This is a genomic window from Brevibacillus schisleri, from assembly GCF_055685845.1.
The window spans coordinates 412501-470171 of the sequence record NZ_JBVNDM010000001.1 but is presented as its reverse complement, the minus strand read 5'-3'; the positions used below and the strand labels follow the sequence as shown (position 1 = coordinate 470171).

Annotated in this window: 49 protein-coding genes, 1 rRNA gene, 1 pseudogene and 2 riboswitches (2 of these 53 only partly in view); of the genes and pseudogenes, 15 read left to right on the top strand and 36 right to left on the bottom strand. The window is 48.6% G+C overall.

The window, feature by feature from the left end; translation table 11 throughout:
* A protein-coding gene (locus tag ACUUHJ_RS02485; RefSeq protein WP_289675847.1) for a TetR/AcrR family transcriptional regulator crosses the window boundary here: on the top strand, positions 1–83 show its final stretch. It extends 508 nt beyond the left edge of the window; only the last 83 of its 591 coding nucleotides appear in the window; its start codon lies off the left edge, out of view; the stop codon is at positions 81–83.
* Between the two features lie 19 nt (positions 84–102).
* Entirely contained in the window at positions 103–732 is a 630-nt protein-coding gene (locus ACUUHJ_RS02480; RefSeq protein ID WP_472298188.1) for an HXXEE domain-containing protein, read from the top strand.
* 59 nt (positions 733–791) lie between these two features.
* Here ACUUHJ_RS02480 and ACUUHJ_RS02475 read toward each other — a convergent pair whose 3' ends face one another.
* The 11 genes from ACUUHJ_RS02475 to kdpA all read right to left on the bottom strand — a co-directional run bounded on the left by ACUUHJ_RS02475 (position 792) and on the right by kdpA (position 15336).
* Positions 792–2453, bottom strand: a complete 1662-nt coding sequence (locus ACUUHJ_RS02475) for a DUF4179 domain-containing protein (protein ID WP_472298187.1) — start codon at positions 2451–2453, stop codon at positions 792–794.
* Entirely contained in the window at positions 2434–3000 is a 567-nt protein-coding gene (locus ACUUHJ_RS02470) for an RNA polymerase sigma factor (protein WP_007728877.1), read from the bottom strand. Before ACUUHJ_RS02470 ends, ACUUHJ_RS02475 begins: the two co-directional genes overlap by 20 nt.
* A gap of 189 nt (positions 3001–3189) precedes the next feature.
* Positions 3190–4842, bottom strand: a complete 1653-nt coding sequence (locus ACUUHJ_RS02465; RefSeq protein ID WP_472298186.1) for a DUF4179 domain-containing protein — start codon at positions 4840–4842, stop codon at positions 3190–3192.
* Entirely contained in the window at positions 4823–5389 is a 567-nt protein-coding gene (locus ACUUHJ_RS02460; RefSeq protein WP_472298185.1) for an RNA polymerase sigma factor, read from the bottom strand. The genes ACUUHJ_RS02465 and ACUUHJ_RS02460 overlap by 20 nt, the downstream gene beginning before the upstream one ends.
* A 123-nt stretch (positions 5390–5512) precedes the next feature.
* On the bottom strand, positions 5513–6844 hold the full coding sequence (locus ACUUHJ_RS02455) for a DUF4179 domain-containing protein (protein WP_472298184.1): 1332 nt from the start codon (positions 6842–6844) through the stop codon (positions 5513–5515).
* A 158-nt stretch (positions 6845–7002) separates the two neighbouring features.
* A complete protein-coding gene (locus ACUUHJ_RS02450; protein WP_472298183.1) occupies positions 7003–7845 on the bottom strand; it encodes an arginase family protein in 843 nt (280 codons plus the stop codon).
* Positions 7846–7906: 61 nt separating this feature from the next.
* Positions 7907–8632 (bottom strand): hypothetical protein, encoded by a 726-nt coding sequence (locus tag ACUUHJ_RS02445; protein ID WP_472301130.1) that lies wholly within the window; start codon positions 8630–8632, stop codon positions 7907–7909.
* A gap of 12 nt (positions 8633–8644) precedes the next feature.
* Positions 8645–10975: a universal stress protein gene (locus tag ACUUHJ_RS02440; protein WP_289675834.1), complete on the bottom strand. Its 2331-nt coding sequence runs from the start codon at positions 10973–10975 to the stop codon at positions 8645–8647.
* A gap of 21 nt (positions 10976–10996) precedes the next feature.
* A complete protein-coding gene (gene kdpC, locus ACUUHJ_RS02435) occupies positions 10997–11560 on the bottom strand; it encodes a potassium-transporting ATPase subunit KdpC (RefSeq protein WP_064202545.1) in 564 nt (187 codons plus the stop codon).
* A gap of 36 nt (positions 11561–11596) precedes the next feature.
* Positions 11597–13636, bottom strand: a complete 2040-nt coding sequence (gene kdpB / locus ACUUHJ_RS02430) for a potassium-transporting ATPase subunit KdpB (RefSeq protein WP_472298182.1) — start codon at positions 13634–13636, stop codon at positions 11597–11599.
* Between the two features lie 26 nt (positions 13637–13662).
* A complete protein-coding gene (gene kdpA, locus ACUUHJ_RS02425; RefSeq protein WP_289675830.1) occupies positions 13663–15336 on the bottom strand; it encodes a potassium-transporting ATPase subunit KdpA in 1674 nt (557 codons plus the stop codon).
* An 886-nt stretch (positions 15337–16222) separates the two neighbouring features.
* A riboswitch (cyclic di-AMP (ydaO/yuaA leader) is annotated at positions 16223–16369 on the bottom strand.
* A gap of 241 nt (positions 16370–16610) precedes the next feature.
* Here kdpA and ACUUHJ_RS02420 point away from each other — a divergent pair.
* Complete coding sequence (locus ACUUHJ_RS02420) at positions 16611–16979, top strand: Na-translocating system protein MpsC family protein (protein ID WP_012684130.1); 369 nt, start codon at positions 16611–16613, stop codon at positions 16977–16979.
* Between the two features lie 58 nt (positions 16980–17037).
* On the opposite strand, the gene ACUUHJ_RS02415 is transcribed toward ACUUHJ_RS02420, so the two are convergent.
* The 12 genes from ACUUHJ_RS02415 to ACUUHJ_RS02360 form a co-directional block, all read right to left on the bottom strand.
* Positions 17038–17448 (bottom strand): hypothetical protein, encoded by a 411-nt coding sequence (locus tag ACUUHJ_RS02415; RefSeq protein WP_289675827.1) that lies wholly within the window; start codon positions 17446–17448, stop codon positions 17038–17040.
* A 19-nt stretch (positions 17449–17467) separates the two neighbouring features.
* The gene (locus ACUUHJ_RS02410; RefSeq protein WP_289675825.1) at positions 17468–18403 is read right to left on the bottom strand and encodes a glycine betaine ABC transporter substrate-binding protein; all 936 of its coding nucleotides are present in this window, start codon (positions 18401–18403) and stop codon (positions 17468–17470) included.
* Complete coding sequence (locus tag ACUUHJ_RS02405; RefSeq protein ID WP_289675824.1) at positions 18400–19239, bottom strand: ABC transporter permease; 840 nt, start codon at positions 19237–19239, stop codon at positions 18400–18402. Before ACUUHJ_RS02405 ends, ACUUHJ_RS02410 begins: the two co-directional genes overlap by 4 nt.
* Positions 19223–20449 carry a quaternary amine ABC transporter ATP-binding protein gene (locus ACUUHJ_RS02400; protein WP_472298181.1) on the bottom strand — a complete coding sequence of 409 codons (1227 nt, stop codon included), beginning with the start codon at positions 20447–20449 and terminating at the stop codon, positions 19223–19225. Before ACUUHJ_RS02400 ends, ACUUHJ_RS02405 begins: the two co-directional genes overlap by 17 nt.
* Before the next feature lie 393 nt (positions 20450–20842).
* Positions 20843–20989, bottom strand: a riboswitch (cyclic di-AMP (ydaO/yuaA leader).
* Positions 20990–21159: 170 nt separating this feature from the next.
* Positions 21160–22215, bottom strand: a complete 1056-nt coding sequence (locus ACUUHJ_RS02395) for an ABC transporter ATP-binding protein (RefSeq protein WP_064202537.1) — start codon at positions 22213–22215, stop codon at positions 21160–21162.
* Positions 22212–23954, bottom strand: coding sequence for an ABC transporter permease (locus tag ACUUHJ_RS02390; RefSeq protein ID WP_472298180.1), 1743 nt, complete (start codon positions 23952–23954; stop codon positions 22212–22214). The genes ACUUHJ_RS02395 and ACUUHJ_RS02390 overlap by 4 nt, the downstream gene beginning before the upstream one ends.
* Positions 23944–25020, bottom strand: a complete 1077-nt coding sequence (locus ACUUHJ_RS02385) for an ABC transporter substrate-binding protein (RefSeq protein ID WP_472298179.1) — start codon at positions 25018–25020, stop codon at positions 23944–23946. The genes ACUUHJ_RS02390 and ACUUHJ_RS02385 overlap by 11 nt, the downstream gene beginning before the upstream one ends.
* A 37-nt stretch (positions 25021–25057) precedes the next feature.
* On the bottom strand, positions 25058–25837 hold the full coding sequence (gene surE, locus ACUUHJ_RS02380) for a 5'/3'-nucleotidase SurE (protein ID WP_289675815.1): 780 nt from the start codon (positions 25835–25837) through the stop codon (positions 25058–25060).
* A 15-nt stretch (positions 25838–25852) separates the two neighbouring features.
* The gene (locus ACUUHJ_RS02375) at positions 25853–26635 is read right to left on the bottom strand and encodes a sugar phosphate isomerase/epimerase family protein (RefSeq protein ID WP_289675813.1); all 783 of its coding nucleotides are present in this window, start codon (positions 26633–26635) and stop codon (positions 25853–25855) included.
* Positions 26611–27432: a PHP domain-containing protein gene (locus tag ACUUHJ_RS02370; RefSeq protein ID WP_289675812.1), complete on the bottom strand. Its 822-nt coding sequence runs from the start codon at positions 27430–27432 to the stop codon at positions 26611–26613. The genes ACUUHJ_RS02375 and ACUUHJ_RS02370 overlap by 25 nt, the downstream gene beginning before the upstream one ends.
* A gap of 247 nt (positions 27433–27679) precedes the next feature.
* Positions 27680–27880 carry a cation transporter gene (locus ACUUHJ_RS02365; protein WP_064202533.1) on the bottom strand — a complete coding sequence of 67 codons (201 nt, stop codon included), beginning with the start codon at positions 27878–27880 and terminating at the stop codon, positions 27680–27682.
* Between the two features lie 64 nt (positions 27881–27944).
* A complete protein-coding gene (locus ACUUHJ_RS02360; protein WP_472298178.1) occupies positions 27945–30365 on the bottom strand; it encodes a heavy metal translocating P-type ATPase in 2421 nt (806 codons plus the stop codon).
* Between the two features lie 445 nt (positions 30366–30810).
* On the opposite strand from ACUUHJ_RS02360, the gene ACUUHJ_RS02355 reads away from it, so the two are divergent.
* Positions 30811–31722, top strand: coding sequence for a VanZ family protein (locus ACUUHJ_RS02355; protein WP_289675808.1), 912 nt, complete (start codon positions 30811–30813; stop codon positions 31720–31722).
* A 70-nt stretch (positions 31723–31792) separates the two neighbouring features.
* Here the strand turns inward: ACUUHJ_RS02355 and ACUUHJ_RS02350 are convergent.
* The 3 genes and pseudogenes from ACUUHJ_RS02350 to ACUUHJ_RS02340 all read right to left on the bottom strand — a co-directional run bounded on the left by ACUUHJ_RS02350 (position 31793) and on the right by ACUUHJ_RS02340 (position 35241).
* A pseudogene (locus ACUUHJ_RS02350) lies at positions 31793–33065 on the bottom strand (IS3 family transposase).
* 145 nt (positions 33066–33210) lie between these two features.
* Entirely contained in the window at positions 33211–34137 is a 927-nt protein-coding gene (locus ACUUHJ_RS02345) for a pseudouridine-5'-phosphate glycosidase (RefSeq protein WP_012684122.1), read from the bottom strand.
* Positions 34138–34140: 3 nt separating this feature from the next.
* Complete coding sequence (locus tag ACUUHJ_RS02340) at positions 34141–35241, bottom strand: carbohydrate kinase (RefSeq protein WP_472298177.1); 1101 nt, start codon at positions 35239–35241, stop codon at positions 34141–34143.
* 192 nt (positions 35242–35433) lie between these two features.
* Here ACUUHJ_RS02340 and ACUUHJ_RS02335 point away from each other — a divergent pair, with 192 nt between their 5' ends.
* The 6 genes from ACUUHJ_RS02335 (at position 35434) to ACUUHJ_RS02310 (ending at position 40464) form a co-directional block, all read left to right on the top strand.
* Entirely contained in the window at positions 35434–35880 is a 447-nt protein-coding gene (locus ACUUHJ_RS02335) for a MarR family winged helix-turn-helix transcriptional regulator (RefSeq protein ID WP_012684120.1), read from the top strand.
* Positions 35881–36021: 141 nt separating this feature from the next.
* Positions 36022–36648, top strand: coding sequence for an FMN-dependent NADH-azoreductase (locus tag ACUUHJ_RS02330; RefSeq protein ID WP_472298176.1), 627 nt, complete (start codon positions 36022–36024; stop codon positions 36646–36648).
* A gap of 75 nt (positions 36649–36723) precedes the next feature.
* Positions 36724–37110, top strand: coding sequence for a DoxX family protein (locus tag ACUUHJ_RS02325; protein WP_012684118.1), 387 nt, complete (start codon positions 36724–36726; stop codon positions 37108–37110).
* 54 nt (positions 37111–37164) lie between these two features.
* Positions 37165–37938: a pirin family protein gene (locus ACUUHJ_RS02320; protein ID WP_472298175.1), complete on the top strand. Its 774-nt coding sequence runs from the start codon at positions 37165–37167 to the stop codon at positions 37936–37938.
* A gap of 163 nt (positions 37939–38101) precedes the next feature.
* Complete coding sequence (locus ACUUHJ_RS02315; protein ID WP_202890543.1) at positions 38102–39436, top strand: cytochrome ubiquinol oxidase subunit I; 1335 nt, start codon at positions 38102–38104, stop codon at positions 39434–39436.
* On the top strand, positions 39433–40464 hold the full coding sequence (locus tag ACUUHJ_RS02310; protein WP_012684115.1) for a cytochrome d ubiquinol oxidase subunit II: 1032 nt from the start codon (positions 39433–39435) through the stop codon (positions 40462–40464). Before ACUUHJ_RS02315 ends, ACUUHJ_RS02310 begins: the two co-directional genes overlap by 4 nt.
* Positions 40465–40540: 76 nt before the next feature.
* On the opposite strand, the gene ACUUHJ_RS02305 is transcribed toward ACUUHJ_RS02310, so the two are convergent.
* Positions 40541–40981: an Lrp/AsnC family transcriptional regulator gene (locus tag ACUUHJ_RS02305; RefSeq protein WP_069851918.1), complete on the bottom strand. Its 441-nt coding sequence runs from the start codon at positions 40979–40981 to the stop codon at positions 40541–40543.
* A 157-nt stretch (positions 40982–41138) separates the two neighbouring features.
* Here ACUUHJ_RS02305 and ACUUHJ_RS02300 point away from each other — a divergent pair, with 157 nt between their 5' ends.
* Positions 41139–42305 (top strand): MFS transporter, encoded by a 1167-nt coding sequence (locus ACUUHJ_RS02300; RefSeq protein WP_472298174.1) that lies wholly within the window; start codon positions 41139–41141, stop codon positions 42303–42305.
* A gap of 84 nt (positions 42306–42389) precedes the next feature.
* On the opposite strand, the gene ACUUHJ_RS02295 is transcribed toward ACUUHJ_RS02300, so the two are convergent.
* Positions 42390–43901 carry an acetyl-CoA hydrolase/transferase family protein gene (locus tag ACUUHJ_RS02295; RefSeq protein WP_472301129.1) on the bottom strand — a complete coding sequence of 504 codons (1512 nt, stop codon included), beginning with the start codon at positions 43899–43901 and terminating at the stop codon, positions 42390–42392.
* Positions 43902–44042: 141 nt separating this feature from the next.
* Complete coding sequence (locus tag ACUUHJ_RS02290; protein WP_173627380.1) at positions 44043–44714, bottom strand: LytTR family DNA-binding domain-containing protein; 672 nt, start codon at positions 44712–44714, stop codon at positions 44043–44045.
* A 199-nt stretch (positions 44715–44913) separates the two neighbouring features.
* On the opposite strand from ACUUHJ_RS02290, the gene ACUUHJ_RS02285 reads away from it, so the two are divergent.
* The 4 genes from ACUUHJ_RS02285 (at position 44914) to menC (ending at position 50931) form a co-directional block, all read left to right on the top strand.
* The gene (locus ACUUHJ_RS02285) at positions 44914–46938 is read left to right on the top strand and encodes a sigma 54-interacting transcriptional regulator (RefSeq protein ID WP_472298173.1); all 2025 of its coding nucleotides are present in this window, start codon (positions 44914–44916) and stop codon (positions 46936–46938) included.
* Positions 46939–47117: 179 nt separating this feature from the next.
* Positions 47118–48527 carry a YfcC family protein gene (locus ACUUHJ_RS02280; protein ID WP_173606181.1) on the top strand — a complete coding sequence of 470 codons (1410 nt, stop codon included), beginning with the start codon at positions 47118–47120 and terminating at the stop codon, positions 48525–48527.
* Positions 48528–48622: 95 nt separating this feature from the next.
* On the top strand, positions 48623–49762 hold the full coding sequence (locus ACUUHJ_RS02275) for a M20 peptidase aminoacylase family protein (protein ID WP_289675792.1): 1140 nt from the start codon (positions 48623–48625) through the stop codon (positions 49760–49762).
* A 20-nt stretch (positions 49763–49782) separates the two neighbouring features.
* Positions 49783–50931: an o-succinylbenzoate synthase gene (gene menC, locus ACUUHJ_RS02270; RefSeq protein WP_472298172.1), complete on the top strand. Its 1149-nt coding sequence runs from the start codon at positions 49783–49785 to the stop codon at positions 50929–50931.
* Positions 50932–51010: 79 nt separating this feature from the next.
* On the opposite strand, the gene ACUUHJ_RS02265 is transcribed toward menC, so the two are convergent.
* The 7 genes from ACUUHJ_RS02265 to ACUUHJ_RS02235 form a co-directional block, all read right to left on the bottom strand.
* Positions 51011–51922 (bottom strand): hypothetical protein, encoded by a 912-nt coding sequence (locus ACUUHJ_RS02265; protein WP_289675790.1) that lies wholly within the window; start codon positions 51920–51922, stop codon positions 51011–51013.
* A gap of 238 nt (positions 51923–52160) precedes the next feature.
* A complete protein-coding gene (locus ACUUHJ_RS02260; RefSeq protein ID WP_472298171.1) occupies positions 52161–52895 on the bottom strand; it encodes an N-acetylmuramoyl-L-alanine amidase family protein in 735 nt (244 codons plus the stop codon).
* A gap of 40 nt (positions 52896–52935) precedes the next feature.
* Positions 52936–53901: a peptidyl-prolyl cis-trans isomerase gene (locus tag ACUUHJ_RS02255; RefSeq protein WP_472298170.1), complete on the bottom strand. Its 966-nt coding sequence runs from the start codon at positions 53899–53901 to the stop codon at positions 52936–52938.
* A gap of 669 nt (positions 53902–54570) precedes the next feature.
* The gene (locus ACUUHJ_RS02250) at positions 54571–54858 is read right to left on the bottom strand and encodes a HesB/YadR/YfhF family protein (RefSeq protein WP_472298169.1); all 288 of its coding nucleotides are present in this window, start codon (positions 54856–54858) and stop codon (positions 54571–54573) included.
* A 141-nt stretch (positions 54859–54999) separates the two neighbouring features.
* Positions 55000–56295: a sensor histidine kinase gene (locus ACUUHJ_RS02245; RefSeq protein WP_472298168.1), complete on the bottom strand. Its 1296-nt coding sequence runs from the start codon at positions 56293–56295 to the stop codon at positions 55000–55002.
* The gene (locus tag ACUUHJ_RS02240) at positions 56292–56966 is read right to left on the bottom strand and encodes a response regulator transcription factor (protein ID WP_289675785.1); all 675 of its coding nucleotides are present in this window, start codon (positions 56964–56966) and stop codon (positions 56292–56294) included. The genes ACUUHJ_RS02245 and ACUUHJ_RS02240 overlap by 4 nt, the downstream gene beginning before the upstream one ends.
* A 261-nt stretch (positions 56967–57227) precedes the next feature.
* A 23S ribosomal RNA gene (locus ACUUHJ_RS02235) occupies positions 57228–57671 on the bottom strand (it continues 2485 nt past the right edge of the window).

Here is a 57671-nt window from a genome sequence, read left to right as displayed (position 1 = left end):
TATCTACAGGCGCTGCCATCGAGGTCGCTTCGGTGGAGCAACAGATTGATTTGTTATTCGCACGCTATTTTCATGAAAAATAGGAAATAGGGGGAGAAACAAATGGACTTTTTGCGAAAATATTGGTCTGATCTCGGTTTGTTGGTGGGAGTAGGGGCAAGTCTGTATGTCATGCTGCAATGGGGCACCATTCCTGCTATTGAGCGGCTGTTGTGGCTTAGCTTCATCGCCATCCTCGTTCATCAGTATGAAGAGTACCGTTGGCCGGGATATTTTGCAGGACTGTTTAATGGTTTGATTTTCAAAAGCAGCCATCCGGAGCGATACCCGCTGAATCCACAGTCTGCGATGATCATCAACCTCGTTATTGCCTATGTCTTTTATCTGGTTCCCGTCTTATTCCCAACGGTCGTCTGGCTCGGCTTGGCACCGATTCTCATGGGCTTCTTCCAGTTTATCTGGCATGGAATTTTTGCGAATCTAAAAGCGAAAACGCTCTATAATCCGGGCTTGTTCGCCGTGATTTTCTTCCACATTCCGATCGGGGTATGGTATATCCGGCATATCATCTCCACTGGCATGGTAACCACGTCAGACTGGATCATCGGGACGGGCTACTTCATCGTTGCGGTGTACATTCTTATTGTGAAGGGGAATATGTGGCTAAAGGACGAAAATTCCCGTTATACCTTTACTCGTCAACAGCTGGGGCCATACGTACACAAATCATAAAAACCAGCTCCTGAAATGAAAAAGAAGAGGCCACTGTCGGCCTCTTCCTTTTCTTTGAACTATTTGATTTCAATCGGTACTTCCCACTTCACGTCGTGTTCCACCATATAGGTAGCGTAGGATACCGTAAGCTTTTTCGGTTGTTGCTTCAAGCGCGGAATCGAGATCTCACCTTTGATCTGTACCCGTCCGTCCTTGTCTCTGGTGCTTTCCGTACTCACTGACGCAGCGTACGTCTTCCCATTTTCATCCTTTACAGACCAATCGCGGTTCTCGACTATGCCTTTTCCTAATGTACCCTCTATGGTCATTACGGCCTCACCTAGATCTTCGCCGTTACCTGGCTCCCATGCAAAAGAAGAGAATGTAAAGGTACTGCCTGTCTCGTCCTTGAAAGTCGCACCTTTCTTGTCTAGTTCTGTTGGAACCAGATCAAATGTAGGCGAAGCCAGCTTTTTCTCATAAATTTTCTTTAGCTCAAGCTTTAATTTTTGTTCTCCCTGTATCGGGCCAAATGTATGCCACCAATTCAAGACATCGCCTTCTGGTCTTTCTTCCGCTTCTTCTTCTGTTCTTGGTGTGAAAAGAACATTCTCCTTGTTATCAAGCCCATCATCCAATGATTTCATATCCCAAGCGGCTACCACTTCCCCTTTTTCATTGGTGATTTCGTACATCATATTCTCTCCCGAAAAAGCAGGATCACGCTCTTTTTCTGTGACAATGGCGCCTTGCGGATTTTTCCGATCGTACAGGATCGACGTTCGTTCAACCTCCAAGTAAGCTGATTTTGGGAAAGTGGTATCCAGCATGACCCGTGTCGCACTCGGGGAAAATTCGATATTTTTCAGCTCAATCCCGAGCCCCTGCGGCGATTGAAAAACAGTATCCTTGAAGCCAACCGTTTTCGTCGCTTCCTTAGCTTTCTTCATATCGATCGGAACTTCCAATGACCATTTTCCTGTCTTATCCGCGATTTCTGTCTGTTCTAAATGCAAGGTCAGTTGGTCAGGAGTCGCCTCAGTTGATTCGAAGATTTCGTTCAAAAATCGCTCTGTGATGAAAAACTCTCCATGACTTCCCGAATTATCTCCTCCATCATCCTCGAACCAATCTTTTCCGTTCTGATCAATCAGCTTCGCATTCAATATATGATTTTCTATCTTCTTGCCGCTCTCGTCGTACACATCATAGATGACTGCGATTCTCATCGAATCAGCCAACAGCTCTTTTAACTCGACCGTAATTCCTTGATCGGTTACTTTTTGCTCCAGCTTTTGGACAAGGCCTTTATTGACAGCATTTTTCATACCGCTATCTGCATTTTTTTCAATCTGGAACAAGCTATTCACATAATTTGCAAACGTAGGTGATACAACCGTTCCTGTCACCACCAACGCGGTAAGTCCTGCTACTACCAATCCTGTCTTCTTCACAATATCCCAACCCCTTTGTCTTCTGGTTCGGGAGGAGTGCTTTCGCGTAGAACGTGGAGGAACTGCATCAGACAGCTTATCCATGACCTCATCTGTAAACGAATCGGGTACAGGAGCCTCCGGAATGGTGGGAAAATCCTCTTCTTGCATGCCTTCTACCAACTCTTGCAGGTGCTTCTGGCATTGTGGGCATTTTTCCACATGTTGCTCCAATCCTTTGCTCTCGGCAGGGGCCAGCTCATCGTTTACGTATAGCTTCAATTGATTAAACATGAAGCATTTCATAAATAGCTCCCCCTCCCATCGTTTTCTCTAGGCTGTCCTTCATCTTTTTGCGGGCACGGAATAATCGCATCTGAACAGAGCTCTCCGAGAGAGACAGTCGCTCGCTGATTTCCCGATACGACAGTCGCTGTAGGTAAAACAGGACGAATACCTCCCGATACTCCTCATCCAGTAGCATGATGCTGCGTTCCAGCTCGGCGTCCCGTTCTTTTTTCAACAAAGTCGTCTCTGGCGTGTCTGGGTCAATCAGCTGCTCCTCATCAATTTCTACCTGCTCTGTCCGTTTACGTTTTCGCATTTCATCGAAACAATGATTGCTCGCAATTCGATACAGCCATGAAGAAAACCTGTACTCAGGCCGATAGTCGTGTAAACGATAAAAGGTTTTGATAAACACGTCTTGAGCCAAATCCTGTGCGTCTGGCATGTTGCCGATCATCCTGTACAAATAGCCAACGATCTTGCCCTTGTATCTGTCAACAATTTGTCTGTACTGTTCATGATCGCCAGCCAGGATTTGCTCGATTAGTTCCTGATCGTCCGGCATTTTGCTACTCCTCCATCTATCACAGATCAAGCCAGCGGGGAATGCTGCGCAGCTTCCGTTTTGGTTGATTCATAAGCTATTACGGATTTGCTGGAAGAACCTTTCTCTACTTTTAAAAAATTCTATAATCAGTTATTGAAACAAAAAAGAAGAGGCCTCTGTCAGCCTCTTCTCCTGTCTGTCATTCATCTACTTGATTTCAATCGGCACTTCCCAATTCACGTGGTGCTCCACCGTATATTCGGGATAGCAAATAGTAAGTCTTTTCGGTACTTGCTCCAATTTCGGAATGACCAGCTCTCCTTTGACCAGTACCCGTCCATCTTTATCTCTAGTGCTCTCTGGTCTCAATGTCGCATAGTAAATCTTCCCATTTTCATCCTTTACATACCAATATTTGATGGAGACCACATCTTTTCCTAGTATACCCTCTACAGTTATCACAGCCTTGCCTTTTTCCTCCCCGCTAGCAGGTGTCCACGAAAAAGAGGAGAATGTAAACGAACTGCCTGTCTCATCCTTGAAAGTCGCTGCCTTCTTGTTTAAGTCTTCTGGAATGAGGTCGAATTTGGGGGAAGCCAGTTTGTTCTCATAAACTTTTTGGAGCTGAAACTTTAACTTTTGTTCACCCTGTAGTGGGCCAAATGTATGCCACCACTTCATGATATCGCCTTCTTGTTTACTGGACAGTCCAGAGACGTAAAGAACATTCTTCTTTATCGCGATTCCTTCATCTAATACAAACATATCCCGAGCTGCCACGACCTCACCTTTCTCGTTGGTAATTTCGTACGCGATATCACCTCCTGATAAAGTAGGTTCGACTTTTTTGTTTGTGATGTGGACTCCACCCGGATGATCCTTATCATACATGAGCACTGCCCGTTCAAACTCTACATAAGCTGATTTTGGAACCGTTGAATCCAGCATAACCCGTGTCGCACTTGGGGAGACTTCGATTTGTTTCAGTTTAAGCTCAAGCCCTTGTGGTGATTGATACACAGCGTCTTTGAACGCAACCGTCTTGGTCGCTTCTTTCGCTTTCTTCATATCGACCGGAATTTCCAAGTCCCACTTCCCTGTCTTGCCTTCGATGTCTGTTGGTACGATTTTCAAGGTCAGTTGTTCAGGAGTAGCCTCCGCCGATTCGAAAATATCGTTCAAGCTCACCTCAGTGATGAAAAACTGTCCATGATTACTCCCAGACTCCTCTCTTCCATCCTCCGCCAACCAATCTTTTCCGTTCGAATCAATTAACTGAAGCTTCATAGAGTGGTCTTCTATTTGCTTACCATTCTGGTCGTACATATCAAAGATAATAGCAATCCTCATCGAGTCAGCCATCAACTCTTTTGCTTCGAAAGTAATCCCTTGATCGGTTACCTTCTGCTCCAGCTTTTGGACAAGGCCTTTATTCACGGCATTTTTCATCCCGCTATCTGCATCCTTTTCAATCTTGAACAAGCTATTCACATAATTCGCAAACGTCGGTGATACAACCGTTCCTGTCACGACCAACGCCGTAATTCCTGCTACTACCAATCCTGTCTTCTTCACAATATCCCAGCCCCTTTGTCTTCTGGTTCGGGAGGAGTGCTTCCGTGCAGTGCGTGCGGGAGCTGCTTCGAACAGTTTACGCATGACCTCGTCCGTAAACGTATCGGGTACAGGAACTTCCGGATAGGTGGAGAATTCCTCTTCCAGCATGTGATCTACCCATTCTTGCAGCTTGATTTGACATTGCGGGCATTCTACTGCATGCTGCTCCAGTCCTTTGCTTTCGGCAGGGGGGAGCTCGCCATTTTCATAGAGCTTCCATTGATTAAACATGAAGCATGTCATAAATATCTCCCCCTCCCATTGTTTTCGTCAGGCTTTTCTTCATCTCTTTACGAGCACGGAACAAACGCATTTGAACAGCGCTCTCCGTAAGAGACAGTCGCTCGCTGATTTCCCGATACGACAGACGCTTCAAGTAATGAAGAACGAACACCTCGCGATACTCCTCATCCAGCAGCATGATACTTCGTTCTAGCTGGGCGTCCCGTTCCTTTTTTAACAGGGCGGTCTCCGGTGTCTCTGGATCAACGATACAGTCCTCTACGATTGCGGTTTGCTCCGTCCTTTTGCGTCTTCGTATTTCATCGAGACAATGATTGCTCGCGATTCGATACAGCCATGAAGAAAACTTGTGCTCAGGCCGATAGTCTTTCAATAGGTAAAAGGTTTTGGTAAACACGTCTTGAGCCAAATCCTGTGCATCCGGCATGTTACCGATCATTTTGTACAAGTAAGTAACGATCTTGCCCTTGTACCTGTCGATAATCTGACTGTACAGCTGATGATTGCCAGCCAGGATTTGCTCGATCAATTCCCGATCGTCCGGCATTTCTACTACTCCTCCATCTATCACCGATCAGCCTTTGGGGAATGCTGCGCAGCTTCCTGTTTTGGTTGATTCACCACTAATACGAACAGGCTGGAAAATCCTTTCTCGTTATTTTGAAAAATTTTATTTTCCTGTCAAAAGAGGTACCGCAAAGCTCACATCGCGATGCTCCTTCAACATACTGTCAAAGGTGATCGTCATTTGCTTTGGCAAGGATTTCAGCTCCTCGATTTCCAAATTCCCGCTTACTTTCATCCGTCCATTTTGATTGGCGGATTCCTCGATATGGCATTCCGCACTGTACTTTTTGCCCTTTTCGTCCGTCACGTACCATGTATCAAACGGGAAGATTCCCACTACTCCTTCCGCTAGCGTCCCCTCAAACTCGATGTTGTGGCGATCCTCTCCGCTACCCTTAGATACCTTGTGAAACGTGAAGCGAGTCCCATTCTTTTCCGCTGTAACTGGCTTTGCTCCCACACTGGCAGGGTCCAGTTTTACGCTGAATCCTGGCTCTTCCTCTGTATAAACAGCAAGCAGCTTAAAGGTTAGACCATTCGATTCTTTCAGGTCGTGGAAGTAATGAAATTGTCGCAGCCCTTTTTCCACTGGAGCAGACTCGCGCCATTTCATCGTATTGATTACGTTTTTCTGAATGCTCTCATCATGGATAGCGACTGCAGAGTCCCATGCGCCAAGGACGACTCCCTTTTCATTGACAAGCTGATAGCTGAAGTCCTTGTTATTCGAATCAATCACCACTTCTGTTCCACTCGGTGCAAAGGTAATCTCTCGCAAATCGAACTGAAATCCTTGGAGAGAGGTATGGGACTGATTGACAGCCACTGTTTTCGTCGCAGCTTTTGCTTTTTTCAAGTTCACGGGTACCGACAGCTGCCAGTTTCCTTTGGTACTGCCCATCTTTTTCATGTGGAACTCTACGACCAGCTCGTCTGGCAGCTTGTTCCCATCGTCAAAATAGCTTCTGAGCTCGTGTTCAAACAGGATGTAATCGCCAATCTGGTTTGTTTTCCACGACACTTGATTGGGGGATGAGCTATGTAAAACCTTCCCCGCTTTATCCTTGATCGTGATTTCTTGATATTCATGGGTGGGGGTGTGGAAATTATCCCAATACACATCTGTTGCCTTGCCGTCTTTGTCTTTTACCCCGGCGATGATACTGATGCGCAGCGGGTCTGCCAGAACCTCTTTTGCTTCCAAGATAAAGCCTTGATCGGTCACTTTCAGATCGAGCGGCTGGGTAAATCCATTTTGAGCGGCTTGCAAAATTCCAGGATCTCCAGCCTTTTGCGAGACAAACAAGCTAGTGTTCACAGACGGTGCTGCATTCACCACTGCTGCCGGACTACTTGTGAAAAACGACGGGGACACGAGGATTCCCGTTGATACAACGACTGCCAATGCTACCACACATACCGCCATTTTTTTCATAACTGCTCCACTCCTTATTTTCCCAGATTCACTCTATATTCACGAGAAACAATCGTTCGGTTCACGAGGAGCACGCAAAAAAAGAGCCCGACAGCCTGAACGAAATCAGGTCTGCCGAGCTCACTCGTTATCGAATTTATTTCATGGATGGGAGGGCTTTAAGCACGTGTAGATAGTGCCCGGGCTAGCAACTCTACCAGCCTCTGTGCATACTCGCCAGTGGTATCCCTTGCCCCTGAGAATTCCGTCACTTCCATACTTGTCACGCGCGAATCTCGCAAAACAGTTTCCAGTAATGCTTCCGCTTCGGACAGCGACAATCCTGCCTCGCTTGGGGAATAGGCCGCTGGCATCGCGTCTTTGTGCAGGATATCTACGTCGAAGTGAACGAGGATTTTGGCATCAGGCGGGATCGATAGAAGCGTATGAGAAACTCGTTCCACGATGCTTCCTTCTGTGAGCTGGTCCAAGGTCATAACCTCTACGCCATACGTCTCTGTGGGCATTTGTTGGCAACCGACCAGGCGGATTCGCTCTGCATCCCAGCCGCTTGGTTCAATCCATTGTCCGCGATCCTGTAGCAAAAACCACAATCCCATTCCTGCCGCCCCAATACAGCGAGAAGCTGATGGCACTACGGCATCGAGATGACCGTCAAGCACGAGCAGATACGCTTTTTCCTGATGCCGAGCCTGATGAGCCCTCGCCGTTGCAACAACCAAGCTGCAATCGCCACCGAGCATCAAGACAAAGTCGTCTGTATCGAGCCACTCTTGCGCGTCCTTTTGCAGCAAATCCCAGAATATGCGCGATGCTGGCCAGTTACGAACTGGTGGAATATTGTGGCGAGGCAAATCATCGGGAAGAAGCAGATTTCCTACGTCCTGCACTTCCAAGCCAAGCTTCTGCAACTGCTCGATCAATCCTGCTGTACGAAGCGCGTCCGGAGCTAATTCTGTGCCAGAGACATATGCTCCTGTAAAATGCGGGATACCAGCCACTTTTACTTTTATAAACAGTCCCTCCTAAGGAATTCATGGTATAAATGTCCATAAAAGTATATCACAGCCCTACTTGCAATAATTGGATGAGATCACCGACGGACGGTCGCAACCACCGTTCTGGCAAGGATGCTTTTTCCCCGCGCAGCAATTGGCAAGCAAGCGCATTCGGATGGACATCTGCACTTAAAAAATACACTTGGTGTACAGGCTGCGGGAGAGCGTCCATGACCTCCACACATTTGCTGACATACGTTTGAAGCGCATCCCGATAGGCGGGAGTCGTTAATGCCGCGCCACACCACACATCAATTCCGGTCAACGCCTTGGCATGAGCTGCATCCAAGCTTTTGGCAAGCGAGCAGATAACGAACAGCAGCTTCTCTGGTTCCAGATTGAACCGCTTCTGATACTGCTTAGCAAAACGGGCGAGCGTCGCATTCCAGGACGGCGTATCGTAGCTACCGAGATCAGGGATGCATTTGAGTGCCCCGACTAGCTGCTCTTCCCTCTTTATAAACAAGAGACCGTCGATCACTTGAAACGAAAGCCCGCTCAACTGCCCGGACAAAAACTCACCCACCCGCTCATGCATGACGCGAGAGATTCGCTGTGAGGATTTGCGCTTTAGCTTTTGCCGTATGCGCACCTCTTCTTCCTCCAGATAGACCCGGATCAGCCTGGAAAATAAATCTGCCTCCGTAGATGGCTCTCGTATCAGGCACTCCAAACGGCTATAGGCGTCTGCCACGCTTTGGTCCCATTGCCCTTCTTTTTCTGTGCCCATCATTACCCTCCCTCACATCATATCGGGTGCGTGATCGGCCACGACCAGCACATCCATGTGTCGGACCTCCCGCAATAATCGCTGAATGACCGAACCCTCGAGAATTTCCTTCCAGCGGGTTCGCGCCGACTGCCCGATGACAACCTGCGTCGTTCCTTTTTCGTTCATATGCCAAACTAGCTTGGTGAAAACCTTGCGTCGGGAAGGGGCTTCGTATCGTTCAAAACGACCTCCGAGCCGCTCTGTTAGTGCCTTTAGCTTCGCCAGCTGCGTCTCTTCCTCTTCTGTCAGCGACGGATGATCCTGCACGTACGCTACATGCCAGGACGCCTTCAGCCGATACGCAATACGGAACCCTCGGCGAATCAATCGTTCACTGTCTGCCCGCAAATTCACACAGACAAAAATGACTTCCTGCTGCCGCCAAGGCCCGCGCAGCGTTCGTCGCTCCCATGCCTCCAAGCGTTCATCGACGTCGTCCGCCACTTCACGCAAGGCCAGCTCTCTTAACGCGATCAAATTCCCTGTTTTGAAAAAGTTGGTCAGTGACTGCTCCACCTTTTCCATCGCGTAAATATTTCCCTCCCGCATCCGCTGACGCAGTGCCTTGGGTGAAATATCTATCAGCTCTACCTCATCTGCCTGATGCAGAATATGGTCCGGCACCGTCTCCCGAACGCGGATTCCCGTGATTTGCTCGACGCTGTCGTTTAAGCTCTCGAGGTGCTGAATGTTCATCGTGGATATGACGGAAATACCCGCAGCCAAAATCTTCTCGACATCGTGATATCGCTTCTCATAGGCACTCCCTGGCACGTTCGTATGTGCCAGCTCATCCACCAGTACGACCTCCGGATTTCGCCGGATAATTTCGTCCGTGTCCATTTCTTCTAGCGTCACATTTTTATACGGGATGCGCTTGCGCGGGATAAGAGGAAGTCCCCCTACCTGCTCAATGGTTTCTTTTCGTCCATGCGTTTCCAAAAGCCCAATCACCACGTCGATGCCATTTTCAGCGAGCTCGTTACCTTCTCGGAGCATCGTGTATGTTTTGCCGACACCTGGTGCGGCTCCCACATATACTTTTAGCGTCCCGCGCTTGATTTTCCCGATTTCTTGCTGCATCTCCTCATCGGAGAGTCGTCGGTACGGATTGACCGTTACCGCCTGTTCTCGCTTGGTCGGCATGACACGCTCACCGTCCCGCTCGGAACGATCCGCCACGATCAAGATATCGATATTTTTCGTTTGCCGAAGAATCTTATGGACGATGGAGCCATACCATATCTCTTCCCAGCGCGTACGCTTGGACTGCCCCATGACGATGCGGGTCACATTATTCTCCATCGCATAGGCGACAAGCCCGTTTGCTACGTCCTTTTCACGTGCAAGCATCTGCTCTTCAAAGGTACCACCGACTTTGTCCACGAGCTTTCCGATGGATCTCTTAAAAGTCGCTTCTTCTTTCGTCAGCTTTTTGGATAAAGGGAGAAAACAGACGACCAAGAGCTCTCCGCCGAGCCGCTTGGCAACCTGTTGTCCGCGCCGAACCAATATCGAGCCGTTCCAATGATACTGGGCAGAAACCAGCACCTTCTCTGTGGCTCCTGAAGCCCCTACCATGCCGTGCTTCTCCCGATAATCCTCCAAATCCTCGTTTACACCAGTAGCTACGAACCGAAGAGCGAGTTCTCGCAGCATATGCAGATTGTCTCTACGAAACAACGGATGCTTGGTTCGAGTTGGGTTGCGATCATCTTCTTGCAGCCGTTTCAGAATGGCTTCTGGCGTGACGTCGAGCAATTTCACCTCGTCAGCCATGGCAAGCGTATCCTCAGGGACACACTGGTCGATCCGCACTTCTGCCTTCGTCAGTCGCTCCGCCATTTCTTTCATCCCGGCTAACTCGTAAATGTTGACCGTCGCAATCACACTAATATTGTGGTTCAGCAAATACTGAACATCGTCCAGGCTCGTTGGAAGCGGGGCATCTGGACGATTTCGATGAGCCAAACCGTCTACGAGCACGACTTCCGGGTCACGCTCAATAATAGCTGCAATGTTTAGATCATGCCTCGCCTCTCCGAGGGAATACCAGATGATTGGCTCGATTTGCTCCAAACCCTCTCGCTTTTGCGCCAGCTTTGGATGAGTGGCCTCACCTGAGCCAGCTACGACCACATCAATCCCTTTTTTCTTAAGCGTCTGCCCTTCCATGAGCAGGTGATAGGTTTTACCTGAACCACTGACTGCCCCCAGAATGATTTTCAGCCTGCCCCGGTGCATTCTGGAGATGGACTGCAAGATTTCCTCCGGGGACTTTCGCCGAAACTGCTCTACCATCTCGCAGCCCTCCCTCATTCTTTACTTCTTTAATTCGTCCAAAGCCAAATTCAGCTTCACTACATTGACACGCGGCTCTCCGAATACACCAAGGCTTCTTCCCTCTGTATTCGCTTCAATCAAAGCCTGTAATTGTACCGGCTCGAGATTGCGCGCCTTGGCTACACGTTCTACTTGTATTTGTGCAGCCTTTGGCGAGATATGCGGGTCCAAACCGGAAGCGGAGTTAGTCAGCAAATCAGCCGGGATGTCTTCCTGCTTCACGCCAGGATTCGCTGCTAGAAATGCGGCGATATCCTTTTGCGTACGTTCGATCAGGGCCGGGTTGGATGGCGCGTAGTTGTTCGAGCCAGAGCCTGACGCATTGTTATCAATAGAAGAAATGCGTCCCCAGAAGTACTTCGGATCTGTGAAGGTCTGCCCAATCAGCTCGGAGCCGACCACCTTGCCGCTCCCATCGGTGATGAGACTGCCACTTGCTTGTGCAGGCATGACAACCTGTGCAATCCCTGTCATCGCCAGCGGGTAGGCAACGCCGCAAATCAGCAGCAAAACGAGGCTGAGACGTAAATTTTTCAAAATCATATCAGTTCACCTGAGCTTTCTTTTTTTCAATATGAATTAAATTAAATTCAATCCACTCAAAATCAAGTCAATCAGCTTGATACCCACGAACGGAACGATAATTCCTCCCAAGCCATAGATCACCAGGTTGCGGCTAAGCAGCTTTGTCGCGCTCATCGGCGTGTATTTCACACCTTTCATCGCTAACGGAATCAGGATCGGGATGATGATCGCATTGAAGATCAACGCGGACAAAATCGCACTTTGCGGTGTAGCCAAGCCCATAATGTTGAGCGCACTCATTTGTGGGATCGCCAGCATGAACATCGCAGGAATGATCGCGAAGTATTTCGCTACGTCATTGGCGATACTGAACGTCGTCAATGCACCGCGCGTCATCAAAAGCTGCTTGCCAATCGCCACGACCTCGATGATTTTGGTCGGGTCAGAATCCAGATCGACCATGTTCGCTGCTTCCTTCGCCGCTACCGTTCCCGTATTCATCGCCAGACCAACATCGGCTTGTGCGAGAGCTGGGGCGTCATTCGTACCGTCACCTGTCATGGCGACCAGCTTGCCTGCCGCTTGTTCTTTGCGGATCAGCGCAATCTTGTCTTCCGGCTTGGCTTCGGCTACGAAATCGTCCACACCTGCTTCGCGGGCAATCGTCGCTGCTGTCAGCGGGTTATCTCCCGTACACATGACCGTACGAATTCCCATCCGGCGCAGCTCTTCAAAGCGTTCGCGCATCCCTGGCTTTACGGTATCCTTCAAATAAATCAATCCGAGAATCGCATTGCCTTCTACTACAGCCAATGGCGTGCCGCCAGCCGTTGCAATCCGGTTTGCTTTTTCATCCAAATCAGCAGGAATGTTGCCCCCTTGCTCTGTCACGTATTTCTTGATGGCATCGACGGCTCCTTTACGGATGAGGACCCCGTTTGCCAGATTCGTCCCGCTCATTCTTGTTTCAGCGCGGAACTCCACGCCTTCGGAACCGGGTAAATCTAGTTCAGCAGGTGCCAGCCCTTGTTTTTTCGCCAGCTCTACAACAGAGCGTCCTTCCGGTGTTTCGTCATGAACCGAGCTTTGTGCAGCTACTCGGTTCAATTCCGTGCTTTTGCTGTTGCCTACGGTTACAAACTCGGCAGCCATTCGGTTACCATGCGTGATCGTTCCCGTTTTATCCAAAATAATGGTGTTGATGTCACCGGATGCTTCAACGGCTTTACCAGACATGGCGATGACGTTAAACTGTGTGACCCGGTCCATCCCCGCAATCCCAATCGCTGACAAGAGTCCGCCAATCGTGGTTGGAATCAAGCAAACGAGCAAAGCAATTAGTGTCGCAACCGGAATGGCTGCATGTACATAGTTGGCTATCGGCAGCAAAGTCGTGCAAACGATCAAAAAAATCAATGTTAAGCTGACCAACAGCGTATTCAACGCGATTTCATTCGGGGTCTTCTGTCTCTTCGCGCCTTCCACCAACGAAATCATGCGATCCAAAAACGATTCGCCGGGATCAGTCGTCACACGGACACGGATGCGGTCACTGACGACACGTGTGCCTCCCGTGACAGAGCTGAAATCGCCACCAGCTTCTTTAATGACCGGAGCAGATTCACCCGTAATCGCTGATTCGTCCACAGAGGCGACACCCTCGACGATTTCCCCGTCGGATGGAATCAACTCGCCTGCTTCCACGATAACCAGATCGCCCTTTCGCAGTTCTGTGGAACTGACGACTTGCATACGACCATCTTTCCCCATTTTTTTTGCTTGCGTGTCCTGCTTCGTTTTTTTCAAGCTCTCTGCCTGTGCTTTGCCGCGCCCTTCTGCCAAGGCTTCTGCGAAGTTGGCGAACAAAATCGTCACGAACAGGATCAAGCTGACGACGCCGTTGTAAAACGGGTCCGAAGCTCCCCCAAACAAATTGGGCACAAACGTCAGGAGAAGCGTAATGAAGAACCCGATCTCTACCACGAACATGACTGGATTTTTCATCATCACACGCGGGTCCAGTTTTTTGAAAGACTCGACAAAGGCCCGTTGATACAAATCTTTAGGAAGCGCAACCGTGCGCGTTTTACTCATGGAAAACTACTCCTTTGCCTCTAGTATTAGCGGATCGTAAGCCACTCGGCGATTGGGCCTAGAGCAAGCACAGGCAGGAATGTCAGTGCGCCTACGATCAACACCGTCGCAATTAAAATCACTGTGAATACACTATTGTCAGTGCGCAATGTACCCATCGTTTCCGGTACCGGCGTTTTTGCGAGCAAGGAGCCTGCTACTGCCAGCATCGTAATGATTGAGACGTATCGGCCAAACAGCATGACGAGTCCGGTAGAAATGTTCCAGAAAGGCGTGTTGTCACCCAATCCTTCAAAACCGGAACCGTTGTTGGCTGCGGAAGAAGTGTACTCGTACAGCACTTGTGAAATGCCGTGGAAGCCTGGGTTCGACACTGCGGACGATCCCATTTCTGTTGCCAATGCAATGGCGGTTGGCGCCAAAATAATCAGGGGATGAACGAGAATCGCGATGGCGATCAGCTTCATCTCTTTTCCTTCGATCTTGCGGCCGAGGAATTCAGGCGTACGCCCTACCATCAAGCCCGCCAAGAATACAGCCAAAATCGCGTACATCAAAATGTTAATCGTTCCGACGCCATCTCCCCCGAATACGCAGTTGAGCATCATTTCACCGAGCGGAACCAAGCCGCCAAGTGGTGTCAATGTATCGTGCATGTTGTTCACGGTTCCTGTCGTTGCCGCTGTTGTCACGGCGGTGAACAAGGCGCTTTGTGCGATACCAAATCGGACTTCTTTCCCTTCCATGCTGCCCATTTCTTGTGACAGACCTGCCCGCTCCAGCGCAGGGTTGCCGTTTCCTTCATTGGCATATGCCGTAATCAGGAACGCCAGGAACATCACGAACATCGCTCCAAAAATAACCCAGCCTTGCTTGCGGCTCTTCGCCAAGAAGCCGAATGCGAACGGCAGTGCCGCTGGGATCAAGAACATCGACAAAATTTCGATCACGTTTGTTAGCGGTGTCGGGTTTTCAAATGGATGCGAAGAGTTTACCCCGAAGAATCCGCCCCCGTTTGTTCCTAAATGCTTAATCGATACGAGTGAAGCAACGGGACCACGAGCGATTTGTTGCTCCGTTCCGCTAATGGTTGTCGCTGTTGCGGTCGGCTCCATCGTCTGTGGCACGCCTTGGGACACCAAAAGCAATGTCACGACAATCGCCAGTGGAATCAACACACGTGTATGAGCACGTACTAGGTCTACGTAGTAGTTACCGATGCTGCGTTGTCCAGTCAGCCCGCGCATGAAGGCCATCACGACCGCGATCCCTGTCGCTGGGGTCGTAAACATCAGGTAAATAATGACCAGCATCTGCGATAGATACGACAATCCGCTCTCGCCGCTGTAATGCTGAAGATTCGTATTCGTCAAAAAGCTGACAGCCGTGTTAAAAGAAAGCAACGGCTCCATCGCCGCGATTCCACTCGGGTTTCCAGGTAACATCCCTTGCAAACGAAGCAAGAGATACGCAATCGCTACCATCGAAATATTGCTTACTAGAACAGCCATTGCGTACTGCTTCCAGGTCATATCTGCTACGCGAATGCCAGACAGCTTGTATATCGCTTTTTCCAACCCGCCAAAAATACGGTCCAATCGGGTCGTCTCCAGCGAAAAGGAGCGTGCCAAATATTTTCCCATCGGTATGGCGAGCACGAAAAGCACCACCAAAACCAACGCTATTTGTATAAAGTCCACGACAGTTCCTCCTACTCCCTCTAAAAAATGGCTCCAAATAAACGAATGATTCGGGTAACCCCTAGTATTTTTCCGGGTAAATCAATGCGTGGCACAGGTACATCGCAAGCCCTGCCATAATCAAAAGCAACCAGATCATTTCTCTTTCCCTCCCTGTTCTCTTACCACGGCGTCACAAAACTTGATGAGTGCAAAAAATACACCGAATGAAAGCGCCAAGAGCAATATGGAAACCACGTCCATGCCATGTCCCTCCTTTTTTTGCCGTATGAATGATTCCGTGAAGTCTGACCGAGTCGTCTCTCTCGCTATCCCCTGTACCAGCTTTCTTGTAAAGGTAGTTCAAAAAGTTGTCTTTTGATCACGTAGTAGTCCTGAGGGCTTATGCGACGTCGAAAGTGTCGTTCACCTTCAAAGTCCGGTGCTCATGTAGGTCCCCTACACTCCGCTCCTCCTTCTTCAGGTTCTCGCCACTTTCTCGGTGCTGAAAAGCCACCTTTTTGAACACACATTTTTTTGAAGAAAACCTGCCAGTTGGGATAAAAAAATAGACCAATGCTTACGATTTCCCCGAAGATCGCCACATTTGACCGAGCGAAAGATAAACAGGCGAAAGAAGTCGCCCGCCTTTTCGCGGCAAATAAAAACGATCCTTTGTATCGGAGAAAAAGTACTCATTGGTCTACCTAACGCCCAGCCGACTTGAAGTTGCCTTCTTTGCGTTTTGTCTCCCGTTTCCTTTTTCAAAAAAACAGATATTTTCTTGTAAGTAACAACGGTCATTGGCCGTTTTTGAGCAAAACGAAAAGACCTGCATTACGTTTCGAGTCAACCTTTGTCGTCCGATACGGATAACAAAAAGGCCTCCTCAAATAGGCGGTCTTTAGACCTCCCTCGCTTTAGCCGACGAAGTTAGCTGACGGGTAGGATGGCGAAAGAGTTTCTCATCCCTCCCACGATTCATTCGTGGGATTAACCCCTACTGATTGGGTCCTCCGTTCCCGAGTGCCTCGGGATTTGGCCATATTTGCAATTGTTGGTTACGAATCTCATTATACGTCTGGCATAATCGGATGTTAATGTCCTATTTCAGTCTTTTTCACACGATTTCTGCATTCTTTATCCGTGTAAGCGATTTAAACCTATCAGGCCTCATCCGATCATGATATTTCATCGTTTCTCTTGCGTTTTCACATTATCAGCCTATTTGTTTGACAGCCCCAAGACTGCTGAGTAATATTAGGCACAATGATAAATTATGGGAGGTATGGCGTTTGGCCATCTCTAACAAGAAAAAGCTGGAAGCTGAAATCAGCGAAGCATTCATAAAATTTCAACGCGAACTGATCGGACGAGGTCCGCAGGAAGCGAAGACCTACATCGTCGGTGATATGGTCATCGCAAGGTTCAAGGGCGTTCTCACCGTCGAAGAAAAGCATCTGTCCAGTCACGATAAAGGTCGCCGCATCGTCAAAGAAATGCGCGAGGTTCTCCGTGAAATGTACAGTGAAGAATCGGAAGAAATCGTAGAAAAGCTGACCAGCTGTAAGGTACTATCGAGCCATAGCGACATCAGCACGAAGATGGGTGAACGGATCGAGGTTTATGTATTGGACAAGGACCTCGAAAAAATGTTGGGCTAAATTTTCACGAAAACAAGGCTCCGCCTCATTTGCAGGCGGAGCCTTTTCTATTTCTCTCTTAGCCACTCATCTGTTCAGCCAACCAGCCGTAGCCTTTATACCCGGGCTGACTCACGATGACGTGATTCGCCCCGAGCGCCTTGTATAACATCGCGTTCCGATGCTCCTGCGTCATCACAAAAATCCGGCAGGTGCCCAGCTGCTTGAACAGTGTAACGAAGTCGCGTCCCTCCGCCCACTCATCGGGAAAGATGTAGACGGATTGGTATATCAGCAAGGATTCCTGATCGCGGTAGCACTCGTCAAATGAGATGGGCAAAAAACGCTGAATCGTCTTATCTCCAGGCCCCGCTTTCAATGAAAAGGCACCTGGATTCCTTCCCCAAAACGCAGGCAAACTGTCGCAGCATAGTGTCTGGACAAAAGAAGTGAAAGCTTCCCCCTTGCCTATTACGAGATAATGCTTCATAGCAGCACCTCCCCTTCCCTTATTGGAGATCCTCAATGGACGAGATATTCATGTACGAAGGAACCACGAGTCCGATTTTGGTTCCGTCGAGATTCGGACCCAAATCCTCGATTTGCCCACCGAATTTTTTCAAATAGCTCGTATCTGTAGACGGCAGCCACGCTGCAACCATCCCATCTACATCCCCAATGGCCACACCTGCCCACATCGGTCCAGTCTGCACCTGACTCAATTCGACCTCATACCCCAGCTTCTGCTCAAGCACATGCTCGACGACGTGCGAGCTGGCAATCTCGGAATCCCATGCTACATAAGCGAGAGTCAGCTTCTCTTTTTGGACAGGCTGTATGCCCTCCACCCATTTCGCTACTTTGGCTTCATTGTTTTTTACCCATTCCGCAGCGGCCACTTCTGGATCTTTTCCGTCAATCATTTGAACCATGACCGACTCCATATCGGCTGGCTCCCACCAGAACTTATCCAGAAATTGATAGGCAGCAGGCTGATCCTCTTTCAGCCCTTTGCGCACGATGGTATGAATTTGTTCCGCTCCGCCAAAGCCGTTCTTTGGGTCCGCCAAGTATTTCAAATCCATCTTTTTAAACATCCAGTGCGGCGTCCAGCCCGTTATGATAATTGGTTCCTTCGCTTCGTACGCCTTGATCAAAGCTGCTGTCATAGCGGCATCTGAACCTTCGACAAGTTGCCATTTATCCAAGCCATACAGGTTCATGACTTCCTCTGTCTTTACCATCGAGCCTGCTCCTGCATCGATTCCGATGATTTTGTAGTCGAGCTTTTCTCCTAGCACGTTGTCCGACGTCTCAGAAGGAATCGGACCGACCACCGTTGCTGTCGGTATTTGTGTGTTTGTGTTTTGATTAGAGCAGCCTGCGAGCCAAGCTGTCGCTCCCATCATGACTGCCAATATAGCTGGAACCATTTTGTTCATCATGTGTTTCGCTCCTTTTTTCCTGCATGTTGGGTAAGCCGATCCAATACGATAGCGATGATCACGATGGATAACCCCGCCTCGAATCCTCTTCCTATATCCACTTGCGATACGGCGCGATATACGTCTGCACCCAAGCCTTTCGCCCCGATCATAGCCGCTATGACCACCATCGACAGGGCGAGCATGATGCACTGATTGACTCCCGCCAAGATCGTCGATTTCGCATATGGCAGTTGTACTTTCACGAGCTTTTGCCACCCAGTTGCGCCAAAGGCGTCCGCCGCTTCCTCCATTTCCGCTGGGACCTGACGTATGCCTAAGTTCGTGAGACGCACGATTGGCGGCAAAGCAAAAATAACGGAGGCAATAACTCCCGGCACCTCGCCCAAACCGAAGAAAAAGATCGCGGGAATCAAATAAACGAACGCTGGCATCGTCTGCATCAAATCCAGTACTGGCGTTACTAGATTGCGAAACGTATCGTGTCTCGCGCAAAGAATGCCCACCGGAATCCCGATGACGATCGAAATCATGGTAGCAGTGAGGACGAGTCCCAATGTCTCCATCGTTTCATCCCAGTACCCCAAGTTGTGGATGAGAGAAAGTCCAACAACCGTAAAGACCATGGACGCTCTCCCTGCAAAAACCCACGCAGCGGCCCCCAGCAGCAAGATGAGAATCAGCGAAGGTATCTCTGCCAAAACCGTAGAACAGTAAGTCACCATCGTGGAAATGACGATAGCCACCGGATCAAACAATACCCCTTTGTACTGGCCCAGCACCTCCACGAACCCTTCCATCCAACCGCCAATCGGTAGCTTAGGCACGACGTCCATCACTCATCACCTCTGCTCTCTGATGCTCTTGTACATTGACTTTGCCTACCAGCCCGCCTAGCACCGCTCCTTTTACGATGACACCCAACAAACGCTGCTGCTCGCCCACTACCGCAATCGGGACATGCAGGTCTGCCATCATCGGGAACAAGCTGTGCAGACGTGCGTCAGGCGAAACGGTAGGGAGGTCGGTTTTCATGATTGCCTCCAGCGAATCTCCCGTACTGATCGCGAGTGATACGTCATACGCCGTAATCAATCCGAGCAGTGTGCGCTTTTTGTCCACGACGTACAAGCTGGACACACCATTATCCATCATGAGTTGCAGCGCCACTCGGGCCCCTTTGTCAGGCGTGATTGCTTCTGCCCGTTTCATCACATTTTCAGCAACGAGCACCCTGGACAGGTCGGCATCCTCCACGAACTTCCGCACGAATTCATCCGCGGGGTCTGCCATGATTTCTTCAGGGCGGCCGATCTGAATGATCTGCCCGTCTTTCATAAAGGCAATCCGATCGCCCAGTCGCAACGCCTCATGCAAGTCATGCGTAATGAACAGGATCGTCTTTTTCATCGTCATCTGAAGCTCCAGCAACTCATCCTGCATATCTTTTCGAATGAGCGGGTCCAGTGCACTGAACGCTTCGTCCATCAAGAGAATATCTGGATTATTAGCCAATGCCCGCGCCAGCCCGACCCGCTGGCGCATCCCTCCGCTCAGTTGATCCGGGTGCGCATTTTCCCACTCGGTTAATCCAACGAGCGCAAGTGCTTCCCGTGCTTTTTCTTGCCGGAGTCCTGGCGGTACTTGCTGAATCTCCAAACCAAACTCCACGTTTTCTCGTACCGACCGCTGCGGAAACAGGGCGAAATTTTGAAAAACCATCCCGAGCTTCTTCCTCCGCACCTCACGCAAAGCTGCTGCCTTCATGTCCACGATCTCTTCCCCATCGATCTCGATGCTTCCGCTCGTTGGGTCAATCAGTCGATTACACAGTCGGATTAAGGTGGACTTGCCGCTGCCTGACAGGCCCATAATGACGAAGATTTCACCTTCCTCGACTTCAAAGCTGACCTGATTGACACCGATGGACTGGCCGGTTTGCTTGTAAATTTGTTCTTTTGTACGTCCTTCCGCCAGCAGCTTCAAGGCCAGCTCGGGCTGCTTGCCGAACACTTTTGTAAGTTGATGGACTTTCATTTTGGACATGATATCCCTCATCCTTCGTTTTTTCGTAAATGGAAAAAGCCCGCGAAGTTTCGACACTCCAGCAAAACCAAGTAGGCACGCTTGATTTTTACTCGTGTTGAAAATCCGCAGGCTTACGTAATACCTGGCGTCCATTTTCAGGACTCCCTGTACTCTGTCTTCCTGATTTCGATTGTCAGCGGTTTATGTCGTACCGACTGCCTCTCAGCGATCCACACCATTCCCTTCACGTTGTATCGGCGTAAGCTGCTCGTCGGTATTTCCATAAAAAATAGGCCGATCCATTCTTTTTCTCCAGAACAAAGGTCCCAAAGAAAAAGCCTGTATCGGCCTATCACACGCCCGCAAGGAATCCCCTTGTTGCGCACTATATGCCTAGACTTTATCCATCCATGACCTTCCCTGCTTTGGCCGACGAGGTTAGCTGACGGGTAGGATGGCAGAGAAGACATTTCCTCATCCCTCCTGATCACTCAGGATTAACCCCAAAAGATTGGTTCCCCCGCTTCCGAGAATATCGGAACTAGGCCGTATTGTGTTTTGTTGCTTATTTGATCGTGATTGTGATTTTGATTATACGCTCGCTTCCAGTTATTGTGAACGTTCGTTTTCGTTGAATCAAACAGAATAGCGCCTTTCTTAATGAGTCGCATTGATTTAGATGGTTCATGCTCATCCAATTGAAGAATCTCTTGGCTATCTTTCCCTTTTTACACACAAACCTCTACGCATACACGCTCCTCATAGGAAAAGCGCTGACTGATGTCCGTGACAACCTCCCAGTCATCCTCCCCGACCCGGATCGAATAAAGCAGCTCTCGCCCCTGAAATTGCACATGAGATACCTTTCCGACAACGCCTTCCATTCCTTGCTGCCACGCTGCGAGCTTCAATTGATCGGGACGAACCGGCAATATTTGCTGAGCATGAAAGGAAGAAAAGTCTCGGGAAACGGCAATCGGTACCGCTGGCTCTCCTTGCCTCTCCAACAGAAAGGTATTGGGGCAAGACCAGTTTCCTTTTAAGAAGTTGGCCCGTCCCACAAACTTGGCGACAAAAGGAGATTGGGGCGAATAGTATATATCATGCGGGCTACCTGCTTGTTCCACCCTCCCGCCTTTCATTACGACGATCTGATCCGCCATAGCTAGTGCCTCTGACTGATCGTGTGTGACGTAGACGATGGAAGTACCCAGCTCGCGGTGAATAAATTGGATTTCTTTGCGCATTTGCATACGCAGCTCTGCATCGAGACTGCTCAATGGCTCGTCCATCAGAAGCAGCGTAGGGTTAAATACGATGGCCCGCGCCAGAGCAACACGCTGCTTTTGTCCACCAGAGAGCTGATTGGGAAATCTCTCTTCCATTCCTCCGAGACCAACCATCTCCAGCATTTGTGCCACCCGTGCCTTTGGTTTATCTTTGTAAGCGGCAGGCACGTGCTTTTGATGTTGCAACGGAAACACCACATTCTCATAGACAGTCAAATGCGGCCAAAGTGCGAATGACTGAAACACCATACCAATCCGCCGCTCCTCTGGCGGCTTTCTTCTTGCCTGGTCCGCTACGCACTCTTGATTGATCCAGATTTCTCCGCTGGTAGGCGATTCAAAACCTGCCAATAGCCTAAGCAGTGTGGTTTTTCCGCAACCGCTCGGCCCGAGCAAAGCAACGAATTCCCCTTGTCCAATTTGTAGATCCAGATGGTGGAGCGCCGTCACATCTCCGAATTTTTTGGAAACGCCCTTCACTCTTGCACTGTTCATCCCTGTACCCTCCGTTGCCAATATCGCTTCCATAAACCGCCAATTGTCAAAGCCAGCAGGATGGCCACTACGATCAACGAAGAAAGGGCCGTGCTATGAGTCGTTGATCCCGCCTGCTCAAAGCTAAAAATAACGACACCGATCGTTTCCGAACCGGATGACCACAGAAGCGATGATATTGTCAATTCAGTAAATGCTGTCAGGAACACCAGAAACAAGCCTGTTGCCATTCCCGGTGCATAGAGCGGAAGCAAAATCCGGGACCACCTCGTCCAAAATCGCCCACCATTGATCCGTGCTGCTTCTTCTACTTCCTTGCCCACCTGCATAATGGAGACCGTACTGCTTTTTACTTGCAAGATCAAAAAGCGAGTCACATACGCAATCAAAATGAGCCAAACCGTTCCATATATTCCTGGCTGCCAGCTGGGAATCGGCTCGATCCACGTTAAAATCATCGCCAGACCAAGCACCATACCGGGCAAAGCATACGGCAAAGCGACAGCTCCTTCCATTACTTTTCCCATAAAGGAAGGCCGATGGATGCGCCAGTAAGCGAACCATGTTCCAGCCACCACGCACAAGACGCCAGTCAAGCAGGCCAGCATCAGGCTATTGCCGATGGCCGCTCTCGTTCCAACATGGTCAAACAGAACAAATGCAAAATGCTTCCACGTCAGATTTTGCGGAACAAAAGGCAACCCATACGCCTTGATGAAAGCGTTCGCTGCCATGGACAAGAGAGGAAGCACACTCGTCACCAACAAAAAGAGTCCAACAAGAACCTCCACAGCCCGTCGATATCTTTCCAAGTGACGGCGAATCGATTTGTCCTCGGCACTGGTCTGGTCCACCCGGCTTTTACGCAAAAAGAGCCACTGTACTCCTGTTCCCGCCAATGCTATCACGCCAAGCAAAATAGACAAGACAGATGCCCGCGCAAAAGCGCTCGGTCCAAATCCGATGACCTCCTCATAAATCAACGTACTCAATAAAGGGATATTTTCCGGGATCCCGAGAAACGCAGGGACACCAAAATTATCGAGTCCGGAAATAAAAGCAAGCAGCCCACCTCCTGCAATTCCCGGTAAGGCGAGTGGGAGTGTCACCTTACGAAATACAGTCGTAGCCGTAGCCCCTGAAGAATGAGCCGCCCATTCCAGTTCTTTGGGAATCCGATACAGAACGGATAGCGTGAGCATGTAGACCAACGGATAATGCGTGAGACCCATTACAACAATGATCCCGTCCAATCCATAGACGTCCCACAGCTCCAAAGGCCCACCATAAAGCCAGCTCGCTGCCCGGTTCAATACCCCTTGCGGACCTGCCAGTTGTGTCCAGGCCAAGGTCATCACGTACGAGGGAATCAGCAATGGCAACAGAGCAAGTACGTGAATGGCAGACTTCCAGCGTATGTCTGTATAGGCGCATAACCAAGCCAGCGACACGCCAATGACTAACGCGATGAGCGTAGAAGCTCCTGCCGCCGTAACGCTGTGACCGATAGCGTTCCACGTGCGTTCATGTGTGATCACATCCGCAAAGTATCGAAGACCGATCCCTGCTTCTGTTTGCACACTAAGAGCGATCAACTTCCACAACGGATAAATAAAAAAGAAGGCGACCGGCACCAGCACGATCCATGTGGCCGCCTTTTCCAACGACAGGGGTACGGCTATTTTTCGCCGTTCCCCCATCTTGCGCTCGGACACTGCTGCCTGCCAGTTACTTTGCACCCATCATCTCTCCAAATTTCTTTTTGTCCGCCTCTCTGTTCGCTTCAAGTTCATCTGTATTCGCCGAAAGCACCTTGATCTGGTCTTGAGCGCGTAGCCCTTCCGGAGCAGCGATGCCTTTTCTGATCGGGGTGTACCCAAGACTGCTTGCAAGCTGCTGTCCTTCTTCCGAGAGCACATAATCGACAAACGCTTTTGCTGCCTCTGCATTTTTCGTTGCTTTCATGATCCCGATTGGTTCGGTTATGACAGGAACACCCTCGTTTGGATAGATAAGCTCGACTGGAGAGCCGTCTTTTTTCGCCCGAGCTACGAGGTAATCCACAACCATCCCATATTCCTTCTCGCCGCCTGCGACGCTTTTCAATACAGCACCATTTCCTTTAGTGACTGTCATCTGGTTTGCTTTGAGTCCAGCTATGTAGTCCCAGCCAAAATCAGCCTGCCGAGTAAGTACGCCTACGTTATAGGCTGCTGCCCCAGAGTAGAGTGGACTTGGCATAGTCGCTTTGTTCGAGGCTTCCGGACTGGTCAGAACCTTCCAACTGTCCGGAAGAGCGGCAACCTTGCTGCTGTTGACTGCAAGAACGGTTGCCATCACTTTGGTTCCCGTATAAGCGCCCTCTGCATCCCTCCACTCCGCCGGAATGTCCTTAGCCTCGGGCGAAGCATACGGCATGAGTAAATCCTGTTTTTTCAGGCTAGCAAAGGTCGGTGCATCCGCTACCAAAAGCACATCTGCTTTTACCTGCCCAGCTTGTGCCTCCGCCTGCAAGCGACTCATCACTTCCTCTGTACCGGATCGGAACAGCTCTACTTTTACCTCCGGATTATTTTTCGTAAAACCCTCGATCAATGCTTGGGCGTCTGCATCTGGCTGGGAGGTATAAAAGCTCAGCGACCCTGCAATTTTTGCTGGGGCAGGGGCAGACTCAGATGTCGCTGCAGTGTTCGCCGCCGGGGTTGGTGATGTGGAAGAAGGCTGGGAACCGCAGGCTGCCAGTCCAAAGACAGAAACGGCTGCGAATAAAGAAAGGGTCCATTTTGGGCTAAGAACACGTTTCACTTGTTTATTCCTCCTAAAAATCATGAGTGGTTAACAGTTAAGTGCTTTGCTTCGCGCCTTGAAACCATTTGCCGATTTTTGCCTTCATGGCAGTATTCGTCATGTTTAATTGCAAAGGAGTAATCGTGATATAACCATCGCGAAGCTTGTAATAATCGGATTCCTCGTCCTCAAAGTGGAGCTCACTCAAGTGGTCAGAGAGCCAGTAGCACATATACCCTTGCGGATCGTTCAAACCCACATATTGATAGCGCAGAACATCCATGGCCAGCGGCGTGACTGCTACTCCTTTTACCATTTCCCTGGACAAATACGGGAGATTGATGTTCAGAACCGTTTCGGGACTGAGCTTGTGTCTGAGCAGGGTTTCAAATACTTCGTAGGCAAGCGGCTCGACGATTGAAAAATTCGGGTTTGGCTTCAACGTAGCGAGAGATATGGCGATAGAAGGAATCTGATACATCGCCCCCTCAATCGCTGCTGAGATCGTACCTGAATAAAAGACATCCCGTCCCAGATTCGGTCCACAGTTGATTCCAGATACAATTACATCTGGCTTTTCCTTGAGAATGACCTCAATCGCCATCTTGACGCAGTCTGCCGGTGTCCCATTGACGGCCCATGCTTCCAGCGAGGTTTCAAAAAAGTTTACTTTGTTTGCTTTGACTGGCGATTTCAACGTAATGGCATGGCTGATCGCACTACGTTCTTGATCCGGGCAGACAATGGATACATTGCCAAAGGGCTGAAGTGCCTGTGCCAGACAAAGCACTCCACTTGAAAAAATTCCATCGTCATTTGTTATGAGAATATTCAAAATAATACGGACCTCCTATCCAAATGAAACACAATCCTCTTGCCGTAAATAAACCATGTTTTGCTTGAGCTGAGACAAGCTCCTCGCATCATCGAAGCCTTCCACAACAACGGGTCTCTTTTCTTTAAACAACAACGGCCAAATGCCTGGCAAATCAATCTCTCCTGTTCCTAATGGCACATGCAGCTTGGTTGCCGTAGCGTCGCTCACATGAATTTTATCGATCCCCTCTAGCTCGCTGTAAAATTGCGACAAGGAACAGGAAAGAGGAACATGAGCAATATCAAACGTGGTTGTCGTCGGGTATTCCAATGCCATTCTCAGTTGATTCATATCTTGCGGTGTCACGATCATTTCCTTCGGCAGAGGCTCAATGTGCTCGATAGACAACATACAGTCTTTTTTCCTTGCTTCGTACGCCAGCTCATTCACGCTCTCAATCAGAATCGGCTCATGCCAGCTTCGGTTTCTGGGAGACAGCGTCACTCGTCCCGGATGGATGGTTACACTTTTGGCTCCGATTTCACTTGCTAGCGTCAAGGAACGCTTCACTTCTTCAATAGATTGCTTGCGAATGCCATGATTCAGCGAACACAAATTCAAATCCCAGCTTGCTGCATGCAAGGTCAGCTTCATTCCCGCTCGTTTTGCGGCCTGTTTGATTTCTTTCGGGTCACTTTGGTAAAACCAGACGTGCTCCGCCCATACCTCCATACCTGCAAATCCGTATTGACGCGCAATCAAGACAGCCGCCTCTACCGGGTAAGCCCACATCAGTGTTGATGAAACATACAGCATTTCCACCACTCCTTTACCTCTGCCGGGATTGGCACGCTACCGACCGGATATGGGTTGCGTGAGCGATGACCGTGAAAGTCGCTTCCTCCCGAACGGATGAGATGATGGGCTTTGGCTTGTCTCTCCCAAAAAGCCATCTGTGCTGCCGAATGTCTCGGATAATAAACCTCAATGCCGTCGATTCCGTATTCAAGCAACGCATTGAGCTGAACCTCAAACAGGTAGATGCCAGGATGAGCCAGTACAGCAATTCCGCCCGCTTCATGGGTAATTTCAATCGCTTCCCGTGCAGAAAAGATAGGACGGGGCACGTAAGCGGCACACCCTTTGCGCAAATACGTCTCAAAGGCAGACTGGGGAGATGAACAGTAGCCTCGGTCTGCAATGACCTCTGCAATATGCGTACGAACCATCACGCCGCCGTTCGCCCGTGCCATGCACTCTTCCATAGAAATGGACAGCCCCAGTCGATTGCAACCTACAACTATCTCGTTGATCCACTCGATACGCTCCCGTTGCCGTCTTTCCATGACATGAAGCAAACGAGCATCGGATATATCCAGGCCGTACCCCAAAATATGTAGTTCGTCCTCCGATCCGTCTGTATTCCACTCAATTCCCGGTATAAGCTGTATGCCGAGCTGTTCGGCATCCTCACGGGCAAGCAGATAACCATCCACGGTATCATGGTCGGTAATAGCTAAACAATTCACACCACGCTCTTTGGCCTCTATGAGTAATTCCCGAGGTGACAGCTTTCCGTCAGAAGCAGTCGTGTGCATATGCAAATCCAGCATGACCATTCCTCCTGTTTCACTATCAGACATTGCTGTGTTCTCTGTTTGATTTCATTCTAAATCCCCTTTTTTAAGGCCATATAAAGGACCTAACAAGGTTTGATAAAAGTAAAATCAGGTGTTCATGCGATTTTGTTTCGTTCATCCGTTGAAATATGTACGTTTGATTAACGATTTACGAATTCTTTACAAAAAAGAAAAAAGCTCTCGCCTCAATCAGGCAGGAGCTTTTGGATAGGCACGATGATTAAACGACGTCGTAGCCTTGGTCTTCGATTGCTTCTTTTACTGTATCCAGAGTCAAGTTACTCTCGTTGTAGGAAACCTCAACCTTTTTTTCAGCCAGGTGTACTTTGCCTTCTGCACCCAGATCTTTCAATGTGTTCTCGATGCGCGCTACGCATTTGTTGCAAGACATGCCTTCTACGTTCAATGTGATATTTGTCATGATCAATCTCTCCTTGCATTTTATGTTGTATAGGTAAGGCGGACAAAGCCGCTTGTTACTGTTGTTACAGCTTTACTCGTTGTAGTCTCAGTGCGTTGAGTACGACGGATACGGAGCTGAAGGCCATTGCGGCACCGGCAAGCCATGGAGCGAGTAAGCCGATTGCGGCAATGGGGATGCCCAAGGTGTTGTAGGCCAATGCCCAGAACAGGTTTTGCTTGATGTTGCGGATGGTGAGCTTACTCATCTCGATGGCGTCTGCGACACTAGTCAGTTCGCCGCGCATCAGGGTAATATCGGCTGCTTCCATCGCCACATCTGTGCCTGTACCGATTGCCATACCAACGTCAGCGGTAGCGAGTGCAGGAGCATCGTTGATACCATCGCCGACCATCGCGACTTTTTTGCCTTGTTCTTGCAGTTTTTTCACTTCTGCGGCTTTGCCTTCAGGCAGGACTTCTGCGATGACGTGATCGATTCCTGCTTCACGGGCAATGGCCTCGGCGGTTTGACGGTTGTCACCGGTCATCATGATCACAGTCAATCCCATTGCTTTCATACGCTGAACAGCTTGCTTGGAGGTTGGTTTGATCGTATCCGCTACGGCAATCAAGCCAGCGAGCTTGCCTTCGACGACTGCGAGCATCGCCGTTTTACCGGAGCGCTCCAGTGCCAGCATGGTATCGGACACAGCTTGGTACGAAATTTGATGTTTTTCCAGCAAGCGGCGGGTACCGACGAGTACTTCTTTGCCAGCGACGGTTGCCCGGATACCGAAACCAGGAATGGCTTCAAACGAATCTGTATCGGACAGGGTGTTTCCTTTATCTGCAATACCGCGAACAATGGCTTGAGCCAATGGGTGCTCGGAGTTTTTCTCAGCGGCACCAACCAGAGAGAGCAGCTCTTGTTCTTCTATATCAATGGCGATGACGTCTGTCAGTTCTGGCTCGCCTTTGGTTACAGTCCCTGTTTTATCGAGGACGATCGTATCCAAGTGGTGAGCCGTCTCCAGATGCTCCCCGCCTTTGAACAGGATGCCCAGCTCAGCTGCGCGTCCAGAGCCAGCCATGATTGAGGTCGGTGTTGCCAGACCGAGGGCGCATGGGCAAGCGATTACGAGCACAGCTATTGCTTTTTCCAAAGCCTCACCGAAGTTGCCAGGTATAACGAAAAAGTACCAGATCAAGAAAGTAAGAATAGCAATCCCTACTACGATTGGGACAAAAATCCCGGAGATGCTGTCAGCTACACGCTGAATCGGTGCTTTTGTTCCTTGTGCTTCTTCCACTACTTTAATGATTTGCGCCAGAGCCGTTTCTTTTCCTACTTTGGTTGCCTGGACCTTCAAAAAGCCGTTTTTGTTCAAGGTAGCGCCGATGACGGTATCGCCTGCGGCTTTATCCACCGGAATACTTTCACCAGTCAGCATGGACTCATCAACTGCAGACTGTCCTTCTATGACGATGCCATCGACAGGTACTTTGTCGCCCGGCTTCACGTGAACGACGTCGCCCAGTCTCACTTCTTCTACAGGAATGGTCATTTCGACACCATCCCGTACGACTACTGCTGTTTTTGCTTGCAAGCCCATCAGCTTGCGGATCGCTTCCGAAGATCGTCCCTTTGCTTTCATCTCAAACAGTTTACCCAAAACGATCAACGTGATCAGTACCGCACTGGTCTCAAAGTACAGCTCCAGCATGTGGCCACCATGAGCACCGATGGAGTTAATCGCGACCCATAAACTGTAGAAATAAGCTGCCGAGGTACCGAGAGCAACCAGCACATCCATGTTGGCACTCTTGTTGCGAAGGGCTTTGAAAGCTCCGACGTAAAACTGTGCTCCGATGATGAATTGTACCGGTGTTGCCAATGCGAGCTGTACCCACGGATTCATCAAGCTTTCAGGCAGCCAGATAAACGAAGTGAAGGAAAAGTGGCTCACCATCGACCAGAGTAGTGGGAGCGACAGAATCGCGGAAATCCAGAACTTGCGGGTCTGCCGTTTGATTTCTTCCTGGCGACGATCCACTTTTTCTTCTTCTTTTCCATCTTCCTTGCGAGTCGCCTGATACCCTAGCTTCTCTACCTTTTGAATAAGGTCCGTCACACTTACCTGCGAGGAATCGTACTCGACAGTGGCTGTTTCCATCGCCAGGTTCACGTTTGCCTTTAGAACACCAGCTGTTTTGTTCAAGCCTTTTTCGATCCGCGTGGAGCAAGCCGCACATGTCATTCCCGATATGTTTAGCTCAACCTTGTCAGTGACGACGCCATAGCCGAGCGATTCAATTTTGGAGCGGATGTCGTCGATGTTCGTTTTCGTTGGATCGAACACCACTGTGGATTTTTCCAAAGCCAGATTGACGTTGGCGGTCTCCACTCCCTCCATTTTTCCCAAGCCCTTTTCGATGCGCAGTGCACAAGCTGCGCAAGTCATCCCTGAGATTGCGACAGTTGCCTCTGCTGTTTTGGCACTCATTATAATCCCTCCAAATACCCTTATGGGGTATATTTTATCGTATCGTTTCCCTAACGTTGTTTCCTGATCACACCTTTACTATACAATACCCCCTCAGGGTATATCAAGTGCTTTTTTCAATTTTTCTCTAAATGGGCTTTACGTGCTGAAAACACAGGGAGAAATGCTGGGTGGTCCTCTATCCTTAGTGCCGGACGAAGCCCTGCCACATGTTTTCCAGTCGCCTTTTTCCTCACTTCGTTCGGGCGGTCTCCTTCCAAACATATGGCAGTACTTCTTAACAGCAATGTCATCCCCCAGCTTTACACCGTTTTGCAGGTTAACTCAAAGAGGCATTGTCACTAACTTCTCTTGTGTTAAATGAAGCATGTGACTAACAACTAATCACTTACGTATTCATTCAGAGTAAAATCATTCAGACACAAATGGCTTTAAGGAGATTGAAATGATGGAAACGAAATCACGGAAAATCATCTTAGTTGGGACCATATGCTATACGATTTTAATTTTAATTTTTATGTTCTTTGCGTTTAACAGGCTCGACGGTGCAACTAGTGTAGATGGATACACCTTTATCCTTGCTCCAGAAGGAGTACCACTTACATTTCCAGAACTAACTTATTCATGGATTGTTGATTTCGGAAACGTTGCTGCTTTTATCCCTTTTGGAATATTATTTCCCCTGTTGTATCGTGTAAGATTTGGGAAGTTCATATCCTTGTTTGTCTTAGCGATTTTCGTTCTAGAAACAGTTCAGGCCCTAACCTATCTTGGTAGCTTTGATGTAAATGATGTGATATCCAATACAATAGGTGCAGCGATTGGTTATGTTGCCTATCGAGTTGGGTTTTCTTCAAACCTTTCTTATAAAAAGCTCATGGCTTCGGCTCTAACTATTGTTGTACTTGTATTTGGAGTCATGGTTGTCTCTGAAATCCTCCAAAAAAGAGAAGGCCCCGTTCAATCATTAACGGTTATGAAAGAAATGACAGGAACTACACCTATGACTGAGAATCTCCCAAGCTTCTCCGTAGCAGGTGAGCGAATAGAGCCGAAAATGAACGTGTATAGCAGTGAAGGGGAATCAACCAAAACATACAACTATATTCTGGGGAACCAAAAAAATGTCTGGCTTTCTTTCTATTTCGGCATTCCTGACAATGGGGGCTCAAAGGGTGAAGCCAAAATCATCGTAGATGGACAAGAAATATCTCAGTTAAACGAACAATCCTATCAAGGGGCAGAAGCTTTAAGGGAGATGCCTTTTAACGAGGTAAACGAAATTACCATTATCGTTTCCGGAAACGCTAAGCTGTGGGATGTTGGAATCCGCGGAATGCAACATTGGTGGGAGTGAGTAAAATAAACGAAACGAGCCCTAGAAGCGATAAAATGTACCCTTTGTAAAGGACACTTTTAAAAAAGGGCTAAGCAACATTTATTAGGTGATCTCTGTATTGTACAGGGGTCATCTTTTTTAAATTCCATTGGTATCTGTAGTAATTGTAATACGTCATGTATTGCTTAATTTCACGTTTTAGTTCATCCAAGGTTTCACAAGGTTTAATATATGCCTCATCTTTGAAATGACCAAAAAACGATTCTTGAGGAGCATTATCCCAACAGTTTCCTCGTCTGGACATAGATTGGCGTAATCCATATTTTTTTACTAGTTGCTGAAAGATGGGACTTGTATAATGAGCACCCTGATCAGAATGGATAAATGCACCTTCTGCTACCTTTATCTTTCTGTTCCTTTTTAATTTTAAAAGGGTATCAGTAGCTAGATCTAACGTAAGGCGATTTGAAACGTTATAAGCTAAAATCTCATTTGTTGAACCATCCTTAATCGTTGATAGATAAGCCTTCTTTGAGTTGCCATAAAATAAATACGTGATGTCTGTCAGAAGTACTTTGCCTGGTATATTTTGTTTGAATTGTCGGTTTAATAAGTTTGGTAAAACCTTGTGTTCTTTGGTCGCTTTTATTATTCGTCTATACGGATTTGCCTTCCTGATAGGGCACAAGATGCCATATTTCTTCATGATTCTACGAATGCGTTTTACGTTATAGACCATGTCAAATTGACCCGCTAATGTCATTTTGATTTGGCGAGCCCCTTTATAACGTCCTTTAAAACCAAACGCTTTTAATACCATCTCCTTAGCGATTTCATCTTTTTTCTCTTTTTGCTTTCTTTGTTCCTGAGATTTCTGAGAGAAATAATTATAGTAGCCAGAACGTGAGGTCCCAGCAACCTCACATAAATAGCGAACCATATTTTTTAATCTGTATTTTTCAATAATGATGCGAATCAGGAGAAACTTTTGACTAGCCGATAAGGTTATTTGTCCATCCTCCTTTCTGCGAATCGGATCTTTTTTCTTCTAGCGTAAGTTCTTTCTCAGTAGATTTCCCTGAGTTCCCCCTTCTGGAGTCACTTAACCCACATACTCCGTTTTTTCGGTAAGCAGCACGCCATCTCTTACCTGCTGATTTAACTCGCTTCATCCCAATCATATCTATATCGAATCCAAATTCTTCGAATATTTCCCTTGGTAGTTTACCCTTTTCATTTTCTGCTACAAAAAAACGTCTAAATTCGTCAGTATAGGTGATCCCTTTTGAACTGACAGATTTAACATAAGGGTTATTTGAGAGTATCTTAATTTCATTCTCTGTAAATATCTTTTTAACCATTTATGCGGTTTCCCCAATCGCCATTTTTAAAAAATTATACAAGAAAGTACCCTATAGGGTGACTTTTTTAGTGTCTACTCTATAGGGTACATTTTACGATTCTAGCGGCTCGTTTTTCTTTCTCTATTTTGTTGTCCAATCTCTCTTATTTACCTTGATTCGCTTCTTTCTGATAAGCTACCGCGATTTTCGCAGCTACTTCAGCATTGTGTTTCACCAGCGCGATATTTGTTGCCAAGCTCTTGCCTTCTGTCAGCTTTTTCACTTTATCGAGCATGAATGGCGTTACCTGTTTCCCTGCAATGTTGTTTTCTTTTGCTTCTGCGAGTGCTTTTTGGATCACAGCCTCGATTTCCTCGTGGTTGAGTGCATCTGATTCTGGTACTGGATTCGCGATAATCATACCGCCTTTGAGCCCCAGATCCCATTTGGTGTTCATCATCTTACCGACTTCTTCTGGTGTATCGATACGCATGTCTACACCAAATCCGCTTTTGCGAGCGAAGAAGGACGGGAATTCATCCGTGCGGTAGCCCACAACAGGTACACCTTGCGTTTCCAAATATTCGAGTGTGCGACCGATATCGAGGATCGATTTCGCACCTGCGCATACTACAGCTACATCTGTTTGCGCCAACTCAGTCAGGTCAGCAGATACATCCCAAGTGATTTCGCCTTCACGGTGTACCCCGCCGATACCGCCAGTTGCAAACATGTGGATACCAGCCATCTCAGCTGCGATCATGGTAGCGGCTACTGTAGTCGCACCGATTTTACCGCTAGCTAAAATGTAAGCAAAGTCGCGACGGCTTACTTTTGCTACATTTTTGTTCGTCGCAAACTCTTCCAGCTCGCTGTCAGTCAAACCGATTTTGATTTTGCCGTCCATGATCCCGATTGTAGCTGGTACAGCACCGTTGTCGCGAATGATTTGCTCTACTTCTTTTGCCATTTCAATGTTTTGCGGATATGGCATACCGTGCGAAATAATCGTCGTCTCTAGCGCAACTACCGGCAGGTTGTTCTCCAGTGCGTGGCGTACTTCCTCAGTAAAGGTCAAATATTGTTTCATCTCTTATCGCTCCTTTTCGAATTGTTCTACGGCCAGTTCCAATTGTTCTGCTTTTAATAGAGGAGATACGGACTGCTCTGTTTGCAATGTCAGAGCGGATGCTGCCAATCCAAGGCGACACGCCCTCTGGAAAGACTCTCCGCTTACAATGCCATACAAGAGTCCCGACGCGAACGCATCTCCCGCACCTGTAACATCTACTACTTCTGTTGGGTATGGAAGCATATGCTCCTCAACTTCCTCGGATTGATAGTAAATGCCTTCTTCGCCCAAGGTCACGATGACGTGCTTGACGCCTCGTTCCCTGATCTTGCGGCAAGCCTCGGCGCATTCTTCGATCGTCGTGATCTTCATGCCAGCCATCAGCTCGGCTTCCTCGCGATTCGGCAAAATCGCTTCTACTCCGTCCAATTGCTGTGGGAGCTTCTTTGCTTTAATAGAAGAGACCGGGTCAACGAAGAGCAGGATGTTTTCCTCCCGGCAACGTTCGATGATGTAGGCCAAGCAGTCCGCCGGAATGTTTGTATCGATGAAAACCACGTGGGCTGCTGCAATGTGCGACCATTTTTCTGCGAACATCTCCGGTGTGAGAGCATCGTAAATATCCATGTTCGCCAAGGAAACAACCATCTCGCCGTCAATATCGAGAAGCGCCGTATACGTTCCCGTACGCTGTGTAGGCAGTCTCCACACTTGGCTGATGTGCACCCCGTGCTTTTTCGTCTCCTGCAAGAGCCACTCGCCTTCTTTGTCCTCGCCAACGCTGGTGATGAGGGACGTATTGCAGCCAAGACGACCGAGGTTCTCCGCGATATTCCGTGCCACCCCTCCACACGATTCCATAATCGTTACGGGATTGGATGAGTGTAGACGCACCTGTTGCTTGCCGCGTGCTTTGCGGTCCAGGTTGGCCCCACCGATACAAGCAATCATTCCTTCATCACGAAGTACATAAGCCCGTCCTTTAATTTCCCCGCGTTTGGTCAACTGTGCGATGTAGCCAGCTACCGCTGAACGTGAGATGCCAATCAGATCAGCCAGCTCCTGTTGCGTGATAAAAGGATTTTGCCGGATATGATGAAGGATCTGCATGTCTTTTTCCACGGTCATCCTCCTTTCTTCTGTTACGCTTTCACAGCTTGTTTACAAACAAAAGTTTATCACGAAGACAACTGTTTGTACAAGCGTGTTTTTCATTTTATTTTTTCTAAATTTGACAAATAGGAATGCGATCATGTAGGATTATCTTAAATTAGAGATATCGAAATTTAGATGTAGATGTAAAGGAGGGTCCATATGTCTGACAAACCACTGCGAAATGATCCCCTCGATCTTTTTGTCGTTTTATCAAGGTCATACAACTGGGTTACCGCTCACTCCAATCGTCACATTCGCGAGCATGGACTTAATCCAACTGAATTCGGCGTACTAGAGGTATTATTTCATAAAGGTCCTCAACCATTGCAGCAAATTGGCGAAAAAATATTGATCTCCAGCGGAAACATCACATACGTTGTGGACAAACTCGAAAAGAAGCAACTGCTCATTCGCAAGCCCTGTTCAGCAGACCGACGCGTCATTTTTGCAGAACTCACTGAAAAAGGGCATCAATTTTTGTCTGAAATCTTCCCGCCTCATCAACTCGCAATTGAGAAAGCGATGGAAGGTCTCACACCAGAAGAACAGCGTCAAGCAATCGAACTGCTTAAAAAATTGGGACGTACTGCTCAAGCTACTTATTAGAAGAGCAGTCCCCGTCCCCGCTCTCCAACACTATCTTTCAAAAAAAGTGTTGACAAAAGATCTGATACGTAATAATCTTAAAATCAAGATTTACACATTAAAAGTTAGTGACTTACTAAACGGAAGGGGAATGAAATTTCCATGAGTAAAGTACTTTTTATTAAAGCAAATGATCGCCCAGTTGAGCAGGCTACAAGTGTAAAGCTGTACGAAGCTTTCACGAAAGCATACAGAGAAACACATCCAAACGATGAAATCGTTGAGCTGGATCTGTTTGCTGAAAACCTCCCTTATTACGGTAACGACATGCTGACTGCTATGTGGAAAGCAGGAAACAGCATCGAGCTGTCTGCTGATGAGCAAAAACGTGCTGACTTGGTTAACAAATACCTGAACCAATTTACAGCAGCAGACAAAGTCGTATTCGCTTTCCCAATGTGGAACTTCACTGTTCCTGCTGTTCTGCACTCGTACATGGATTACCTCTCCCAAGCAGGTAAAACATTCAAGTACACAGCTGAAGGTCCAGTTGGTCTGATGGGCGACAAAAAAGTAGCTCTGTTGAGCGCACGCGGTGGCGTTTATTCCGAAGGGCCTATGGCTCAGATGGAAATGGCAAACAAATACGTTCGCACGATCCTCGGCTTCTGGGGCGTTAGCAATGTAACCGAAGTAATCGTAGAAGGTCACAACCAATTCCAAGACAAAGCAGCTGAGCTCGTTGCAGCTGGTGTAGAAAAAGCAGTAAAACTGGCGGAATCCTTCTAAGGCCCGCCAGCCTTTTTGGACAAATATCTCAAAATAAAGATATACTAATTAAAAGTAATTAAGGAGAGATGAAAAGTGTTGGATACTGGATTGTTGTTAATTCGTTTGGTCATTGGTTTGACGTTTGCAGGTCATGGTACGCAGAAGTTGTTTGGTTGGTTTGGGGGTTATGGTTTGAAAGGAACAGGCGGCTGGCTGGAGTCCATCGGAGTGAAACCTGGCGTAGCGATGGCCTTTGTCGCTGGATTGTCTGAACTCGTTGGTGGTCTGATGTTTGCGGCAGGCGTAGGTATCTGGCCAAGTGCTATTTTGCTTGCTTTCACAATGCTGGTTGCCATTCTGAAGGTACACGGGCAAAATGGATATTGGGTGACACAAAACGGATTCGAATACAACCTGACAATAATCGCAGTTGTTATTGGTGTAGCGTTGATCGGTCCAGGTGCATACATCTTGTTTTAATGGTAACTCCTCACAACCCGTAAGCCAGCAATCATACTAAGGGAGGAACATCAGATGGAAATCCGCGTCTATACAAAGAACGAGCAAGCAAAAGGACATTTTGGCGACGGTGAAATCGTAGAGAACAAACCCATTGGCTTCCCTCATGAAGGCTCCGTTGTCAAACGGGTAGGACCACTTTTTTACTGGGCATGGGCAAAATCACTGAAGACATTTGAAATTCCGCTGCACCCTCACTCCGGCTTTGAAATTTTGTCGTATGTCCTCACAGGGACAGTCGGACATCGGGACACGCTCGGAAATCTTCAAGAGGTGTCGACAGGCGGCGCGCAGATTATGCAAACCGGTTCAGGCGCGTACCATGCAGAAGAGCTTGGCAAGGATACGGAAATGTTTCAAATCTGGTTTGAACCGCATCTGGCACAAACGACGAAGCAACCACCGACTTACCATCAGTATGATCATGAGGAGTTTCCATCTGAAGATGTTGATGGAGTGCAAGTGAAGCACATCATCGGATCGCCTGCACCCATTCAGTTGGTTACGGATTCCTTGATGAGCGACATCACGATTCCCGCTGGAAAGTCGTATGCAAAAGAACTCCCGGCTGGTTATGCTCACGCAGTCGTCATAGTGGAAGGAAACGGAAGCGTTGCAGAGAAAGCTACTGCCAGCGAGAACCACACTTCGTATACCAAAGGTGACTTTGTCGTTCTCTCCTCCGAGGGAAGCAACACAGCCATCTACACAGCATCAACCGATGCTCCGCTCCGCCTGGTGTTGATTCAGGTACCAACTGAGGTTGATTATCCACTTTATCGTAAATAATCTACTCTTCCAAACGCCCTTATCCTATCATCAAGCCCGGCCGTCACATTTTTGTGACGGTCTTTTTCGTATAAACTCCGCCTCCTCATGGGACATTAACGAGGACATCGTTAACAATTTTTGGTGCTGATCAGAAAGGAAGTTGAACGTGGAAGATATCGTGATGACCAGAGCCATTTTCGGGACGACTATGGCCTTTCACATTATTTTTGCGACCATGGGCGTTGGTCTCCCGCTCATGATCTTGCTGGTGGAGCTCCTCTTTTGGCGGACGCGTGACCGCGATTACGAGATTATGGCCAAACGCTGGACAAAAGCCCAGGCGATCTTGCTAGGTGTCGCGATCCCGTCTGGAACGATTGCTGGGGTCCAGCTTTCCCTGCTATGGCCTGGGTTCATGGCGATTGTCGGCAAGGTGATCTCGCTGCCTTTTCAGATCGAAATATTCGCTTTCTTCGTGGAAGCCTTATTTATGTCCATCTACGTCTACGCGGCTCACCGCCTATCCCGCAACATGCGTTTGCTGAGCTTGTTCATGGTTTTGCTTGGTGCGACGGCCTCCGCGATCCTGATTACGAATGTCCACGCCTTTGAAGGCACGCCAACTGGCTTTCGGATGGTCGATGGGCAGATCGTCGACGTGGACCCCTGGAAAGCTTTTTTTAATCCCAGCTTTTTCGTGACGGCAGGTCATGTAACGGTCTCTGCTTATATGACAGGGGCATTCATCGTCGCTGGAGTAGCAGCATGGAAAATGCTTCGCGCCGAAAAAGGGAGTCGGGTTTATTTGTATCACCAAAAAGCACTATTGGCCGGTTTAATCGTGGGAGGCACCTTTTCCCTTTTAACTGCCTTGAACGGTCACGAATCGGCGCAGCTTTTGCATGAATACCAGCCGGAAAAGCTGGCCGCTGCGGAAGGACTGTTTGAAACACAAGCATATGCCCCACTCGCGATTGGCGGCTTTACCGATCCCGAGACGAAAAAAGTCAAATACGCTATCGAGATTCCATGGGCGCTCAGCTTCCTTGCAGCCAACCGCTTTGACGAGGTCGTGGTCGGTCTGGACGACTTTCCAAAGGAGCTGTGGCCTCCACTCTACATCCATACGCTATTTAACGGGATGGTTATCATCGGCAGCTTGTTGATCTTCGTTGGTTTCATCGGCTTCGCTTGGAAGAAGCTCCTAAAGCGCTCTCAGTATCCCCGTTGGGTTCTCTGGGTCTTTGTCGTAAGTGGCCCGCTCGCCTTGCTAGGCATCGAATTCGGCTGGATTTTTGCCTGCACAGGACGCCAGCCATGGGTGGTGTATCGTGTGATGAAAACAGTAGACGCCGCTACCCAAGCAGCAGGCATCTCTACTCTGTTTTGGATTTTCCTCTCGGTGTACGTATTTTTCGCGATCGTCACCCTACTCGTATTCCGTAGCTATTTTGGCCGCCATCCCTTGGAGCTCGATCCGCCAGAACAGCCGAAAGTGGACGGAGGAACAGCATGACCGACACGATTATTGCCATTACGCTGCTCTGGATTTTCGTCGTCATCTATTCCGTCGCGGCCTCCTTCGACTTCGGTGCTGGTTTTTGGTCGATGATCTATTTGAATCGGGAAAAAACCAAAGCCACTCAAATCGCCAATCGCTATCTCTCGCCCTCCTGGGAGGTCGTGAATGTCTTTATCGTGTTAATTGTAGTCGCACTCGTTACCTTTTTCCCTGGCGCGACCTACACATTGGCAAGCCTGCTGCTTGTTCCCGGATGTCTCGTGGTGTTATTGATGTTGATTCGCAGTACATTCATGGTGTTTTCTCATCTGATTCACAGGTATGATAAGATGCTCAGCATCGTCTCAGGCGTTACCGGGATATTGGTGCCAGCTCTTTTAATCAGCGTGCTCCCTGTGACACAGGGCGGGTTGTCTCGAACGATCAATGGTGTGGAGTCTCTCGATTGGGGACTCTTTTTGACTAGCCCGCACGTCTATTCTTTTATTGGTCTTGCCGTCAGCAGCACACTCTACCTCTCGTCGCTGCTTCTCGCGGACTACTCCTTCGTCGCAGGTGAAAAGCAAGCCTTCTCTGTCTATCGCCGGGATGCGGTGTTTCTGGGGCCGATTACGTTGCTTGCGGCATTGGTTACCGTGATGACGATGCAAATGGAGGCAAAATGGCTATATGAGCGCATTCTCGACTATTTGCCGTGGCTTATTGCATCGGCGGTCTGCTTTTTCATTAGCTATATCGCTCTCTTGGTACCACAAGATCGTCGATATTTCGGCATCCACCTTCCGCGGATTGCGGTCATTGTCGCCACGACGCAATATCTGCTCGCCAGCTATGCGTATGGTGCAGCACGCCTGCCCTACATCGTCTATCCCAATGTGACGATTGAGTCCAGCTTTACACACCCGGATACGTTCCACGCTCTGTTCATTTGTTATTTAGTTGGCTTTGCGATTCTCGTACCCGGTTTTATTTATTTCTGGCGTCTGTTTATGAGGGACGAACAGTATGTACGGCAAAAATAGCAATTTCGCAAAACGCAAAAGGAAAAAGGCTTCGCCCTGATACGGCGGAGCCTCTTTTTTTCGGTCAAAAGCACGATCAGAAGATTTTCTCTTCCTCCAGCATCATTTTTTGCTCAAACGGCGCCGTTAGCACGATCAATGTATAGGAGAAGCCGAAATCCCCAGTGCGTTCCGAGAAGGCAACCAATTCCTCCGTTGACCTTGTTACCACTTTCAGCATGTAATTATACTCCCCACTGATCCGGTACATGTCCGTCACTTCCGGCGATTGCTTGCAGAAATCGATGAACGCCGCACATTGCTTGGTGCGGAACATGACAAAAGCAGTCGTGTGCTTACCCAGCTTTTCCTGAGAGATCGACGCGTGGTAGCCCGTAATGATTCCCTGCTCCTCCAAACGACGGACCCTCTCCTTCACGGCAGGCTGCGTCATCCCGATGATTCTCCCCAGCTCCGCAAACGGTATCCGCGAATTTTCGTGCAACAAGCTTATGATTTTGTAATCAATTTGGTCCACGCAGATCACCCTTTCAAATCCATAAGTGTTTCCTACCAAATAACTTGCATATAGAAATCCGCCCATCGAAAACACCTTGGTTCATGTATGTAAATTATAGAAATCGTTTTGTAAAATGTCACTACATCAATTTTGTTAGCCAGAGGAGTGAACCACCTTGCCCAAAAAATTTTTAATCCTATTGCTGGCCTTGGGAGAATTCATGATTGGCACAGCTGAGTCAATCGTGACCGGAATCATCAGCATGATCGCAGATGACACCCATGTCTCCCTCTCCCTTGCTGGTCAGTTAGTGACCACCTTTTCTCTGGCCTTTGCCTTTGGGGCTCCGGTCTTGATTGCGCTCACCGCGGCAGTAGAACGCAAAAAACTCATCCTTTGGACACTGTTTTCTTTCATAGTGGCAAACCTCCTCGCATCCATGAGCCCGAGCTTCTCCCTATTGATGGTATCCCGCATTCTGCTGGGGCTTTGCGGAGGTATCTACACCGTAGTAGCTCTCGCGCAAGCTGCTAACATGGCCTCCCCAGAGAAAAAAGGCAGATCCATCGCGATCATCCTCATGGGCTTCAGCCTCTCGCTCGTGCTTGGGGTTCCACTTGGTACCCTGCTGGGAGACGTCTGGGGATGGCGTCCTGTTTTCGCACTCATTGCCGTCCTGACACTCGTTCCCTTCTTCGCCATCTTGGCCTATTTGCCGAAGCAACAGGGGGAAGAAACCGTCCCGCTACCCAAACAGTTGGCCGCACTCCGGAACAAACGGGTGATTCATGCGCTATGTATCTCTTTGTTCTTTGTCACAGGGTATTCCACCGTCTATACCTACATTACTCCGCTTCTACAGGGCACTTCCGCCATGACGACTGCTTGGGTAAGCACCACGCTTTTCCTGGCAGGCCTCGCTAGTGTGGCTGGCTCGCGGATCGGAGGCGTCTCCACCGACAAATGGGGGATTCGCCCCACGCTGTATGTCAGCTTGCTTCTCCATGCGGCTATCCTGCTGATCCTGCCGCTGTCTTCGCAACTGTTCACGTGGGCAATCATCACGGTTATGTTCTGGGTCGCTGCCGTGCAAACCACCGTTCCAGCCCAGCAGTATTATTTGATCACGCTGTCCCCTCACTCTTCGCAGGTGGCCCTCAGCATGAACACCTCGGTTTTTCAGCTTGGGCTGGCGCTGGGTGCAGGACTTGGTGGAGTGATCGTAGACCATGTAGGTATTGTTCACATCAGCTTGCTCGGCGGTCTGCTCGTCCTCGTCGGCTTTGGCTTTGCATGGGTTTCGTTTGCTCAGGAAAAAAGGCAGGAAAGCTTGCAAGCGTAAAACGTAAACTTTGCACTGGAGACGAGAAAAACCCGCCAAGGCTTTAACGCCTGAGCGGGTTTGCTTTTTTCATCATTCCATCGACTAAACCAACGCTGGCTTTTTGGCAAGCATCGTGCCTTCCTGCGCATAACGTACGTGCCAGGAGAATGCCTTTTCCAGTACATGCGGAGTGTGTCCGCCACGTGTGAGTGCTTCCTCGTAGTACGCCATCAATTGATCGCGGTACATCGGATGCGCACAGTTCTCAATAATTTTGATGGCTCTCTGACGAGGAGCCAAGCCTCTCAGGTCAGCCAGGCCTTGCTCAGTGACGATGATATCTACATCGTGCTCGGTATGATCCACATGGGAGGCAAACGGAACGATGCTCGAGATGTTTCCACCTTTGGCAATCGATTTGGTTACGAAAATACCCAGACGTGCATTACGAGCAAAATCACCAGAACCGCCGATACCGTTCATCATTCTCGTACCCGATACATTGGTCGAGTTGACGTTTCCGTAGATGTCCGCTTCAATCGCGGTATTGATCGCAATCAGACCGAGGCGGCGAATCAGCTCTGGATGGTTCGTGATTTCTTGCGGACGCAACAGCAGCTTGTCCCGGTATTGGGCGAAATTCTCGGTGACATGCTTCATCTTTTCAGCTGTCAGCGTGATCGAACAGCCAGAGGCAAACGAAATTTTACCTGCATCCAGCAAATCAAACACCGCATCCTGCAACACTTCCGAGAAGACCGTCAGATCCGTGAATTCCGAATCCAAAAATCCGTTGAAAACCGCATTCGCTACCGATCCAATCCCCGATTGCAATGGCGCAAGATTGTTCGGCAAGCGTCCCTCTTTTACCTCCTGACGCAAAAACTCGATCAGATGCGCCGCAATTTGCGCCGTTTCTTCGTCCGGCTCCACAATCGTTGACGGAGAATCCAACTGATTCGTCAGGACAATCCCTTTTACTTTATCCGGATCGACAGGAATCCCTGCTGTGCCGATCCGCTGATCCACGGACGTGAGCGGAATCGGTTCACGCTCTCCTTGTTTTGCGGGTGTATAAATATCATGGATGCCTTCCAACTCCACCGATTGAGCCATATTCAGCTCAATGATGACATGCTTGGCATTTTCCACGAAAATATTGGAGTTCCCCACGGACGTAGCCGGAATGATCCTACCATCTTCTGTAATTGCAACCGCTTCCACAATCGCGTAGTCGATCCCATCTATCGCTCCCTGACGAATCGCTTCCGCTGTATGCGACAAATGCTGATCAACAAACATCATGCTGCCATCATTGATTTTTTTGCGCATAACCGGATCAGCTTGAAAAGGCAATCGCTTGTTGATGATCCCCGCTTCCGCCATCACGGCATCCACATCGGAGCCAAGTGAAGCTCCTGTATATACATTTACGCCAAAAGGCTTGTTCTCTTTTTTCGCCAGCTCAGCCAATGCGAGCGGCACGACCTTGGCATCACCAGCACGCGTGAAACCACTTAACCCGATCGTCATGCCATCCTCAATCCATCCTGCTGCTACCTCAGCCGTCACGATTTTATCTGCCAGTCGTTTATCGCGTAAGCGTTCCCACATCATTGTGACCTCCCATGCCATCTTTATTGCCTTTACACTAGCACAAGGATTCTGAGCGGGCACTCGATTTTCAACAAAACAGAATTTTTACGCGGCTATCAAGAAAAAACGGCAGCGAACCATTCTCATTTGTCAGATATTTCAGAAGCCAAGCAATTGCCGAAACGAGCTGGCGTACGACTGACTCACAGGAACTCTGGTCTTTTGCTTGTCCTTCATTTCCAATAAAAACGTCGAATGAAAATGAGGATGAATAAAGCCGATCGATTCCATATTGACGAAATATGAACGATGACAACGCACAAATCGCTCTTGCGGGAGCATGTACTCTAGTTCAGCCATGTTGTATTTATTCGCATATGATCCACTAGCCGTGTGCAGAAGCGTTTTTCCTTCATGAGAGCTGATATAGACGATCTCTGTTAACGGAATAGGCAGCCAGCCATCCTCCCCTTTTCCGACCAAAAACGATAGACGCGCCTCCGGATTGGTCAACGGAACGCTTTGAGGTGGATAGATGGCGGTAATACAGCCCACAACCTGACCATTTCGCACTAATGGAAGAGAGAGTCCGTAGTACGGTACACCAAAAATACGACTCTCCACCTGATGCCCCACTTTTCCCATTTCCAAGAGCGCTTGATGTGTAGCCGAGCCAATGGGAACGAGATCCCCTGGCGTAATTTTCAGATCAATATTCGAACTCGGTTGATAGTACAAGTATTGTGAGCCGTCCGAGATTGCAATCGATACCCCGTCTGGCACGACTTCCCCAATCATTTGCAGCACCTCTGGAACCAATCTGTCCTCCATGCTGATTCCTCCTGCTCCTGTTATTGCTTTTTCTATCTTCTAACTTCTTTCTTCTATCTCCTATTAAAACACATTTCCCTACCACCAAATCAATCCTTGTCTTTCCTCTCTATACAAGCGAATCCATCCGATTACAGCCAGGCATTGTGCTATCATGAGATTACAAAATTCACGATTGTTTGAGCAAAGGCGGTGCAGCATGGACCACACCATTGTCTTGATTGCAAAAGGAACGGACACTCTCGAATTTTTGTTAAAAGAGCTGCGGGCTTATTTCGAGCCGTTTTGCAAAGTCATCGGTTATGCCAGTCATGAGCACATTCCCGATTTGAGCGGAGTCGATCATGTCTTTATCACAACCAAATCCCCGGAGCTGTACACAGTTGCCCGTCAAGCTGTTGCTGACTCTGTACCCATCACAGTTTTAAACCGTTTTTTCGAGTTGCACAAAATGAAAGCCCTGATGCAGATCCCTCCGGGGACGACCGTCCCAGTCATGAACAATTCGCCAGTTTCCGCACAGGAGGTCATCCAAAATCTATTAGAGGCGAATGTCGATCATTTGAATTACGTTCCCTTTCACCCTGGCTGTACATTTGATGATCTCGAATTTCAATACGCCATCATTATGAGCGTTCCTGACGTACCTCTTCCTCCTCACGTGGAGGTAATCGATCTCGGTTTTCGCAAAATCAGCATTCATGATCTGATTGATACCGGTCGCAAGGTAGGCGTGCCTAGTGAATGGGAGCGCGAGTACTTGTCTGCCTTCATTGTAGAAATGTCTGAGCTCGCGAAAATGCTCGGCACCTCCTACGCAGAAGTACAGAAGCTCAACAGCCAGCTACAATCTACCTTTCAGGCAGTCAAAGACCCCGTGATCGCTTGCAACGAACAAGGTCTGATCACGTTTATTAACGACGTCGCGGTTGAGCTATTTTGTCCACATGCATCTACCATTGTTGGACAACCGTACTCAGTGTTGAAGGAGCACAGCTTGCTGCAACCCTTTTTTGAACAGGAAAATCAGGAGGACGCCCTCGTAACCATTGATCACAAACAATTTATTGTCAGCAGTCAAAGCATCCGCCGCAGGCATGAGCATTTAGGCTTCGTTTGTACGCTAAAAGACGTGACGGAAATCCAACGCTTGCGAACCACGCTTACGTTGCGCGGCCATACAGCCACTTACTCCTTTTCTGATATCAAAGGACAAAGCCAACCACTGCTCCAAGCCATCGAGCTCGGCAAAAAGATGGCAAAAAACAATCAAACGATTCTGCTGACAGGCGAAAACGGAACGGGAAAAGAGCTGTTCGCCCATGCCATTCATCAGCACTCGTTACGCAAAAACGGCCCGTTTGTTGCAATCAACTGTGCCTCCTTGCCGGAAAACCTGCTGGAGAGCGAGTTGTTCGGCTACGAAGACGGTGCCTTTACAGGAGCACGAAAAGGCGGAAAGCCCGGCCTGTTTGAGCAAGCGGATGGCGGGACGATTTTTCTCGATGAGGTGGGGGACATCTCCGGGGCCATTCAGGTCAAGCTACTTCGCGTACTGCAAGAGAAGCAGGTCATCCGCGTGGGCGGTACGGGAATTCTTTCTGTGGATTGCCGCATCATCGCTGCTACCAATCGCGATTTGGAAGACGCTGTTTCCCAAGGAAGCTTTCGTGAGGACCTATTCTATCGTTTGGCTGTCCTGCCGATCCAAATTCCCGCTTTGCGTGAGCGAATCAGCGATATTCCCCTCCTCATCGATGAGCATCTGGAGCAGCAAGGCATTCGCAAAACATGGTCGCCAGAAGTGATGGAGCTATTCTATCGCCATGATTGGCGGGGGAACATTCGCGAACTGAAAAATGTCGCCGACTATGCCATTACAGTAAGCGAGCATCCTGTCATCGGCATTCAGGACCTCCCCAAACGGTTGACGGATAGCCTGTTTCAAAAGCAACAGACGGCTTCTATCCCTAAATTGGACGACAACCGCGACCTGGATATTTTGTATTGCTTGCATCATTATTACGTATCCAACAAACCAGTCGGGCGTTATCAATTGGCGCACTCCCCTGAGCTACAATCCGTAGGCTGGACGGAGAGCGCACTACGACACAAGCTAAAACTGCTAGAGCAGCAAGGTTTGGTGCGTTCAGGTACAACCCGACAAGGAACCTCCATCACCCCCGCGGGTATCGAATTGTTGCGAAAATACGGGCGGATTTAGCTTCCGCCCAATGAATAATAGGATGTATTAGGCTGCATAAAACCTAATAAACATTCCTAAAGCTCGTTTTCTGCCCTTACCTTGCCTATGAAAATCCACTGAAAACGCTTATATTCGGGAAATTTCGACACTTGGCACGATCCTTGCTTGTCATAAGCAAAAAAAAGCGAGGTGACCTCATGTCTACACATCCATTGAAACCTGCAAAGAAACGTTTTTCTGTGCCGCATACCTATGCCATCCTCTTTATCATCATCATTTTGGCAGCCCTGGCTTCCTACGTGCTCCCGGCTGGTGAGTTCGATCGCGTCAAGGACGCTGCCTCAGGCAAAACCATCGTCGTCAACGGCAGCTACCATCCTGTAGAAAGTGATCCGGTCTCGTTCTTTGACATGTTCAAAGCGATTCCAGAAGGGATGCAAAAAGGCGCGCAAATCATTTTCTACATCTTTATTGTAAGCGGTGTATTCGGAATCATCCGCCAGACCGGAGCGATTGAAGCCGGGATCAACAAAGGTGTCCGACACTTGGAGGGTCGGGAAAAGCTGCTCATTCCTGCTTCCATGTTCCTCTTCTCCATCGGTGGCTTCACGATGGGAATGGCAGAAGAAAGTATCATTTTCGTTCCGATTGGTATCGCGCTGGCTCGTGCAATGGGCTTCGATGCCGTAACAGGTACGGCCATGATCACCATGGGGGCAGCAGCCGGCTTCATGGGTGGGATGATCAATCCATTTACGGTTGGGGTGGCGCAGTCGCTCGCGCAATTGCCGCTCTTCTCTGGTCTTACCTTCCGTGCTGTTGTGTATGTCTTCGTGCTCGCTTTTGCCATCTGGTACGTCATGCGCTATGCGTATCGTGTCAAAGCAGACCCGACCAAGAGTGTGCTTTATGGCGTAGAGAATCATGCTAGTCAAGAACAGGCAACAGTAGACATCCCCGATCTGAATGCGCGTCACAAGCTCGTGTTCCTGGTAATGGTCTGTGGTCTCGCCTTCAACGTATACGGTGTATTCAAGTACGAATGGTTCCTGACAGAGCTTACCGCTTCCTTCCTGATCATGGGCCTGGTTGCTGGTCTCGTCGGAGGTTTGTCGGTCAATACGCTGTTTGATTCCTTCGTCGCTGGTGCGAGAGCCGTTACGTTTGGCGCGCTGATCGTAGGTTTTGCCCGCGCGATTACGGTCGTCTTGGAAGACGGAAAAATTATCGATACGATGATTAACAGTCTGACCTCGGCGATTGGTCATTTGCCAGATGCCGTTAACGTCCTGGCTATGTTTGTGATCCAAGCCTTTCTCAATCTCTTTATCTCTTCCGGTAGTGGACAGGCAGCGACAACCATGCCGATCATGGTGCCGATTGCGGACTTGCTCGGCATCCAACGTCAGATTGCGGTTCTTGCCTTCCAATACGGCGATGCGGTCACCAACTCCATTATCCCGACTTCTTCTGCGTTGATGGGTTATCTGGCTGTTGCAGGCATTCCGTATGAGAAATGGGTCAAATTCATTTGGAAGCTGCTAGCTGGTTGGGCCGTGATCGCCTCAATCGCGCTCATTGTAGCAGTGACAATCGGCGTTTCGTAACAAATAAGCTTTTTACAAAAATGGCTGCGTCAAGTGGATTGGCGTAGCCTTCGCTTCACTTACCCACTACTCACGAACAAACCGATGGAGGAACCATGCGCACTACGATCAAACAATTGCAGCCCGCCATTTTTTCTCTATACGAGCATTTACACCAGCATCCAGAGATAAGCTGGGAGGAAGTCCAAACCACTTCATTCATTGCTGACTTCTTGAAAAAACACCATTGCCACGTCACTACCTTTGATGACGTGACGGGAGTGGTTGGCGAATGGGGCGATTTCACGCCAGGAAAATTGACCGTAGGCTTACGTGCAGACATGGACGCCCTTTGGCAAGAAGTAAACGGCGTCTTTACCGCGAATCATTCCTGCGGACACGATGCGCACATGACCATGGCATTAGGCGTCCTCATGGTATTGCAAGCAATGGACGTCCAGCTCTCTGGGCGCTTGAAACTGATTTTCCAACCAGCAGAAGAAAGCGGAAATGGCGCACTTGCGATGGTGAACAAGCAGGTAGTGGACGATATTGATTTTCTGTACGGTGTCCACCTTCGTCCCATTCAGGAAATCCCGCGCGGCACAGCTGCTTCTGCCATCCTGCACGGAGCGGCAGGTACAGTATTCGGGCAAATCAAGGGTGCCGATGCTCATGGAGCAAGGCCTCACCTCGGAGTCAACGCTATCGAGGTAGCCGCTGCGATTATCGAGCAGTTAAAAGGCATTCATCTCGACCCGCTCGTCCCTTATTCCGTTAAAATGACGCAGCTTTCCGCCGGCAGCAAAAGCAGCAATATCATTCCGGGCTCGGCGCAGTTCCACTTGGACCTACGGGCACAGACGAATGAAGTCATTCACGCCCTATTCGCCCGTGTCGAGCACATTTTGCAGCATGTTTCCCGTCTGTATGAAGTTGAGCTGTCTTACGAGATCACCGAACGCGTCTATGCGGCGGAAGTGAACGAAGAAGCGAGACTGATCATGGCCGATGCCATTACCCAAACCTTGGGGACAGAGAAGCTCGAACCGCCGATCCAGACACCAGGCGCGGAAGACTTCCACTATTACACAAAAGAACGTCCACAGCTTCGTGCGACCATGCTTGGTTTAGGCTGTGGCCTGACACCAGGACTTCATCACCCGCAGATGACTTTTGAAAAAGAAGCGCTGCTAGACGGCATCGAGATTTTGGCAAGAACGGTATTGAATACGTTTGAGCGACAATCCAAATGAACGGTTGAGGAGAGATGAATATGAAAATCGAACGCGTGGACCTGCAACGAATCAAAATTCCGTTGAATTCCCCTTTTGAAACGAGCATGGGAGTTGAAACCCACAAGGAATGCATTCTCGTGCGTGCATACAACGGTGCTCATGTCGGCTTCGGCGAAAGCGTCGCGATGGACGTCCCCGTTTACAACGAGGAAGATGTCGATACGGTCTGGTACATGCTCGAAAAATATTTGATCCCGCAGCTGTTTTCACGGGAGATCGAGCATCCTGATGACGTATCCCGCCTCTTCTCCTGGATGCGCCGCAACCACATGGCCAAAGCCGCTTTAGAAGGTGCCGTCTGGGATTTGTACGCCAAAATGAACAGCCTCTCCCTCTCCCAAGCATTGGGCGGAACTCGTACGACGATTGACGTCGGTGTGAGTATCGGAATTGAACCGACCATCGAAAAACTGCTGCAACGCGTAGAAGGCTTCATCCGTGACGGTTACAAAAAGATCAAAGTGAAAATCAAGCCGGGCTTTGATGTCGAGCCAATGCGTGCGATCCGCAACACATTTGGACCAGACGTTCCACTGATGGCGGACGCAAACTCTGCGTATACGCTGGCAGACATGGAGATGCTGAAAGCTTTGGATGGCTTTGGTTTGATCATGATTGAACAGCCGTTGGCTCATGATGACATCATCGACCATGCCACCTTGCAAAGAGAGCTGAAAACACCGATCTGCCTCGACGAAAGTATCCATACGGTGGAAGATGCCCGCAAAGCACTCGAGCTCGGCAGTTGCCGGATTATCAACATCAAGATAGGTCGCGTAGGCGGTCTGACAGATGCCAAGAAGATTCATGACCTGTGTGAGAAACGCGGCGTACCTGTATGGTGTGGAGGAATGCTGGAGGCAGGAATTGGACGGGCGCATAATATCGCGATGGCCTCGCTTAGCAACTTCACGATTGCCGGCGACACATCCCCTTCGCATCGTTACTTTGCAGAAGATATCGTGACACCTGTCATCGATTTTGCAGCACCTGGCATGCTGGCTGTACCGACAACCCCAGGGATCGGTTTTGACATCAATGAGTCTGCCATTCGCAATGCCCTGATCGAGCATAAAAGTTACTATGCAAATCGGGAGTCTACTACGACTGTCATTCCTACCTGGTAAACCACATTTATCCATTCGAAGTGAAAAAGAACAGAGAGTGCCCATTGGCCTCCCTGTTCTTTTTATTTGTGAGATTTTATTAATCCGTAATCGTCAAAAGCTTGCACAAATTACGTTCGGCAAGATCTCTCTTCTCCGGCGGGAACCGCTTTAAGAGATCCAACGCAGCATACGGAAGCTTCAATGCATGCGGATCGCTGTATGTTCTATCCCAGTATAGCGGTGAAAAAATTTCGTCGAACGCTGGCTCCTTCACCTCATCCTCCAAAGTAAACGGAGGAACATGGCGATTCAAATAGAGTTGAAGACGATGGTTTTCGATACCTGGCTTCACAATATCCTCATAACCGAATCGCTCCAGATCAGTTAACGCATGAGCGTGTGTAATGTTATGAACGACCTCGCTTGCCAAATGATAGCGTACCCCGTTAATATCACGCGGCGGTATAACCAAATGTAGCTCAGCAAACGCCCGCTCTGCCATCTCTGCCGTTGTATGGTAAGGGGCAACTTCGTCGTCTTTGACATCATCAATCGTCATGCCATGGTAATTCTCGATGCCCCAATAACGGTCTTTCCTGTCTTCTGTCGTCGCTTGGAGAATCCTGACCAGGCCATCCACCACAGTCGGAGTGATCATATCAGGGCGTTCGCGCAGTGCTTTTAATGCCAACACACCGAGTGCTAGTCCATGACCTGAGGTCCGAAGCTGCTTCACATTTTGCTGGAGGTCATTGATGACGTGCTGTAACAAGGAGGGGTCAGCTTGCTCGTCTTGATCTAGTGGAACAAACCATTCAGGTTTTTGCTTGCGGAAGGTTTCGCATGTCCGTTCAATGCCCTCTTTTACATGTTCAGGGAGATCGTGCTCACGATCCATGAAGTACCCTGCCAATAAAGCTGCCCCATAATGACCATCGAACCATCCTGCTACAGCTGCACGTGCCATTCCCGTAATGCCAAGCTCCAAGTAAGAATCAAGTAAACGCATGTAACTTCCTCCTTTTTCGATTTGGTATGTATTCATAATATAACAAACATTTTTGTTTGTTAAGTATAAATTGAAAAATATCCCATAACTAAATTGCTGTTCCAGATGAGAGAAATGCAAAAGGGGCGTCTCTAAGCCGAAAAATCGACTTATGAGACAGCCCCTCTTCGTAATCGAATGGTTTGTGCCTTAAACGGCTGGATCCCGTTTCAAGGCATGGTTGGCTGCAATCATTTGTTTAGAATCCCCACCAGTAACGGTGCATCCCGGTAGCGTATTGGGTTGCAAGCGTTTGACGGAAGGAACTTTGCGCAAGCTGGGATGCGTCACTCGCATTCGTAATAAATCCGGTCTCTCCTAAAGATGCCGGCATGTTTGTGTATTTTAATACGTAAAACTCTGCTGCTTTGACTCCCCTGTCATTTGAAAACGAATTTCTTAATTGGTTGTACGTTTCCGTTGCCAATCGCAAGCTGGTTGTTGATCCGGGGTAATTGTAAGTTTCTACTCCATTGGCCGAGGAAAGGGATGCGGCATTGATATGCATGGAGACAAAAAAATTGGCGTTCTTGGAATTGGCATAAGAGGCTCGGGTAGACAGAGCAACCGTTGTATCAGAGCTTCGCGTCATGTAAACCGTAGCCGGATAGTTGGCAACGATGTAATTTTTGGATCGAAGGCCTATGTCCAAAGTCAGGTCTTTTTCTTTCAAACCGTTGCCCAATGCTCCTGGATCATCTCCACCGTGTCCAGGGTCGATCACGATGATTGGATTTGCGGCAAGAGTGAAAGATTTTTGGTTAATAACCATCTCTTCGGCTTCTTTCTTCTTTTCCGGGCTGTAATTTTTTGGTGCGGGCGCGCTGTCCCACATAGGCTCGTCGGCAATTTCATTCTCCGCAAATGCGGGAGCGGTAATCCCCGTCAAGCTACAGCAAATGAGTGCAGTCAAAAACAGTTTTCCTACTTTCATGGTAATTTCTCCTTTATCATTTTTATTTATTCGAAACGACTTACGAATTGAAAAGAAGGCGTAAGTCACTCCAAAACGCCAAAAATTTATTCCTTTGCAAATTCTCAGGCAAAAACAGGTAATTGTTAGATTTCTTCTGTGACTCGAGCCACTTGCGGTACACCACGGATTCTTTCTCTAGATAAATGCTTTGCTGTATCTTTTGGGTTACTTCCGGGAGGGTCTGTGTTCTTGGCGGCATGACTTCAGCAGGGAAAAACCAATAGGTCCACTGCTGGCTCTCAAAAGGGCCGACAATCCGCATTACGGGAGAGTGAAACACGGCCTTCGCAATCATCTCGTTATAATGCTCGGACATTTGGGACTGAGCGACCAGTTCATGCAATCCGGCACGCCCCTCGGGATCTTCGCCATATTGCTTCAGCAGGGACTGAAAACGATCCGCTGATGCGGCTTTCAGCTTGTCCAACAAGAGCTTGTCGCCTTTTTTAGCCCGTACATAATAAATGGTGCGCAGTTCGGGAATGCGAAAAGACTCGATTTGTTCCCGGTAAAATCTTTCTACTTCTTCTTGCGTCACCACAACATCCCGAGTCACGATCTTTTTCACTTCAAAACCAATCATCGCCCGTCTTATGTTTTGAATGCTGTCCTCTTCCGTCATGTTCATCTGGCGCAACGTTTCTTCACGCTCCGCTTTCGTGCTGCCCAGTTGTTTTAATTGTTCTTCAATCAGACGCTCATCCGTCTTCACCCCCATCTGTTTTCCAATATCAAGGATCAATTCTTCCAAGCTTAGTTGTTCCAGCAGCCTTACCTCCTCGTCCGCTGAGTACGCTACCCCTTGGAAATACCTGGGCTTTATTCTTTCCCAATCGTCTTTGCGGAAAAATTGATCGCCGAAAACAAAAAGAAGGGGCTGGTACATCAAAGCCGCATACAGAGAAATGACTCCCAGGAAACCAATCGGTACAAATAAATAAAGCCATGTTCTTCGTCTTTTCATGTGATCAAGCCATCCTCTCGTAAAACAGATGAGGCAAAGTAGATATTCATCTAGAATTCACTAGATACTTTGGAAGATAATATAACTATATTGAATATATTTCCAAAAGATAAAAATATCTACATGTTTTAGTGCTATTTTCCCTGATTTTTCCTTAGGTCTTAGGAAGTGATTTTCGTCGATTGTTGTCAACAAAGATGGTCCTTTTACACCACAAGCCGCAGTCATCCAAGAGGACAACGATACCTTTGGCGGAGTGAACAATGGTTGGCCAGCCAAATAAGAGGGGGCTGTCCCAAAAGGGCAACTCCGCTGAAATTTAAACATTAGGAACATGGATATATCAACGTTTGTGAAATGCAAAAGGGGCGTCTCTAAGCCGAAAAATCGACTTATGAGACAGCCCCTTTTTGTGAGCCATTCTAAATTCTCGAAGCAGCACCCTGATTCCTAATAGCGTTTTTTGTAAAGCCTTGAAACTACAGACTGTTGAGCTTCTCCAGGCGTCCAGTTATCTACTCCATAGAGGCTTTTAATCAGCTAAGCATTACGGCGATTTCTGTTACCTCACCTTTCATGCGAGTCTGTTGGTCGTTTCATGTTCTCCTCTACCATGCCTTTTATATGGCCCCATCTGGCCTACGGGATATGTTCTACCATTTTCTTTGCTCAATCCAGCTTAAAATCTACTTCGTCAGTCTCCGGCCGATAATCAACAATCAATCCTCTTCCATTCATATACCACAGCTCATCTTTTTCCATATAAAATGTGATGCCATCCACTACTGTCGAAATGCCGATTTCATTCGGCAACTCTTTGGCAATCCCCATCGAGAATGAATCCTGGACCGTACTAACGCCTCCGTACCGGACAAAAAAACGAATGCTGTCTCCTTCTTTGCATCCCCATTCTTCCCGAAACCATGCTACCGCTGCTTTAGTGATCGTCATGTTCATGAGTACAACCACTCCTCTCTGCTTATAGTTTACCTTAATTTAGAGATATTTGAAACATAAATGTATGTTAAATGGAATTGCTCCACTATTTGAAAAAAGAACCGATTCCCTACTCTGGGAAAACGGTTCTTTCCATCTGTTTTACGGCTTTATTGGAAGTGTAACCAAAAAACTGGTTCCGATACCTACCTCACTGCTGACCTGAATTTTTCCGTGGTGAGCATCCACGATCCATTTGGCAATAGAAAGCCCCAACCCTGTTCCTTCTGTCGCACGAGAGCGCATTTTATCCACCCGAAAGAAGCGGTCAAACAAATACGGAATATCCTCCTTGGAAATCCCGATCCCACTGTCTTTTACGAGAATCGAAACGCGGCCGCCTTCCTTTTTGCAAGAAACATAAATCCGACCATCTTCGTTCGTGTACTTCAAGGCATTGTCCAGCAAGATAACCATTAGCTGATGTAGACGTTCTTGGTCCCCCATCATCTCAATGGGTTGCTGGATGTCTGTTTCGAGTCGAATTTCTCGTGCGATGGCAAGTTGTGCAAAAACCTGGGTGCATTTAATCGCTACCTCGTCTAAGCGCAGCGTCTGATTCATGATTTGCAACTCGTTAGAATCACTGCGAGCCAGTGTGAGCAAATCAGAGACGAGCCTGCTCAAGCGCTTGGCCTCCTGCATCCCAATCATGATTTTTTCACTTTCCTGCTCAATCGTATGATCTGGGTGTTTGAAAAGCCTCTCTAGATTGACCATGATGGCCGTGAGCGGCGTCCTCAACTCATGAGAAGCATCGGCAATAAACTGCTGCTGTTTTTCCCACGAGACTTGGATCGGGATTAGTGCCCTTCTCGCCAAAAACCACCCAGCCACAATCGCAATGACAATACTGATAATGTCGCCGATCATGACAACGTATAGTAAGCTGTCCAGCACGTTTTGCTCAGGCGCCAGATTGTAGATCAGTTGAAACTGGTACGCAGTCTGTATCCGATTGTCTACAACGACCTTTTTCGGAACAGTAACTGTCCGCACGCGGTAGATTTGTCCATTCACTGTTTTTGTTTCGATTCCGTCTGCTTTTCCGTTATGCTGGAATTTTGCATACTCCTCTGGCTCCAGCCTATCACCAAATGCCGTCCCGATGACACGACCAAAGCTATCCCAGACGAGCAAAACATATCGGCGATCCAGATCGTTAAACTTTTTCCTCTCCTGACGGTTGTATGGAAAAGGGTCGTCTTCAATTCGATGGAGTCGAGGCAAAGCATCAACTGCCAGCCTTTGGCTGACTTTGGTCATTTCTCGGTCCACCTGTGAATAGAGACGGTACTTCATCGTGTAGTAGACTGCGCTACCCAGCCCGTTCAATAAGAGAAGCACCACTACTACGTTCAACGTTACGAGCCGAATCCTCGTTTTTCGAAACATCATTTGTTTTCCTTTTTCAAAATGTAGCCCACATTGCGGATCGTTCGGATGAAGCCTTCGTAAGCACCCAGCTTCTTACGCAGGTAGTGGACATACAAATCGACCACTCCGTAATTCGCTTCTGAATCAATTCCCCATACGCGGTCAAAAATTTGTTGGCGCGTCAATATTTGCTCCCGATTTTGCAGGAAGTACTTGAGTAGCTCGTACTCCTTCGTGGTTAACTTCATCGGCTCATCATCAACAAACCCGTCATATTCATTTATCTTCAGCGACAGAGGACCGTACGTCAGCTCGCCTTCTGTGTTCTGTTTCCCTTGTCGGCGCAAGAGAGCTCTCACTCTCGCTGTCAGTTCTTCGGCTGCAAAAGGCTTGACCAAATAATCGTCTGCTCCGGCATCCAAACCCTCGACTCTCGACTCTACGCTATCTTTTGCCGTTAAAAATAACACCGGCGTCATTATCCCTTTTGTACGCAACGTTCTCACCAGTGAAAGACCATCCATTCCTGGCATCATAATGTCTAGGACCAACAAATCGTAGATGCCGCGTTCCGCCAATAACAAGCCGTCATCACCGCGGTCTGCCATATCCACCTGATATCCTTCATCGGCCAGGACTCCTGCAATTGTCTGAAGCAGCGCTTTTTCATCCTCCACTGCAAGAATAAGCATATTGATCCCTCTTTCATTTGAAAAAGCTGTATGTCATTCAGCATAGCATAATCGACTGGAATCACAATAATGACCACACTCGCCGATCTTGGCTGTGCACACGCTCCTTTTATTAGAGCACGTATTTTTTTGAATCAGATTTGTAGGTACTGGCGGAAATACAAAAAAAGCTGCATTCTCCATTACTTTTTACAAGTAATCGGGAATACAGCTTTTCGTCTCATTCCTTCAAAACTGAATACGCATGATTGCTAAGAATTTGTGGATAAGTCCTCGACCGATTAGTATTCGTCAGCTCCACGCGTTACCGCGCTTCCACACCGAACCTATCAACCTCATCGTCTATGAGGGGTCTTACCAGCTTGCGCTGTGGGAAGTCTCATCTTGGAGGGGGCTTCACGCTTAGATGCTTTCAGCGCTTATCCCGTCCGCACATAGCTACCCAGCTGTGCCACTGGCGTGACAACTGGTGCACCAGCGGTGCGTCCATCCCGGTCCTCTCGTACTAAGGACAGCTCTCCTCAAACTTCCTACGCCCGCGACAGATAGGGACCGAACTGTCTCACGACGTTCTGAACCCAGCTCGCGTACCGCTTTAATGGGCGAACAGCCCAACCCTTGGGACCTACTTCAGCCCCAGGATGCGATGAGCCGACATCGAGGTGCCAAACCTCCCCGTCGATGTGGACTCTTGGGGGAGATAAG

Excerpts from the sequence above, each read along its gene's own strand:
- ACUUHJ_RS02480 (WP_472298188.1), top strand. The coding sequence starts at position 103 with ATGGACTTTTTGCGAAAATATTGGTCTGATCTCGGTTTGTTGGTGGGA.
- ACUUHJ_RS02475 (WP_472298187.1), bottom strand. The coding sequence starts at position 2,453 with ATGAAATGCTTCATGTTTAATCAATTGAAGCTATACGTAAACGATGAG.
- ACUUHJ_RS02470 (WP_007728877.1), bottom strand. The coding sequence starts at position 3,000 with ATGCCGGACGATCAGGAACTAATCGAGCAAATCCTGGCTGGCGATCAT.
- ACUUHJ_RS02465 (WP_472298186.1), bottom strand. The coding sequence starts at position 4,842 with ATGACATGCTTCATGTTTAATCAATGGAAGCTCTATGAAAATGGCGAG.
- ACUUHJ_RS02460 (WP_472298185.1), bottom strand. The coding sequence starts at position 5,389 with ATGCCGGACGATCGGGAATTGATCGAGCAAATCCTGGCTGGCAATCAT.
- ACUUHJ_RS02455 (WP_472298184.1), bottom strand. The coding sequence starts at position 6,844 with ATGAAAAAAATGGCGGTATGTGTGGTAGCATTGGCAGTCGTTGTATCA.
- ACUUHJ_RS02445 (WP_472301130.1), bottom strand. The coding sequence starts at position 8,632 with ATGGGCACAGAAAAAGAAGGGCAATGGGACCAAAGCGTGGCAGACGCC.
- ACUUHJ_RS02440 (WP_289675834.1), bottom strand. The coding sequence starts at position 10,975 with ATGGTAGAGCAGTTTCGGCGAAAGTCCCCGGAGGAAATCTTGCAGTCC.
- kdpC (WP_064202545.1), bottom strand. The coding sequence starts at position 11,560 with ATGATTTTGAAAAATTTACGTCTCAGCCTCGTTTTGCTGCTGATTTGC.
- kdpB (WP_472298182.1), bottom strand. The coding sequence starts at position 13,636 with ATGAGTAAAACGCGCACGGTTGCGCTTCCTAAAGATTTGTATCAACGG.
- ACUUHJ_RS02415 (WP_289675827.1), bottom strand. The coding sequence starts at position 17,448 with ATGAAGCATTATCTCGTAATAGGCAAGGGGGAAGCTTTCACTTCTTTT.
- ACUUHJ_RS02410 (WP_289675825.1), bottom strand. The coding sequence starts at position 18,403 with ATGATGAACAAAATGGTTCCAGCTATATTGGCAGTCATGATGGGAGCG.
- ACUUHJ_RS02405 (WP_289675824.1), bottom strand. The coding sequence starts at position 19,239 with ATGGACGTCGTGCCTAAGCTACCGATTGGCGGTTGGATGGAAGGGTTC.
- ACUUHJ_RS02400 (WP_472298181.1), bottom strand. The coding sequence starts at position 20,449 with ATGTCCAAAATGAAAGTCCATCAACTTACAAAAGTGTTCGGCAAGCAG.
- ACUUHJ_RS02395 (WP_064202537.1), bottom strand. The coding sequence starts at position 22,215 with ATGAACAGTGCAAGAGTGAAGGGCGTTTCCAAAAAATTCGGAGATGTG.
- ACUUHJ_RS02375 (WP_289675813.1), bottom strand. The coding sequence starts at position 26,635 with ATGCTGTATGTTTCATCAACACTGATGTGGGCTTACCCGGTAGAGGCG.
- ACUUHJ_RS02370 (WP_289675812.1), bottom strand. The coding sequence starts at position 27,432 with ATGCTGGATTTGCATATGCACACGACTGCTTCTGACGGAAAGCTGTCA.
- ACUUHJ_RS02365 (WP_064202533.1), bottom strand. The coding sequence starts at position 27,880 with ATGACAAATATCACATTGAACGTAGAAGGCATGTCTTGCAACAAATGC.
- ACUUHJ_RS02360 (WP_472298178.1), bottom strand. The coding sequence starts at position 30,365 with ATGAGTGCCAAAACAGCAGAGGCAACTGTCGCAATCTCAGGGATGACT.
- ACUUHJ_RS02355 (WP_289675808.1), top strand. The coding sequence starts at position 30,811 with ATGATGGAAACGAAATCACGGAAAATCATCTTAGTTGGGACCATATGC.
- ACUUHJ_RS02345 (WP_012684122.1), bottom strand. The coding sequence starts at position 34,137 with ATGAAACAATATTTGACCTTTACTGAGGAAGTACGCCACGCACTGGAG.
- ACUUHJ_RS02335 (WP_012684120.1), top strand. The coding sequence starts at position 35,434 with ATGTCTGACAAACCACTGCGAAATGATCCCCTCGATCTTTTTGTCGTT.
- ACUUHJ_RS02330 (WP_472298176.1), top strand. The coding sequence starts at position 36,022 with ATGAGTAAAGTACTTTTTATTAAAGCAAATGATCGCCCAGTTGAGCAG.
- ACUUHJ_RS02320 (WP_472298175.1), top strand. The coding sequence starts at position 37,165 with ATGGAAATCCGCGTCTATACAAAGAACGAGCAAGCAAAAGGACATTTT.
- ACUUHJ_RS02315 (WP_202890543.1), top strand. The coding sequence starts at position 38,102 with ATGACCAGAGCCATTTTCGGGACGACTATGGCCTTTCACATTATTTTT.
- ACUUHJ_RS02310 (WP_012684115.1), top strand. The coding sequence starts at position 39,433 with ATGACCGACACGATTATTGCCATTACGCTGCTCTGGATTTTCGTCGTC.
- ACUUHJ_RS02295 (WP_472301129.1), bottom strand. The coding sequence starts at position 43,901 with ATGTGGGAACGCTTACGCGATAAACGACTGGCAGATAAAATCGTGACG.
- ACUUHJ_RS02290 (WP_173627380.1), bottom strand. The coding sequence starts at position 44,714 with ATGGAGGACAGATTGGTTCCAGAGGTGCTGCAAATGATTGGGGAAGTC.
- ACUUHJ_RS02285 (WP_472298173.1), top strand. The coding sequence starts at position 44,914 with ATGGACCACACCATTGTCTTGATTGCAAAAGGAACGGACACTCTCGAA.
- ACUUHJ_RS02280 (WP_173606181.1), top strand. The coding sequence starts at position 47,118 with ATGTCTACACATCCATTGAAACCTGCAAAGAAACGTTTTTCTGTGCCG.
- ACUUHJ_RS02275 (WP_289675792.1), top strand. The coding sequence starts at position 48,623 with ATGCGCACTACGATCAAACAATTGCAGCCCGCCATTTTTTCTCTATAC.
- menC (WP_472298172.1), top strand. The coding sequence starts at position 49,783 with ATGAAAATCGAACGCGTGGACCTGCAACGAATCAAAATTCCGTTGAAT.
- ACUUHJ_RS02265 (WP_289675790.1), bottom strand. The coding sequence starts at position 51,922 with ATGCGTTTACTTGATTCTTACTTGGAGCTTGGCATTACGGGAATGGCA.
- ACUUHJ_RS02260 (WP_472298171.1), bottom strand. The coding sequence starts at position 52,895 with ATGAAAGTAGGAAAACTGTTTTTGACTGCACTCATTTGCTGTAGCTTG.
- ACUUHJ_RS02255 (WP_472298170.1), bottom strand. The coding sequence starts at position 53,901 with ATGAAAAGACGAAGAACATGGCTTTATTTATTTGTACCGATTGGTTTC.
- ACUUHJ_RS02250 (WP_472298169.1), bottom strand. The coding sequence starts at position 54,858 with ATGAACATGACGATCACTAAAGCAGCGGTAGCATGGTTTCGGGAAGAA.
- ACUUHJ_RS02245 (WP_472298168.1), bottom strand. The coding sequence starts at position 56,295 with ATGATGTTTCGAAAAACGAGGATTCGGCTCGTAACGTTGAACGTAGTA.
- ACUUHJ_RS02240 (WP_289675785.1), bottom strand. The coding sequence starts at position 56,966 with ATGCTTATTCTTGCAGTGGAGGATGAAAAAGCGCTGCTTCAGACAATT.